Raw genomic sequence first — 57,671 nt, forward strand, 5'->3', positions numbered from 1 at the left:
ATTCAAGTATTACTACGTTATCGATGTATTGAAGAATGGCACTAATGAGCTTGGGGTTGTTCAGGGAGACAATTATATGAACCTTGCATTAGCAATCCTTGAGTTAACTGAATTGTCCCAATCCAAAGCGGATTTTACTGCTGGTAAGACATCAGGGATTACCCCGCTGACAGTGCAGTTTACCGATACCTCAACCGGAACCCCTGCGACGTGGGAGTGGGACTTTGGCGACGGCGGGAATTCCACTGAGAGAAACCCGTCCCATACATACACCACAGAAGGCAGCTATACCGTAACACTCAATGTCTCGAACAGCTTGGGCAGTGACATCGAGACAAAGACAGAATATATCAATGTCGGCAGTACTTCGGTGGCATTCGAGACGGATGTAACTAGCGGCCAGTTCCCGCTTACCATTCAGTTTACCGATCAATCGGTCGGGTCGCCGACTGCCTGGCACTGGGACTTCGGTGACGGCGAGAATTCTACCAACCAGAATCCTGTGCACACCTACCTGAGCGCCGGAAAGTATGACGTAAATTTGACAGTGACAGGGTCTGATGGGACCGACTCGCTGGTAAAAGAAGATTATATCTCTGTTGAGGCTATCACCGGGTCATCTCTCCCACTGACAACCGAACAGAGCGGAACCGTGAGCGGCGATCTCTATGTCGGCAGTTTCCAGCCGGTACCTTTTGCTAATCAGGCGAGCAGCGGAGTCAGCGAAAGGGAATTTGTTCAGTCGTTCAAAATTCCTAATTTCACGAGTGTGGAATGGGCCAGGGTTTATGTCAACATATACTCAGGGTCAGGCTCGGCTAACTGGCCGCTCATTGCTACGACCATGTTGGACGGCGATGGCAACGGTGTGTATGAAACCACGCTCGGAGTTGAGAATATGGACATGGATTATCATTCGGCCAACGGCAAAGTCTACTGGCTCAACAATCACACGAACCGGGTTTATTCCGATTATGAAATAGAGTATGACGTTACTGACCTGATTGCGTCTTCCAGCCCGAAGGTTCATGTGAAGATCGAAAATAAAACAACTTCATTCGACGGCCGCCTGAAAGCCCTCACTCTTATCGTAGCGTACAACGAAGAAAACTCCGATGAAGAAGTTCTGTACTGGGTAAACCACGGGGGAGACTGGATAGAATCAGGCAGTTCGTCTACCACTTTTGGCACATCTGGCCTTACATCAGGGTTCACTGACGCAACACTGAGCAATTTGGCATTATCCAGCAAAGACGGGTCATATACATTCAACTCAAAATCACTGGATGGGGCGAATCCGGTAAAACCCCTCGATTATTACGAGAACCATACGTGGTCGGTGACAGATAATATTACACAGGGATCAGACAGTATATTCAGTTACAATCCACAGTCGGGATCATCATTCAAGACAACTCTTGCGACGCTCACGGTGAAATATTCTGCATCATCATCTGCCCCATCCGCGGCCTTCACGGCAACACCCACATCAGGCAAAGCTCCGCTGACCGTCCAGTTCACTGACAATTCGGTACATTCCCCGGCATCATATGAATGGGACTTCGACAATGACGGAAACATTGACAGCACAGAGGAAAACCCGTCGTATGTATATACAACCGCAGGAACGTACTCGGTCAACCTAACGGTTAAAAACGAGAACGGCGAAGACTCCGAGGTAAAGTCCGGTTATATCACCGTCACAAGCGGCGGCAGTACCACCGGAAGCGATCTTAGCTTAACAGGCAGCGTGGTGCCTGTACCGAACAAGGTTGTATTTGCATGGGAGCCGAACACCGTTTACATAGAGAACATCCTGAACAGCGGAACAGAAGACCTCACGAACATCAAGGTATCTCTCTATGCCAACGATGTATCCGATACGGAACCTGTAAACTGGACAACGATAAATTCCCTTAAAGCAGAAGAGGGAACATCCCTTACCTTCATAGATCCTACGATCCGCAAGACTGAGGAGAATGAGGGACATCCTGCTATCATGTACATTGCGGTAGTTGATCCTGATGATACCATAGCGGAGATCGACGAATCAAACAACAGGGTAAACAGCACTGACAAGCAGGTAAAATACAACGGCTACAAGGGCAAGACCTACTGGACCGGTGCCTCGAACATCACCACACGGCATACGTACGAACTCAGCGGTGATATGATCTATTACACCCAGCCTTCTTCGACCTATGAAGGGGTAGGCTGGAAGGAAAGGACCGAAACCTGGACCGCTGGGAATCTCCTGGTTCCTGACGACGCCACTGTCGAAGAAGTCCTGCTTTTCGTCTCGTATAACTGGGACCAGACACCGTCCGGATTGCCGAACTGGACAACGATCTTCAACGGCTACAAGCTGGCAATCACGCCGGGAGCGCCGTACACAGACAAGAGCAACTTCGGCACCTATGCGGAATATACGTACGGCCTGTATGTCGTCGATGTTACGGACTATTTCAGTCGCAACGGCAACACGTTTACCATGACGCCTCAGGGTGAAAATCTGAATGCCCTCTACCCGAGTACGCTTGTCGTGATCTACAGCGATTCGTCCGCCAGTATGAAACAGATATTCATCAATGAAGAGTGCGACGAACTAGGTGTATCCCTTGAAGATTATGGAACCACCGAGAAAGAATCGACTGCATACGCCCCCTTCACGGGAATGGATGTCAATAAAAGTTCCGCCCTGAAAGCGACACTGTACAGCTTTGCCGGTAGTGCAGGATCGGGAGAAGGGAAACTGTACTTCAACGGAGCTCTTGTTGCATCGGACTGGTCCGGCGATATCAAATCTAGCACACCGCTCGTAGCCGATGTGAAGAGCCGTCTTGAAAACGGTGAAAATGAAGCGGAAATACAGGGGACGGAAAGCGGTGGAATGTGTGCATACCAGCAGATCCTCGTCGTTGATTATGGCATCGTCCCGGAGGCGAACTTCACGGCATCTCCCGTGGACGGAAACATCCCTTTTGAGGTGAAATTTACCGACAACTCGACAGCAGGTGCCACAAGCTATGAATGGGAATTCGGCGACGGGGGCAACTCCACCGAGCAGAACCCTACCCATGAATACATCTACCCGGGAACATACTCGGTCCGTCTTAGCGTATCCAATGAAAACGGAACGACTTCATGTCTTGCCGAAAGACTGATCAACGCCGCATGGCCAAGCATTCCCTCGGCAGGCTTCAGCTCGGATGTCAACGTAGGAAAATCGCCGCTCGCGGTCAGCTTCACCGACAGATCGACAAACTCGCCGACTTCCTGGCTGTGGGAGTTCGGTGACGGCAGCAGTTCCACTGAGCAGAACCTGTCTCACACCTATACTGCCACCCGCCTCTATACCGTCAACTTAACGGCCTACAATTCAGACGGCAACAGCACCATAACAAAGCCAGGGTATATAGAGGTCGTCGATATTCCGGAACTTCCCGGTTACAACGACATCTACGTAAAGACGGCAAACACCCCTGAACATGACAAACAGGCGAACGGGACATATTATATCGGAACGTGCGGCAGGGACGACGGCCTGTCGGACCTCCACATATCGACCAGCCCTGACTCTCCGAACGGCAGCAAATACATGACAGACAGCCGGACGGGAGAATTCTATGTAACATATACGGGCAGTCACGAGTTCCAGGACGACATCATACTGATGCTGGCCGTCAACGGAACCGTCCCCGAAGATTTCGCCGTGGATATAACTGCATCCGGCAATAAGTGGACGCCGTCGGATACGGGAGAAAAGCCCGAAAGTATCGCGTCATCATCCATAAACAGGGCCTTTGCAAAGGCCGACTTCACTTACGGTCTCCAGGACTGGAAGCCTGCAGCCGGCAACACGAACTATCCCATGTTCCCGGGAGAGGATATGAACGAAACCTGCAACACGTTCAGGGTAATGTTCATAGATCTCAAATTGGGAGTACTCGGTTCAGGTTATGAAGGAACCGAGAACAAAGGCGCAATAAGAGTTGTTTATTCGTTCACAAACCTGACGTCATTCGCAACCTTCAATGTCTACGGCTGGAACCAGAACAACTCCGGGCAGCAGGCGATCATCGATACCAACAGCGTTTCGAGCGGCTATTCGGTCTATACTACCCCTGTTTCGGGAGACGGCGGGATCGTTCCGGACTTTAGTGCCGACAACACCTCGGGAGAGATTCCGCTCAATGTCACGTTCACGGACCTGACCTCAGTAACCCCGGCATCGTGGCTGTGGGAATTCGGCGACGGTGCCAACTCTACGGAAGAGAATCCGTCCCACACCTACACCATGCCAGGTGTCTACTCTGTAAACCTGACGATATCGAATTCGAAGGGCACGAACAACACGCTGAAGGTGAATTACATCAGCGTTAATAACACAGCACCCCCGGTTGCCGACTTCATATCTGACGAAACCTCCGGCATGGAGCCCCTTACGGTAAAATTCACGGATAATTCTACAGGAAATATTACAAGCTGGAAATGGGAGTTCGGCGACGGCGGAACTTCCACCGAGCAGAACCCTTCCCACACGTATAATGACGCAGGAGATTATTCGGTCAGGCTTACCGTCAAGAACAGCCGGGGAACCGACAGCATCCTGAAAAGGAACTATATCGGGGTCGCGAAATTGAACGGAGATCCCCCGGCTGCCGACTTCAGTTTAACCCCGGCGTCAGGCTCTGCTCCACTCGTAGTCGTATTTACGGACACGTCTGCAAATTCCCCGACAGGCTGGAAATGGGACTTTGAAAACGATGGAATAATAGACAGCACTGCCCAAAATCCGTCATATACCTACAGGAGTACCGGAACCTACTCGGTAGCTCTTACGGTATCGAACAAATTCGGCAGCGACACGGTTGTAAAAGAGAATGCGATAACCATCAGCGGGGTTAAAAACTCCACCAAGACGGCAACCGTCAGCAATTCAGGCACATTGACCGAGAACAGTGACGGCAGCAGGGAATACTCCATAAATACATCCGATGCAGGAGTCAGCGGGAACGATATCGTAATCAACAGCGGCAACTGTGTCATAACAATAAAATCGGATAAAACTCCTGTAGAAAACGGAGGCAGCTACGTTTCGTCCAACGTCACGGGAATCGAGCTCAGGACTGACCCTGTAGAAACCACGATGGACGACGTCGGGGATGTCAGCGGATCGGTGAATGTTTCGCTTAACGGTATCCCGGGTTCGGCTTCCCTTGAAGTCATCCTCGACGAGGGCGATTCGGGAGTCGGTACGGCATTCCAGCTTGCAGCAGGCTCGAGCGGTCTCGACGTAAGCAAAGTGGCATATACGATGAATATCGTGAAGACCAACCTTGAAAACGGCCAGGACATCAAAGAAGCTAGGATTACGATGTCTGTCCCGGTCTCCTGGGTGGACGCGAACGGCGGGATCTCTTCAATAAAGATCATCCGTATAGCTGAGGACGGTACGAAAGAGGTCCTTAACACGACTTATGTCGGGATGAGCGGCGGCCTGATGGTCTTCGAGGGATATTCGCCGAACGGCCTGTCATTGTTCGGTCTTGCGGCCACACAGCAGAAACCGACAGGATCAGGCTCTTCGGGATCTGACAGGATAATAACCTCACGCGGAAGACTGGACTACAAGAACTCCGAAAACCCCTCGGAAGTGCAGTCCTCGGAAGAAGGCAAAGTACTTGCAGATACGAGGGTTCCCTCGGACGACGGTCTCGTGGCGGTATTCATTTCCAAGGGCACGCTGGCACTGGACAAAAGCGGCAACTCCATAGACGAGATTGTCATTGAGAAGAGCGATGAAGATTCCGTGCCTGAAAACGACGATTCGCCGGTGTATGAATTCATGGGCAGGGCCTATGATTTCAAGCCTTCCGGGGCCACATTCTCGCCCGGGATCGATATAATATTCTACCTGAGTTCACTTGGCGAATACCAGGCATTTGACGGGAAGGAGCCGGTGATAAGGTACTACAACAAGGCCGGGAAGGAATGGGAGGATCTCAAGACTACATTCGACGAGGATACTATGACGGTCAGTGCCACGGCGAGCCATTTCTCCATCTACGGGCTCTTCGCAATGAGCGGAACCGGGTTATCCGGGGAGCAGGACGCATCAGCAGGGCAGACTTCAAACGCTGCAACCCGGGAAGGCACGGCTGCACCAATAAACAGCCATACCGGTACATCTTCGGCAAGCAGTGCAATTCTCGTCCTCTTTACAGTAGGATTCGTCAGTATTGTCAGTCTGGGGACCTACAGGTTCAGGAAGAGCCGTATGGAAGAGGAGGTCTTCGGGGAGGAAAAATGAGCGGCCTTCCGGGAAACTCCCGGAGTCATGAGATGACAAAACCAACCTCCCCTTACGATTTAAAATCGACCGGGAATCCGAGCGGAGCGGAAAGATGGCTGATATAGTCGGTATATACTGGCTGCCGTTACTTATTCTGGCACTTGTTGCCGGAGGATGGTGGATCCTGGGACAGGAAAATGTAAGCGGTATCAGCGACACCGTCGGTTCGATCAATGACAGCGGAAATGCAACCCGTTTCGACTGGACGGCATTCCGGAACACCAACCGGACGATAGTAGATGATATGAAGGTCGGCCTGGATATGAACGATCCTGCAGAAGAAAAGGACATCGGTTATTTCAGCGGCAGGGTAATGGAAGAGATTAACAGATCCGTCTCATATGAAACATCTGACGCAGCAGATTCGATCAAATACGAACTCTTTTTCATCATACGCGATCCTGCGTACGAGTATAACGGCCCCGCAGCAATGGCTGAAAATTTCCATGTCAGCGTATTCAGGACGACAACAGATCCGCTGATTTCGAATCCTTCGTACCTCTCGCATGAATATGTCGTAAAATACAACATTACGTTCGAACCCGATCCTTCGCAGGAAAAAATGAAGGATACGATCTGGTGGTACGAAAGCGACGCCTCGAGGATCGTCAGGTACCTTACGAACTCAAGCATCGGTGACGATATCGCGGTAATCGTAATCACCTTTAACGACACTGAAGGCGACGGGGCGTTGACTTTCGTCCTTGAAGCCGAAGATCTTGAAGAGCTGGAGAAATACTGGGATAATGACGATGATTATATCAGTTATTTCGACTGGTCGAACATAGTTTCGGGTAAAGAGGACCTCGTCTATTACGAAGACCCGTCCAAGGCGATAGATCTGCCAGCCGGTGTCCTCTCTCCCGGGATTACGGACGGCCTGGATGCATCCGGCATTGACGAGAACCTGAAATACGATCTCAGGTCGCAGTCATACGAACTGATGGAGAGCGTGGACAGTATAAGAAGAAGTGTCTCTGCCGGAAATATCGAAGAAACACAAAAAAATTCGGAGGAGCTTATGGAGCTGTCGCGTGAATTCAGTTCGGGAATCATCAATTATTCTGTGGATGATGAATCGAGGGCATTGATCGATGAATATCTCTCGGGTGTCAGGTCACTGTCCAGGGTAGGTTCACATTACTGGGACAAGGCCCTTCTTCCGGACGAGATATATAACGAGGAGAGCATCGAAGATCTCCGGGAAGGTATAGAGCAGATCAACAATGCTCTTGACAGCATCGGTGAAATCGGGTATAACCCAGAAGAACTGCAGATTGTCTCGTCATCCTCCCCGGGGATTTATTCGGACTGCCTCCCCGCAGGGACTGCCTTCCATTACAAGGATGCAGCGAAAAATAATGACATCTCCATAAAAATTACGAATTATTACCTGAAGAGCAGGCTGCTTCTCAAGGAGGGCACCTTCATGGAGTACCAGGAAGCAGGGTTCGGGAAGCGCTACATCGGCGTTGTGGTAGACATAATGCATCTCGGGTACCGCGGGAAGGGGAGTCCGCAGATCACGACACCGGATCTCAGCTCCTTTGTCTTTTATTATGACGGGAACCCGTATACTCCGGTAAATATCGGCAGCTATATCGGGGACATGGGGGAGGTATACACCAAAACAACTCTCAACCGGCTGGAAAGGTATGAAAGTCTGATAATCTTTGAGATCGACAAGGAAGACGATTTTGATCCCGAAAAGGCCTATGTCGAGGTCGATCTGGGAGAGTACGGCAAACAGGTGTGGCAGCTCTCGTCTGAAATCTGAAAAAAGAAAATCAGTTTATTTTTTTTCCTTAAAATGATCCTTTGCCCCGGGGATGCAGTCGATCGAAGGGGTATACGGCTTAATATCGATTACAGGTGTTCCTTCGATTGCGTCCATGCCTGCAACTCTTATGATTCCGCCGTCGACTGAGAGAACCTCTGCTATATCGAGGCCTATGGGGTTGGGGCGTGCCGGGGATCTGGTGCAGAAGACCGGCCTTTCCTCTCCCCCCAGGTGAGGGGGTCTTCCGATAAGAGTGTCCCGCTCCGCCCTGTCGAACCAGAGAAGGACATATAAGTGGCTGATACCCGGGAGACCACCGAGTCCGGCCCTGTATTCCTCGAAGATCTCGATCTCCGCTTCTTTATCCGGCTCAAGCCTCCCCTGCCTCGGTGCGTCGCCACGCTCCTTGTAGGGGGATTTGATCACCCTTCCGATGGGTTTTACTTCGAACGTATCCATAAGTGCACCTTATTCAGCGGTTGATGCCTGCATATTCGTTGCTGCACGGTATGCAGACAATCTTTCCGTTCTTCACTCTTGCACGCGACTCCGAAACAACCTCACCGCATTCGGCGCATTTTACCGAGTTGAAAAGCCTTGCTTTTTCAGGGATCTCAGCTTTGACATGTTCGATCACGAATATTTCATCCACAGGCCGGGTCAGGTACTGCTCCACCATATCGCTTCTCATCTTATGGTACCTTGCAGTCTCCTCCTCCGATGTTTCTCCGGCGAAGAACTTCTTCATAAGCTGGGGGGCCTCCGGTGCGGAGTTCATTGCAAACTCAGGTTTCTGCGAGATCCTTACGGCATCTGACTTGTCGCGGAGAATGAAAGTGTAGACCTGTTTTCCGTGGTCCCTGAAGATCAGGTTTCCTTTGCCGAATGTGCACCCTGTGACGAACTGGATTCCGTCGATGCTGCAGGAGTCGTTTTCAGCTATGCACACAAGTTCTTCGTCTTCGGACCTGCCTGAGAGAAGTTCGTCGAGCGCTACTTCAGCCGCCCTGTATCCTATTGCGAGCCCGGGGCAGACATGCCCGTGGAATTCGGCGGCTTCTTCGAATGATTTGATCTCTTTCTTCATATTTCACCTGTTGTTGCTACTTTTGCAATATAATTTATTAAATTTGAATGGTATTTAACCGGTTTTGTCGGGGAAGGCGATCGCCCGGTTCCTGAGTCCGTCCTCGAGAACGGTGTATGCAAGCCCGAATAACTCGTCTGCGTCGCAGCCGTGCCCTTGTGTTGTGGCATATTCGATTATCGCGTTGAGGAATTTTGTCGCCATCCTGATCGTGAGTTCCACAGGGAGAGGTTTTAGTTTACCGGATTTTATCCCTGATTCGATGATCTCCGAAAGGAAAAGAAAGTTCGAAATCCCCTCCTCTCTGGTGCCTGCCGGAACATACGGCGAAAGGCAGAACTGCTCCATGAACTTTATCTTTGCGGGATTTTTTATTCCCCAAAAAACGTAGTTGGAGGCGATTTTCATCAGATCCGAATCCAAATCTCCCCTAATCTCCGTTCCTCTCCTCACCTCGTTTCCGGCCTCCCTTTTAATGTCGAGGTACAGCTCTTCGATAAGCTCCTCTTTGGTGGCAAAGTAGTGAAAGAGCGTTCCTGTCGCAACACCCGCTTCGCTGGCAATGAGGGATGTCGGTGTCCCGTGAAAACCCCTCTCTGTAAAGAGTGCCAGGGCCGAATCAAGAATCGCCTTTCTCTTATCGGCGACCGGCATTTTTTTGTGGTTTCCGTCTTCCATTTTACCTTTTCCTCAGGAGATCGAGCTTTTTTCTGAGCGGAACGTAGATCTTTGATACCGGGACGATTATCTTCATGACCGGGCCTTCCATATCGTTCTTGACTTTTTTTAGTTCGTTCGGGATATCGATATGCTGCGGGCAGGCCCTCACGCATCTTCCGCAGCTCCTGCACAGGGATGCGGCAGATTTTTTGTTCAGGAGGCCCCCGAGCCTCGACATATACATGAACTTTTCATGCCGCTTGTCGTCGAACATATGATAGCTGTTGTAGATTTCGAAGCAGGCAGGTATATTGACGCCGAACGGGCAGGGCATGCAGTAGCTGCAGCCCGTGCAGCCGACCTTCATGATCTCCCTGTATTTCTCGCCCGCTCTTTTTGCAAGCTCCAGCTCTTCTTCAGTGAGCGAGCACGGGAGCCCCTCTTCTGCAATCCTGAGATTTTCCTCGAGCTGATCCGTTTCAGTCATTCCAGAGAGAACGACCGTAACCTCCGGCCTGTTCCACAGCCACCTGAGCGCCCATTCAGCAGGCGTCCTTTTCTTTTCCGCCTCGTCCCAGATTTTACCGACTTCGGCAGGCTGGGTTCTGGCGAGATTTCCGCCTCTCAGCGGCTCCATAATCATTACGGCGAGGTTCTTCGAGGCGGCGTATTCAAGCCCTTCCGTTCCCGCCTGGTTGGTCGTATCGATGAGGTTGTATTGTATCTGGCAGAAGTCCCAGTCATAGCCGTCAACTATCTCTTTGAAGGTTTCTATGTCGTCATGGAAAGAGAATCCGGCATAAGTTATCCGGCCGTCTTTCTTTGCCTTGTCGAGAAAATCCGCAAAGCCCATGGTCTTTATCTTCTCCCATCCCCCCCTCGTAAGGTCGTGGATGAGATAATAGTCGATATGGTCCGTTCTCAGTCTCTTGAGCTGTTTATCGAGGTATCCGTCCATGTCGTCCTGCGAAGACGCGAGCCAGTGCGGGAGTTTCGTCGCTATCCTGACCTTGTCTCTCGAACCTGTCTCTTCAAGAATCTTCCCGACGACCTCCTCGCTCTGCCCGTTATGATATCCCCATGCCGTATCGAGGTAGTTGATTCCCGATTCCATCGCATTTAAGAGGAGCTCCTTCGTGTATTCGTAATCTATCCTCCCGTTCTTCTGCGGGAACCTCATGCACCCGTAGCCGAGGATCGAGAGCTCGTCTCCTGTTTTTGGCACTTTTCTATATAGCATCTTAACTTCACCAACACCGACTGATTAGTCAATCTAAATTTGGCCTCATGCGATATAATACTGATCCATTTACTCCGTGGATCTGCCGGTTCATACAGAAAACGGATGACACTCAAAATCCCGTTCTCATATTTTGAGTTTGATAATAAAACCGGAGATATAATCATATGAAAAGTTTCATTAATGACTTTGATAGACTTAGTTCAAAATACCGAATTTAGACCTCCGGTCCGGGAGTGCGTTTTAACTTTAGAGGTGTAACTGTTGCCTGAAAAAAATACGTTGAAAATAAACAAAAGAGACGGTATATTTTTCCTGTCCCTTCTTCTTTTTACAGTTTTTATCTCGCTCTCGAATTTTTACAGTTTTCTGCTCTTTCATACTGTTGCAGAACTTTTCAGTGTTGTAATCGCCTCGGCCATATTTATTATCGCGTGGAACAGCCGGAATTATATAGACAATAAATATCTCCTCATCATCGGAATCGCCTTTCTTTTCATAGGAGTAATCGATTTTTTCCATACCATGTCCTACAGCGGGCTGAATCTTATTACAGGTCTGAACCAGAATATCCAGATGCAGCTGTGGATCGCTGCAAGATACCTGGAAGCGGTGACTTTTATTCTCGCACCTCTGCTGATGTTTAAAAAAATCGGCGTCTACAGGCAGTTTCTATTATACGCCATCGTTACGGCGGCCATCCTCTATTCTGTTTTTATCTCCGGAACCTTTCCTGCCTGCTATATCCCCTGGAGCGGAGTTACGCAGTTTGAGATCTACAGTGAGTTCCTCATATCGGCCATGCTTGTTCTCGCCCTGTGGTTTTTGTACGTGAGAAGGGAGAGCTTTGACAGGAAGGTCTTTTTATTCATAGGGGCCTCACTGGTTTTTTCACTGTTCAGTGAATTCTCGTTTACCTTTTACATAAGCTCTTACTGGTTTTCAAATGTCTTCGGGCTTATATGCAAGATAATCTCATTCGGACTGATCTACTATGCCGTCGTTGAAACGGGAATCCGCAGGCCATACAGCGTCATATTCAGGAATCTTAAAAGAAGGGAGAACGAGCTGAAGATCGAGAGGGACAGGTTCGACCAGTATCTTGACATTGCCGAGGCGATCTTTCTGGTCCTTGACAGGGAAGGGATGGTCACGCTTATAAACAGAAAGGGCTGTGAGGTTCTCGGGTATGAAAAAGAAGAGATCAGGGGTTTCGACTGGTTTGAAAACTTCATGCCCGAAGGCGACGGAGATGCAATGAGATCGCTCTTCATGCAGGATATCGATGAGGGCATGAGTCATGTAAAGATAGAGGGCCATATACTCACGAAATCCGGCGAACTGAAGACAATTCTATGGCAGAATTCGCTGATAAGGGACGAAAAAGATGAAGTCACCGCTTCAGTAAGCTCGGGAGAGGACATAACAGAGAAGAAATCGATAGAGAGGGACCTGAGGCTCAAGAATGTCGCTATAGAGACGTCGATAAACGGAATAGTAATCCTCGACATGAAAGCGATCATAACCTATGCAAACCCCTCTTTTGCACATATGTACGGGTATGACTCTCCGGCTGAGATAACAGGGATGAACTCCTCGGTCTTTTTCAGAAACTCCATTGATCTCAAGTCTGTCATCGATACGATCATTAAAGAGGGCGGTTATGTCGGCGAGATGAAGTCGAAGAAGAAGTCGGGCGAAGACATCATCGTTCAGATATCCGCCTATTTCCTCAAGCCCGAGGACAGCACGACTTCCTGCATATATATATCGCTGGTCGATGTAACCGAGAGGGAGAGGATCAAGGAGGCGCTTGCAAGCGCGAACATGAAGCTCAACATACTGAGCGGCATAACGAGGCATGACATACTCAACGAGGTTACAGTTGCAATAGGATACCTCGACATGATGAACGACGCCTCCCCGGAGGAGAAGGAAGATTTCATAAAGAAGACATATACCGCTGTCGAAGGGATCAGGAGGCAGGCGGAGTTCACCCGCGACTACCAGGATATGGGCCTTTCATCGCCGCTATGGCAGAATCCCGGAAGAGTGGCGAAGGAATATCTTGCATCAAACGGCGGGTACGGGGAAATTGACGTGAAGGTAGACGCAGATAACGTCGAGATATTTGCCGACCCGATGCTCCCGAAGGTTTTTGCAAATATAATGAGCAACTCCTTGGTTCACGGGGAGACTGTGTCGAAAATTACGATCTCTTCGTCGAAAGACGACTCCGGAAACCTGATTATCACGATAGAGGACAACGGCGTAGGGATATCAGCTGGGAAGAAGAAGTCGCTGTTTAAACCGGGTATCGGAAGAAACCACGGCTTCGGCCTTTATCTCGTAAAGGAGATACTCTCTATTACCGGCATAGGGATATCAGAGACCGGAAAAGAAGGGGAAGGGGCAAAATTCGTTATTACTGTTCCGCCGGATAGCTGGCGGGGGACCTGAAAACTATATCACTGTTACATGTGTACATTGATGTATACATATGTCTGAAAGAGGTTATGTCCACGGCTACTCCGAGACCGAATCGGAGAGGCTCTCGGTACAGGCGGCTACGCTTAACGAACTCCTGTACGGCGACACCTCGTACCCGGCCGGATCGCTCGTTCTCGAGGCGGGGTGCGGTACAGGAGCACAGACTCCTGTCGTAACTAAAAACAGCCCCGGTGCCGTTATAATATCCGTAGATATCTCCCAAAAATCCCTTGCAGCTGCGAAAAAAAGGGCCACGGCGGAAGGAAACGCGGCAGAATATCTGAACTGCGATATATTCGGGCTGCCTTTTCCGGAGGATTCATTCGATCACATATTCGTCTGCTTCGTCCTCGAGCATCTCCGTGATCCCGTGGACGCTCTTACTGCCCTGATGAGGGTGCTGAAGCCCGGCGGCACGATCACCGTTATCGAGGGCGATCACGGCTCGGCTTTCTTCCACCCCGAAAGTGCGGCTGCAAAGCGGAATATCGGTTGCCTTGTAAAACTCCAGGCGGAGGCCGGAGGCGATGCACTGATAGGAAGGAGGCTCAGCCCGCTCCTGAGATCAGCCGGGTTAGATGCCGTTTCCGTATCGCCGAGGATGGTCTATGTCGATTCTTCGAGGCCGGATCTTGTCGAGGGTTTTACAAGGAAGACCTTTACGGCGATGGTCGAGGGCGTAGGCGAGGACGCGGTCTCCTCCGGGATGATGACGAAAGAGGAATGGGACGAGGGGATCTCGGCGCTGTACCGGACCGCTGAAGAAGACGGGACATTCTGCTATACTTTTTTTAAGGCGACGGGGACCAGGCCCGTTTAATCTATTTTAATTCTTCTGAGTAAAAAGAGGTCCAAAGACCGCGAACACCTGCCCCGCGGTTTATGCATTGATACATGAAAGAAAGACACGATAGGTATATGAATTATACGAAGATTAATGCGGGTACTGGAAAGTAAGCCCCGGGAGCTCCGGGTTCTATCCGCCGAGGAGACGGAGAATAAGGGCCGCAATACTTCCTGCACCTGCTCCTATTCCGGCCGACACCTGCCTCTCCGAGACGATACCCGCTCTTGCGGGAGAATATTGCGCCTCTATCGCTGAAACCCTTCTCTCAAGCTCCTTGTCGTCCTCTTTTATTCCGGCAATCTCCGCCCTGATCCATTTCACGTCCCTGTTGGTCTCGATGATCTTTTCGACTATCTCGTCTTCACGCATCCCGGAACCCCCCGGAAAGGAATTTGAGGGATCTCTCCCTCAAACCTGCCGGCCGTTCAGGCCAGTGCGGCAACCGAATCCGCCCATGTCTCAACCGTGCTGAGAACAGAGTCGTCTTCGTAGCCGGAGATCCTCACCTTTGCCCGTGTGAAGGTCACATAATATATGTCGCTGTTTGCATCGTGGCATTTCAGCTGGCACGACCATGTGTCGTTTGCTTCGTCACGCACCGGCTCGCCTCCGACTGCAACGGCAAGATCGGCGTCTGCAACTATTGCACCGGCTGCACTCTCCATCGCGGAAATTGACGGGCACTTTACCGAAAGCGTCCCGATCTTCTCTCCTGCGGTATCCTCGAAGACTACCTTTGCGATATAGTGTTCGCGGTTCCTGGCGACCCCGGGTACTGTTGCGCCGTTATCGGAGTATTCAGTGCACCCGAACGGGTTTTCATCGATTACCGACTGGATAATCGCAGAAAATGTCGTTATGTCTGCAATCGGCTGTGCGAGTTCACGAACTGCACTCCTTGAATTGCTGGTTTCAATAAAATCTGTCATTTTTTCTACTTCCTACTATGTCTTCACAAATGTCGTCCGCGGACATTCCTGCCCGGGGCGACATAAAATAGTTGGCCGTTGCGGTTTATACACCGGTTCCGAACAGGGTGCGAAAGTGAAAAGTATCTCAAAAAGGCCTAAAAAAAAGGATATTTTAAAATCAGGTTTAGGATCTGCCTCTTCTGCGCGATACAACAAGTCCTGCGGCTCCCAGCGCGGAGATCGCGGCGAGGAACCCGAATCCGGGTGTAGCCTTTGCACTTCCCGCCGGCGTAAGTGCCACGTCGATAGTCGACGTTCCGCCGGGCTGGACGTTCACGGTGTCCTTCGCATCCTCGTATCTGGAAAGCCTCAGCAGGACGTCGCGGCTCCCGGGGTTGACTCCCGGAACCGTCAGCGGGGTGATTCCCTCGTACTGGTTGTCAACGTATACGTTTGCTCCCGAAGGGGTTGTGGAGACAGAGATATCCCCGGTTACAGGCTGTGATATCTGAATGAGGTTCGCATTGACCGTCACTGTCTGCCCTGCACTTACCGTTACAGTCTGATCATAATCACGGTAGCCTGTAAGTTCGACAGAGATCTTGTATGTTCCGGGGCTGACCGTCAGTGTATATGCACCAGGTACTCCCTCGTCATTCGTCTTTCCCATATATGCGCCGTCGAGATAGACCTCAGCCTCGCCGGGGTACGATATGACCCGGACATACCCGTTGTTTGACGACGAGGGTGTCAGGGTGCCGTGAACCGTCATAATCTCGCCCGCCTTTACATACTGCGTTGCCGTCCATTCGTTATAGCCGGGGGCCGTGAGCCTTACATTGTGGTTCCCTGCAAGGAGGTTGTTCACCGTTATTGCAGTCATTCCGGCAGAAGTCCCGTCGACATAGGCATATGCATTGTCGGGTTCGGAGGTTATCAGAAGTGACCCGTAGCTTGTTTTCTGCTGGAGCGTGTAGCTTCTCGTGATAGTCTGTCCGGCGGATATGATCACCGTCTCGGATGTCGTCATGTATCCGCTCTTGTCTACCTGGACACCGTATGTGCCGGGGGAGAGGGAGATCGAGAAGGGCGTCGTTCCCTTGTAAACCTTGTCGATATAGACCGATCCGCCCGATGGAGAGGAATATATGTTAAGGGTGCCTGAAGACGAGGACACTGCCTGGAGCGTTATGTATACGTCGACAGTTCCTGAGGGGCCGGGAGGCGATGGCAGGCTCTGTGTTACTGTGGTGTAGCCGGACCTGGATACCCTGACCGTGCTATATGGGGTCTGGTCTGTTTTGTATTCGACAGTGAGGCTTCCACCGGATATGAGACCCATATAATTTCCGTCAAAATAAACACTGGCACCGTCCACATTGCATCTCACCAGGTACCACCCGATGCCGGGAGTCGGCGTCGGGGTTACGGTCCGGGTAGGGGTTGCAGTCAGAGTTGGTGTAGAGGTCGTGGGAGTGGGTGTTGCTGTCGTCGGTGTAGGAGTTGCAGTAGTAGGTGTTGGTGTCGCTGTCGTCGGTGTAGGAGTTGCAGTAGTAGGTGTTGGTGTCGCTGTCGTCGGCGTGGGAGTTGCAGTGGTTGGTGTGGGTGTTGCTGTCGTCGGCGTGGGAGTTGCAGTGGTTGGTGTGGGTGTTGCCGTTGTTGGTGTTGGAGTAGCTGTAGTAGGTGTTGGCGTTTCTGTCACAGTAGCATTGTCCGCCAGTGCGGGTACAGTAGATATTATCAGAACCAGAAAAATAATCCATAAAACCAGAGAGAATCGTTTCACCATAATATCTCAAAATAGAAAATTATTGTATTTAAACGATTTGAAATGCAGTAGAAAATTATTCTGTCTTATTTTTCCATGTGATATGCCTGTTTACAAGGAAGTTCCATGCGAATGCAATAAAGATTCCCACGATATTGGAGAAAAGGTAATAGATTCCTGCAAATTCGGTAAGCGCAAAGAGAACCAGCAGGTTGATCCCTACACCGCATACAGATATCAGCTGGAAGGAGACGAATCTCTTCCATCTACTCCCCATGTGGCTTTTGTTCGCACCGTCGAACGTCCAGGTGTCGTTAAGGATGAAATTGGTTGCTATCGAAGCCTCGATCGCAAAGACACTTGAGATCATATAGTATATGCCGAAATATTCCGTAACTGCGTAGAGTATACCTGTATTGACCACTATTCCGGATGCACCGACAAGCCCGAACTTAAATATCTTCTTCCATTCCTTCCAGGCGTATGTATTATGATTTTTAAGTGCATAGACCCCGATATCAGTACATTGGAGAATGTAATCGATCATTGTCGAGAGTTTAAGCTTGCTCTCCCCTTCTTCCCTGTCCTTGAATATGAACGGAATCTCTTTCGCTTTTTCCCATGTTCCCTTTCCGAGAACCTCCATCAGTATTTTATATCCACGGGGCTTCATTCGTGCGTTGGCGATTACCTCTTTTTTGATTGCGAAGAATCCGCTTACAGGATCGGTTATCTCAGGGAAAAGGACCCTGCCGAAGGCTGTGGCTCCCAGAGAGATGATACGCCTCTTAACCGGCCAGTTTTTAATATCGCCGCCTTTCATGTAACGGCTTCCGATTACAATATCAAAACCGTCTTCTTTTATTGATTTGTAGAAATCCGGTATAAGCTGGGGTGGATGAGAGAAGTCAGCATCTATCACCTGGATGATATCTGCCTGTGCCTTCTCGAAACCCTCGACAACCGACTGCGAAAGCCCATGATCTTCTTCTCTTATAATAAAATTCAGACCTGATATACTGTCCTGTAGTCTTCTTACGATATCTTTGGTTCCATCGCCGGAATCGTCGTCAACGACAAGTATCTCTCCGGTTATATTTTTATCAGTAAGAATTCCCGAAACCGCCCTTATAATATTCTCAATATTTTCGGCTTCGTTAAAAGTGGGAATTATTACCGAGATATCATATTTTATCATCTGATTACCAGTTAATTCGTTTTAAACAGATATATTCCCATGTATTGGCCCTGGTAATCCGCATTCTCATTAAGCCACTGAATCGCTCCGCCCTCGGGATCGGATGCAGTGATATCCCAGGTAACGATATAATATGTTGTGTTATTGCCTATCTGTGATATCGCTTCTTCAAGTTGATCGCCCGAATCCGCTTTATATTCAATTGTTCCGTCTTCATCGCTGCTATAATAATAACCCAGCGGTTGTGACATGTATCCCGGTAAAACCACGATTGCATCGCCTTCGTTCGTTATCTCGTCAAGAGCTCCCGCAAAACCCCTCCAGTCGTTCTTGCTGTAGGATGTGTAATAACCTGCGAGTGCAGGCAGATTGATGACTAATATCACTGCAATAAAGACCGCTGCCACCTTTTTCATATCGATGCTTTTGGGGAAAAGGAGCAAACAACCTGATACGGCCATGAAATAGAAGGGAAGCAGGTATATCATGTACCTCGGGCTCATAGGGATTCTTGCCGAAAGCAGCATACTTGCGATAAACGGAAGAACGAGTGAAAGGACAAGGAGCAGAAACATGCTGCGATCTGATCTCCATACCGCAAAAAGGCCACATAATGCCAGTATTATCAGGATTACAAGAGGCAGGATGCTGCTTCCTGAAATCATCAGGATGGTTTGCGTGATAACATTTAACCCGGAAAGTCCCCATGTAGGCTCCGAAGCTGTTCTTTTTAAAAACAGGCCAACAGTCACAGCTATCAACGGAAGAGAAGCGATGATAAAGAGCCCGAGTGCAATGATCAACGGTTTTAAAGTTTCTGATGCGTTTTTTCTGATCTCTTCGCGCCTGGCAATAAGGGCGTGTATTATGATGATCCCGATGGCGATGAATACATAAAAATGCATCCAGAAGGCCAGTGCGGAGAACAGGCCAAAGAGTGCCCACCATTTTGTACCACTTCCCCGCATCGCGTAGAGATACGAGATAAGTGCAATCGAGAAGAAGAAGAGCATCGGTGCATATGCCCTGGCCTCCTGTGAATAATATATGTGGAATGAGGAGAAGACGAGAAGTGCTGCGGCGACGATTCCCCCGGCTTTTCCTGAAACTTCTCTCCCGAGCAGGTAGAATACAGGAACCGTGAGAGCACCAAGAAGTGCAGGTATGAACCTGAGTGTAAATTCATTTACTCCGGCACCAATGACGAAATGCTCCATATAGTAGAAAAGGGGGGGATTGAATTCACCCGAGGCTGTTGATTCCCAGATACCCGAAAGGGACTTCTCTGCAAATCCCAGAGTCGATGCCTCGTCAAGCCAGAGCGAGTTGAAAGCCAGGTTATAGAATCGAAGTATGAACCCGATGACTGTAAGTGCAATCAGCATCTGGGCATAACGGTTTTTCAATATTACATTCTTCAGGTTCTCCACGTTCAGGTCCGAGAGGGAGTTCACCGCATATTTATCTTCGGGAAGAATATCAGCATTTTTTGCGGATTTTTTCGTCTCGGTTTTTTCCTTTGAATTTTTCCCCATTCCGATCACAAGTAATCTGATTTTAACAAATAAAATATCTCCGTTCGGGTTTATATCTCCAAAATATCCTCGTCCTCCTCCCTCCAGAACGGATCGGCGATCGCAAGCAGTTCGAGGTCGCAGGGTCCGCAGGACTCGATCCACTGGACAGAGCCGGGTGGAATGTATACGGCCTGTCCCGGGCCGACCGCTTCCTCCTCTTCGTTGATGTGCATTATTCCGCTGCCTGCGATGATATAGTAGATCTCAGTCGATTCCTTCAGCCTGTGGGGAACGGTTCTGTCACCTGCCCTGACGAACGCATGCGCAATGCTTGCATTCATGGAGATCCCTGCTCCCGGGTTCTTTTCAGCCTCCCTCTCCGGGTGGAGAAGCTCGCAGAGGGTGCAGCCGTCGCCTGAAGTGAAGTATTCCGCTTTCTTTATGTCCCTGATTATCAATGCCTGACCTCCGGATGATTTAATTTTTGTACCCCAAGATACATAACAATAGGACAGGAGAATAAGTAAATGGCTGAAAAAAAAGTAAAACTCGAGACGAATCTCGGTGATATCGTAATTAAACTCTATGAAGATATGCCGGTTACGGTAGGAAATTTTGAAAAACTCGTGTCAGAAGGATTTTATGACGGGATAATCTTTCACAGGGTGATAAGGAGTTTCATGGTGCAGGCAGGCTGTCCCAATGGAACCGGTACCGGCGGTCCTGGCTATAATATCAAAGACGAATTTGTAAAGGGTCATTCTAATTTACGGGGCACGATATCGATGGCGAACACGGGGATGCCCGACACCGGGGGAAGCCAGTTCTTCTTCAACCTCGTGGACAACACCTATCTCGACTGGGACAATCCCCAGACACCCTCGAAGCACCCCGTTTTCGGTGAGGTCGTCGAAGGGATGGATGTCGTCGACAAGATCGCGATGCAGCCTGTCGACAGGATGGACAGGCCGAGGAACGAGACAAAAATAATCAGGGCGACGGTCCTTTAACTCCCGAATCATCCATTTTTAAAGCAATAATAATACCTTGGCATAACAAGCCGGCAAGCAGGGAAATTACGAGAAGAGGAATGAACTCCCCGAGCACCGCTGCCGGACCGGGAAACTTTTCCCCTGCAAACCCTGCGGCAATTATGAACATTCCTGCAACCAGGCTTCCGCTGAACACGGAGAACATCCCGGCGAAGTTCTCTTCCTTCTTCGTCATCTCCATAAATACTGCAAGGGCTGCAAGAGTTCCCACCGGGCAGGCGATAATACCGGCCGCGGCGACTGCGGCGGAAGCTGTAAACGGCATGAACAGAACTCCTGCGGCAAGCCCGGCGATGCCTGTTTTTATATAATCCGCCCCGGAAAGGTAACCTTTCCATCTTTTCGCCTGCATTGTCACAACAGCAATGCAGGCGAAAGCCGGAAGGACGGGAGCAGCCGGCAACTGGATGAAAAAGAAACAAACTGCCTGCAACAGAAGTCCTGCACAGAGAATTCCGGCGGCGGCAGTTATTGCATGTTTATCGGGCATGGACCTTTTGGGAGTCAGGCGGACCTGAAGTGATTGCCCTTCGATTTAATGAGATCCATCTTCTTCATCTCGCCGAGCATATCCTTCAGGAACTTTTCATCGAGGTCGAACCTGAACTCGTCGTTTGTGTTCTCGATCGTGAACTTAAGGCTCTTCATCTCGCCGAACAGTTCGTCGAATGGTGTCCTTTCCTTTTCCTTCAGGTATTCTATAATCTTCTCGGCAAGCAGCGATTTGATGTATCCGTTCTCCTTCAGCTTCAGGATAGACTCCTCGTCGACGTCGTATTCATTCAATATCTGATCGATCATCTCAGGCTCTGCCGATATGGAGAATTCGGGGGGAAGGGTGACATGCGTCTCGACGCCCGACATTACGTTTATTATCGTGTTTATATTGTACCGGCTTCTCTTCTCCTGGGAGGATGCTTCAAGCATCATATCGGACGGGACCGCGGTTATTATCTCTCCCGGTTCTGCCGTATTTTTCAGTATCCATTTTCCGCTCCCGCTCTCCAGCAGACCGTTTTCGTTCAACAGGTGAAAGAGCGTTTTATTCCCCCTCTCTTCATCGTTTTCGGCACCGGGTTCGTCATCTCCGGCTTCGGTCCAGCCACCGCATCCGTTAAATCCGGGAATATCCGATATGCAGTCTCCGGGGTGAGCAGAACCGAAGAATCCGGAGAGCCTGTTCTTTCTTAGTTCAAGTTCGTCGATAATCTCGGAATACATATCGGTCATCAGGGCCTGAACATCCGTCTTATCGCTGCCATTATCATATTTTTTCTTTTCTTCATTGAACAGCGAGATGAAATCATCGATTCTTCCCGTGCATATCGTATCCTTGACCAGGGTGCTGACACGTTTTGTCTTTGCCCTGAATCCGGATTTTTTTAGTTTTAAAGTGAATTCATCCGCATGTTCGGGATTATAGAATATTATTGTCTCTTCGAAGGTCATTCTATCTTATAAATAGAAAAGATAACATGTTAAATAAATTCATGCCCGGTGGTTTTACCCGTCCAGGCCTATGGAGTAGCCCCCGTTTTCATCCTTTTCGAGCATGAGGAACGATTCGGCAAGAGTATCGCCTGTGCCCTGGTCTATCGCGTCTACTGTTATACGGACCTCGCCGGGAAGATCAGATACTGAAGGAATGTTGTCTTCCGTTACATATGTCCACCATACAGTATCGGTGCCTGTGCACGGGGGGTCGCACGGGATTACCTCTGGTGTCCAGAGAAGAAAACCCCCGTAGTCCGCGGTCCATTTATATGTCACATTCCCGCTTCCGGAATAATCCGCCGAGAGTCCTATCCCGATCACCGACGACATGGCCGGCGACCAGTAGCTGTTTTCGGGAACGATTATAACCCTGTTGCTTTCTGCCGACAGACAGCCTGCAGCGACCAGAACTGCGGCAAGAAGTGCTACGGCAAGAAAGGCGGCGAGCCTTTTACCTGTTGATATCAGCATATCAACTTGTACCGCATCTTTGTTAATCATTCTTTCGGAGTTCCATTGTGGCAACTTCGCGGAACGGTTTCTGTCAACTTTTTTTTGTTTAAGGTTCAACCAGAATACATACATGACAGGGATGAGGGACGAGATAATCTCGAAGTTTCTTGCGGCCGACCTCCAGGTTCACCCCGAAGTGGTGCTCTATCTCCTTGAATCGGATGACCCGGACCTCATCGACGGTATTATCGCGAACGTTCCTCCCGACGCGTTCGTCGCCCTCCCTGCACATATTCCAGGTTTCAAAGTGGAAGGCTTCGAGCCGCCGAGGCCCAGGATTAAGAGTGAAGAGCCCCTGCCTGAGACTGCGAAACCTGCAGTGCCCAAAAAGTCAGAGACCGACGGGGAGCGGTTTATGCCGGAAGGGGACGTGGACGTGGTCTACGGCCTTCCCGCCCCGGGGAACGGCGGTGTGGACTTCAACGATTTTGTCTTTTATTTCAGGGACAGGTACGAAAAGCTTGCCAGGTATCTCAGGAAAAGGGGGGAAGCGATCCCGATATCTGCTCTTACCCAGACCGACCGCTACAGGCAGGACGATGTCTCGGTAATAGGAATGGTCTCCGATCTCAGGAACACTGCGAACGGGCACAGGATGGCTGTCCTCGAGGACCCTACCGATTCGATAAATGTGCTCTTCAATAACAAAAGGGATGTCTTTGAAGAGGCCGAGAAACTGATCCCCGACGAGGTCGTCATGGTGAGGGGGAAGCTTTCTTCGGACGGAAACCTCTTTTTTGCCGATACATTGATGAGGCCCGATATCCCCCTGAACAGTGCACCTTTTAAGAGCAGGACTCCCGGAAAAGCAGTCTTTATCTCCGATGTCCATGTTGGCAGCGATACTTTCCTATATGACGAGTGGGACAGGTTTTCGGAATGGCTGCACGAATGTGATGCACAGTATCTCCTCATCGCAGGGGACCTTGTAGACGGGATCGGCATATACCCGGACCAGGACAAGGAGCTTATAATCGCCGATATAGACCACCAGTATAAAGAGTTCGGCCGCATGGTCTCAGCCCTTCCGAGGGATATGCAGATCATCATCTCCCCGGGGAACCACGATGCAATCAGGGGTTCTGAGCCGCAGCCGGCCCTTCCCGAAAGGTTTTCGAAGTACTTCCCCGAAAATGTCGTTCTTGTGGAAAACCCCGCCTTTGTCAGGCTGCAGGGTGTAGGCATCCTGATGTATCACGGGAGGAGCTTCGACGACCTGATCTCCATGATCCCGGGTGCGTCGTACACGAAACCGGAGGATATGATGGTCGAGATGTTAAAGAGGAGGCATCTTGCCTGCACCTACGGTATGAGGACCCCTATTCTTGCTGCAAAGGAGGACAACCTAATTATCGATCCTGTTCCCGAGATTCTCCACACCGGCCATGTCCACATCTGCGGGGTCGTGAACTACCGCGGTGTCCTGTGCATGAATACCGGAACATGGCAGTCGCAGACCCTGTTCCAGAAGCAGATGAATATCCAGCCGACACCTGCACGTGCGATGGTCGTCGATCTCCAGACTCTCGAGCCTAAGATCTTCGATTTTATGGATAAGGCGGAATAAGACTAAAACCGGTATAAAGTGTTTCTTAGCAGGATTGTGGTAAAAGAGCCTGCACTGATTAAAAATTATATTGGTTTACCTTCTCCTGTACTTCCTGAAGAAGTAATATACTCCCCCGGATGTCCGGATTAAGAGGATCGGGCCTAATTCCCGTACCGGGATCGCCGATGCAGGTATTCCGTTGTATTCTTTTGTGAGATGGTCGAAGCGGATCATCTGAGATCCTCCTCGTAAGGGATCTGCTAAGGTTTACAACTATTCCCAGCTCTTTAGTTCAAAGGTCTGGATGGGGTCTTCTCCTTCAAGATAATCATTCGGGAACCTGTATTGGACAGGTACGGGAATGTCCTGAACGATCCAGAATGTTATTGGGGTTCCGTCAGGAAAATATCCTGTATATTTACGTGCATCCGGGTATTCTCCTGCCGGGACAGTTACAGATTCGGTCCCTTCATACGTGAGCGCGATATTCGCCGCACCGGATGGCGTAATTCCGATCACAAATGAGGGCTCGTCGCCCGGGAAGTAATCTTCCTCTGCATTGAGTTCCGATGCGGGTTGCGTTACCCCGTTTATAGTTGTCTCAATTGTTCCTCCCAAATAGTTATTCGTCTCAGAATCCAGAAACCGTTCATAAACGCTGATAAGCCCGTTTTCAGTTCCCGAATAGTCCATGGTCCCTGTTAATTTCTCATAAATTGCAATGGTACCTTTATAGGATTTGTAGGATCGTTCGATTTTAACGGCGGTCTCCCACTGGTAGCGGGGGTTAGGTGGAAAGGTTTGTGTGATATTATTCCGGTATTCCGCCCTTTTAAAATCTCTAAAAACCTTAATATCCTCGGGCTTCACCGTTGGCTCAGGGGTAACGGTGATCGTTGTGGTTATTTTTGTTGTTTCTACCGCGTTCGCGGCCGTTTGAGTGGGATCAGTCGGAGATTCCGGGATGGATGTGTCAGTACATCCGGTGGAAAAAGCCGCGTATATTATGAGAGCAATAACTATAACGCATGTCTGAAAGGAATCCGTGATCAATCACCCTTTTAAATCTGATTTTAGTCCTTCCCGGGAACCCTCCCTGTCTTTCCTATTTTATAGAGATCAGTGACAGCGATTCCGGCAGATGTAAAGATTGCAGCGACGGCAAATAATAGTCCCGCCAGAAAGAGAAAGCAGATCGCCGCCATCGGGATGGCATAGACCGCGAAGAAGTGGTAGTCGTAATCGACGAACAGGGGGGTCATGCATATGAGCGGGGAAAGGAGAGTAATTCCGACGATGATCGTCGCGAATATCAAAGAACAGACGACAATTTCGATCCATGTCCTCCTGAAAAATTCGGCCAGACCTGCAATCGCACCGAACAGGCTCCTGTTTTCAAGAACAAGAAGCGGAATTGCATACAGAGTAATTACCAGGAGCGGGACAGTATACAGGATCTTTTCGATAACGGCGGTTACCGTTGCAAGGGGAAGGATCGGGACATAATAGACAAACGGTATTGTAAACATCGTTGTTCCTAAAGCAGGGTACAGATGTGCGTGCCAGGGCTGTTGGAGGACAAAGGCATAGATCGCCGTTGCAATAACAGCCAGCATTACAGACCATCCTGCAATAGTCTTCAGGTAATTTTTTGCACTGTACAGGGATCTCCTTACTGCTCCGGGATTTTCAGGATTCTTTGAGATGTCGATGACTATCGCGGCGAATATATAATTCAGGCAGAAGAAAAAGATAAGCTCAACAACAAAAGTAAGGAAAAATCCATAGTAGTAGCCGAGCGACCAGTACGTGTAGCTGCCCGAATGTGTCATGATAGAATACGCCTTGAAAGCCATCTCTGTAAGGTACATAAGGAAAAGGGCAAGACCTGCAAGAAGCGGATACCATAATAATTTCCTGTTGTTTATGAGAGTTTTAATACTCCGGGTTGCAATCCCTGCCCCGCGGCCGATTCTTCTTCCGGCACCGTCTCCTCCTCCGGGCTGTACCGAACGTACCGGTGCATAACCGGACGAAGGTTCGGTCAGGGTACTCTGGAGAGTTTCAGTAAGGGGGCACCATGCAGTTTTTTTCCGGTTGGATCCTGAATATTCAGTCATAACAGATTCTCCTTGATTTCTACCAGTTCTTCGAAACTTTTTCCGTAGATCACGAGCTGTTTACTTTTCTTCGTGGTGATGACAAACGATTTGGGATACCTTTTCCTTATACGGGCGTAATTGTAGATTACCAGGAAGAAGATGGAGATGACAATAAAAAATCCCAGGTATGCGATAAATAACAGGGTATGTATTTCTCCTGAGATCCATTCGACATATCTGCCGTAGATACTGACAACAGAAAAGACAGGAATTATGATAAGCCCTAATATTGCCAGAACAAATTGCGGTACCGGCCTGTGGTTGTCGATGATCTCGGCATTGTTAATATCGCTCTTTTGGATATGAACTGTCCTGAAACCTGGTCTTTTTACTGTAATCGCGTCAGGTCCGGATTCAATAGTCGTGCGCTTCATATCGCTGTATATTATGAGATAACCCGTAACAAGCATGATACAGAAGAGCAGGAGGATATCTGTTCCTGGGTAATATTTATTGACGAATTTGAGGAATGCGACGATCGCGGCGATTCCCGTGGCGAATGCAAGGAGTTGCAACAGGGAGGTCCATGTCGGGACGTAATCGACGATCCTGTCGGTGATAACCCTTTCCGCGCTGCCGGGGTAATGTCCTGATTTTGTTCCGTATCCGGTTATCGTATTCAGAGCAATACTCCCAGATTTTGCCGGGCACCAGCCCGTCATTTTTCTGAAATATTCCAGAAAAAATGTCATAGCAAACTCTCCTTAAATTCTGCAATTTCTTCGTGGTCCTTCCCGTAAATCACCAGTTTCTTATTTCGGGTGGTTTTGATTACGAGGGTTTCGGGGTACCTGCGCCGTATTCGAAGGGAATTGTAGATCGCAAGGAAGAAAACCGTGATGCTGATGAAGAATCCCAGGTACAGGGCGAATCCCGGTGTGGAGGTTACCCCGGATGCCCAGCTTGAGTAACGGTCGTATATGCCCGTTATGGAATATATCGGGATCAGTACAAGTGAAAATACCGTTATGAACCAGTAAAGCACCGGACGGTGGTTGTCATGCATCTCCACGGCCGAGATCTCTTCCTTCGGGATTATCACGGGCCTGAATACCGGCCTGTAAATTATTATATTTTCATGATCGGTTTCAATCCGTGTCTTCTTCAGGTCGCTGTATACCAGGATGAACGCCGTTGCGAACAGGAAGCATAAGAGGGCTATGGCGTCCGCTCCGATAAAGAACAGGCTGACAGCTTTGATGCCGAAGACAATTGCCGCTATTCCTGCACCCAACATCAGGAGGTTCAGGAGGGACGATCCCGACGAACCGTAATCGATGATTCTTTCCGTGCCGGTTCTCTCCGGACCGCCTGGGGATCGCCCTGGTTTGGTTTCATACCCTTCTGTTCCGGCCGGGATCGTTATCCCGGATTTCACCGGGCACCAGCCCATCCATTTGTGGATTGTCTCGGATATCCGGATTGTCATATCATCTCCCTCACTTTTTGGAAGAGTTCATCGGCCATCTTCGTCGGGTCGTCGGTCTTTTCGATCTTTACACCGAGCTCCCCGGCGTAGTCCCAGAGGAGTTCTATGCATTCCGGATATCTCTCGCAGCTTCCGCAGTCGCCCTCGTGCTCGAACCATACCTGAATCCCGTGCTTTTCGGAGACAAATATGATTGCAGCGGTCCTGAACGGGATCGAACGGCCGATAAGAACTCCCCGCTCAGCATTGACTTTTTCAGCTGCGATGCTGTTCGCTTTCGCCATATCCCGGAGAACTGCCTCTATCTTTTCATCCATCTGGATCAATGCATGGGAGACCGCCTGCCGGGATATCCCGAGCTGTTTTGCAATTGCGATATTGGCCATACCGTTCCGGCGCATCGCCCAGAACGCGAACTGCTTCTCATCCGTTGGCAGGAACATATGTCAATATATGTGTGTTGACAATATATATTTTTTGTTGAACTCCCGAAGGATTGTGAGAGAAGAAAAGTGAGGGTATTTTTATCCCCATGCAACCAGTTCGTGTGATTCAAACCCGTTGTACCCGACAATATATTCGTTTGAGAACTGGTACAGAACCGGAACGGGTATACCCGGTTCGAACCAGTATGTGCACCCGACGGTATTATCGGAGTTGTAATAGCAGTATTTCCGTGCCTCCGGGTATGTTCCCGCCGGAACGGTTACTGATTCAGTACCCTGGTATACGAATGTGTGAATTTTCTCCCCGAAGGGTCTGTTCTCCTGGTTAAGAGGTTCAGCAGTCAGATTTTCTATTGAATCGATCTGGCCATCTCTTGTGTTGATTAAAATTCCTCCAAGCTGTTCGCTTATAGCTGCATCAATATACTGATCAGTGACTACACTCCACGTCTCCCCTTTGGAGATATATCTGTAATGTATTGCCGGAATCCCGTTGTATTCGTCCACAGATCGTTCGGTCCTGCTGGAATAAAATCTCTGGACGACTCCGTTCGGGGGCATCTCTGAAGTGATGTTATCCCTGTATTCGCACCAGAAATAATTTCTTCCGAAAACATCCGTGGAATTAACCTCGTCTCCCTGTTTCAGTTCTCCTTCGGTCTGTGGTGAGGGAGTTTCTACAGGAGTATTGGTTGTTTCTATTGCAGTTTGAGTTGCCTGCGACGTGTTCTCCACCGGGGTTAAATTCCCGGAGTCCGTGCACCCGGCGGAGATCGCCGCTGTAATAACCAGAAGGAATAATATTTTCAAAATCCCTGATCTTTGCATGTCAACACGTTTATGTTGACGTATTATAAACTTGTGTGCGTTGTGTGAATTTTCCCGGACCCGATAATCCTCTCTGTCGTTCACCCGCGATTCATCATGAGAAATGCGGGTACGAAATACAACAAAATTACAAAAATTATCATCATTACACCCATTGCAAAAAGGAGGCGGGCGTAATGCATATTCAGTCTCTCCCTTTTGCTCCTTTCTCCTGTACCGGTTGCTCTTTTGGAGATCATTATGACCGAAAGAACGATCAGTAAAAATAAAGCCGGGATCAACATCGCTATCCCGAAAAGAAGAACTATAAAAAACGCCGCAATTGCCGGGATCAGGATATCGTATATCGGATTTTTTCCCATTATGCCTCCAAAATCCGTTTTTGAAACCTCTCCTTCATTAGCATTTTCTTTATGGTATTCCTTCCTGTCATAGAACCGGCCGGCGATCAGGTGACCGGCCAGGACAGCCAGAGGAATAACCACAAATATTGCCATGAATCCGTTGTATGATTTCACGCCGTTGCTCAGCTGGATTGTAGTTATTGAAGAGGAGATAAACGTAAAAACGAAGAAGAAGACCGATAAAATGGAGATTATAGCAGTCTTCCCCGGGTACATGTAAAGCAGGTACGCAAGAACGGCCGGAACCAGAAAATAAATGAACAATACGATACCTGCATTAAGACCGGCCAGCCTGATCCCGAAGAACCATGTCTCCCAGTTGATGATAAAGACGAAAAGATTCATCAGCGAGAAAAAAACCAGGATTACAAACAGGATAATGTATAATACCCGATCAAGACCGCGTGCAACCCCTGTCAGCTCCATGATTAATATTGTTAATGCTGCACCATTTAAATTTTCTGACCGTAAAGTCGAAATGGAAATAATTTTACGGTTCAGTTGAGGTACGGGATTAAATTTTGTTTTCCTGGAAAATGGTGTATGATATTTTATCAGGTGACAGCCCGATCTAACTTACTCCGAAACCTTCTCAAGTATTCTTTCGATGTTGTCGATCTTCTTATCGATTCTCTCAACCATCTGCCTGAGCAGCGCAATCTCTGTTTTGATGTCGGATATTTCGGCCTTTCTCTCCGATTCCGATCCGAACTGCTTCTCAATCCATTCCTTAAATTCACGGGTATCTCCCTCCGTGAATATTCCGGTAAGCTTTGGACTCATATTATCTTCCTCTCAAAAATTATTTTACAGGTTCATCTTCATTCGGCCACTTTTTCGAGGATGTCTGAGATATTGTCGACTTTCTTTTCTATCTCCTCCATCCTGCTGCCCATTACTGCCAGTTTTGCATTGGATTCTTCGACATTGTTCCTGCTTGCCAGCAGATCCATCTTTGCAAGCATTGCATCCATGTACTTCTCAATCCATCCCTTGACCCTAGTTATAATCATGTAAATAACGATAACAACCAGAATAATTGGGAATAAATACATTAGTATCGAGGTACAGGATAACATAAAAAATCCCAAATTGCTAACTGAAAATCCGAGCATAGATGCAACAAATGCTATGATCGGGATCACCAATACAACAAATACTGTAAGTAGAATTACAATCTTTGTCAACCAGTGGAACTCCCTTACGGTTTTAAAATTCATCTTCATTCATCTCCAGTTTCGAAATAAGGTCAAGGCTCAAAGCAAATTCGAAGGGCACGGCCTTGTAATATCTTTTGAGATAAGGCGGCTCTTCACCGACGCGGTTGGTTCCGGTGACAAGCCCTGCCTTTTCGAACTGCTTTAGGTAAATATTCACAAGCGGCCGGGAGATCCCGACCTCTTCAGAGATCTCCCGTGCAAACTTCTCTTCGTGCGTAATCGCCCTGAGTATGTTGAGCCTCTGTTCGTTTCCAAGAAAACTGAGTATTTTGGCAAGTTCAGTCACTGTCGCCGGGTTCAACATGCTAATGTGTTTATTATTTTTTACACATGATAAATCTTTTTTAGACCAACCGTTGATCATTCTTTAGGAACCTTCGAAAAGCTGCCTGACCTGCAGGTGCAGTGGAGGCAAAAAGGGGGTTTTGGTCTCTTTATCCGGGATTTTTCGATATTGAATCCTGTGATTATGCCAGGAAAAAGTTCATTTTACCATAAAAACACCAGCAGGAGTGCCGCGATGAAGGGGAGTATAACGCCGAGGCAGAACAAAACCAGCCAGATCAGGATATTCGCCTCACAGAACCGGATACCGTCCTCCCAGGCGGATTCGGGATCGAAAAAACCGTCCCTGAACGCCTCGCGAACTAGAAATACTGCGACGACAAGGAAGACAAAACCGATTCCTATCAATGATAACTGCAGGGGGGAGACGATCCTGAAGAAAATTCCGTATTCCAATATTCTTTCATTCAGGCCGAAGCCGAGGAAAACCGCACCGACGGCTCCACACACCAGGGATGCCAGCAGGTTCACCATTTTCTTGGCTGGAACGCCGAAGATCTTCTCTGCCATAATTTTTCCTGATTTTCTTTTATGAATGATTCAGGATTATACCCCTTATATTTTATTACCAATCCGTTAAGCCGGGTTTAGCGGCATATTCAAAGAATAATTTAATTGGTTGATTCAATCAAAAAAAAGAAAATTCAATCTTTCCTCTCGTTCTCCACGGCCTTTACGTCGTCTATCATATATGATCCCTCCTCGACGACAGTCCCCTTCATGGCGTAAAAGGGGATAATCATCACCGCGGTGACGATGATCGCCGCAAGGGCAAGGATGACGATCGCTCCTACAAGCAGCAGGAAGCCGATTACAAGATACTCGAGGAAAAAGAGGGCGAGGATTATCAGGGCTATGACTATAATCGCCAGCAGTGTTGCCCATCCCGCCCTTGATGCCGCAGTATTGCTCTCCATTAGATAATCATCTCCTCAGATGCCGATCTCGAACCCGCTGCCGCCACTTGAGTTGGACGAGTGCGGAAGGAAGGGAATGAGTGAATCTGCAAGCTGTGGGAGCGTCATCGACTGTATGACAATCTTTCCCGGCCCCGTGAGAGTTGTCAGGAAGAATCCCTCGCCGCCGAACATGGAGGTCTTGATACCGCCCGCTGCCTGGATATCATAATTAACCGACGATTCCCACCCGACTACATGGGCCGTTGAGATCTTGTAGGTCTGTCCCGGCTTAAGATCGATCTCGACAAGGTCCCCGCATGCATGGAAGAAGACCATCCCGCTTCCGGAGATCTTCTCGAGGATTAGTCCTTCACCCCCGAAGAATGTCGAACCGAGCTTCTTCTGGAATGCAATCTCCCAGTTGACGCTCTTCTCCGCACAAAGGAATGCATCCTTCTGGGCAAGAAAATCCTTTCCTGTGATGTCCATCGCATAGATCTTTCCGGGTGCGTTTCCGCCGAATGCAACAACTCCGGGCCCTCCCTGACTTGTGAAGTTTGTAATCATGAAGGACTCTCCTGCGAGTTTCCTTTTGATTCCCTTGAAGAGTCCGCCCTGGAGTTCAGCCTTCATATCAATGTTTGCGCTCATGTAGACCATCGCACCGGCCTCGGCCCAGACGGTTTCAGCATTTTCGATCTCCATTGTGACAAACTGGAGATTGTCACCTGTAATACTGTATTTCATAATATCTACCTGATTAGAATAAAAGCGCAATAAAAATAAATTCTTTTCTTAATCTATGCTGCAGCACTGCCTGTATCCGGTCTGTAGAGCGTGCCCGCATCCCTGGCCCCTGCGGATTTTTCTTCGGAGATCTCTTTTATCGTGATAATTACGCCGACAGTATCTTCATCCCTGTATCTCCTCGGGACGATCCTCACCCTGACCATGATATTTCCCCCGCTCCGGTCCTTCAGGAAGACAGTCTCCTCGTCCTCGCCGAAATAAGCCGCCTGCGAGAGTGCTCCGGGGTCAAAGCCTGTATTCCCTGAGAAATGAAGGATCTCCGATAACGGCTTTAACAGCATCTCGGCATTCGAGAGGCCTGTGAGGTTTTCAGTATAGGGATTGATATACAGTATTCTGCCTGAAGGGTTTGTGATTACGATTCCCTCCTCGTACAAACACATCTGTTTTACGCACGAGGGTATCTTTCTCGTTACGCTCTCCTTTGCCTTCATATTCAGTTCAAACGCTCTTATGGCCAGAGAGACGGTGGACAGCAGTTCGCTCTTGTTGAACGGTTTTGCAAGGTAGCCGTAAGGTTCGGCAGAGTTGGCCCTCTCGATCGTCTCCTGGTCGACTGCCCCTGTCATAAAGATGACAGGTATCCTGAAAAGGTGCGAGATGTAAGTTGCCGTTTCAATTCCGTCAATCTCACCGGCAAGACCTATATCGGATATCACGACATCGGGAGTGACTGCTGCGGCAGACAAGAGTGCGTTCTCTCCGCTCTCCACGATGCCTGTGATCTCGTGGCCGTCTCTCTCCAGAATTATCGATACGATCTCGGCGATTTCAAAGTTGTCTTCAACAATTAAAATTTTCTTTTCTGTCATCTTCAGACCTCCTGGTTAAGTTCGGCAACCGAGAAGTAGCCGACTTCGTTGAAGTAATCATTTGACGAAGGCGAGGTTGCAAATTCAATGAAGTCCTTCGCCAGAGCGGAAGCGTCACTTTTCGTCACGTAATTCAGCGGCCTTGTAAGGCCGGAGATGTAGAAGGATCCGCCCCCGTCGGAATGCTCTTCATTTCTGAGTTCGAGAAGTATGGCCTCCCTAATCTTTGTAATGTCGGAAGGAACAGCCTCTCCTGATCCTTTATCAACGATTTTAAGGATCTTTACTCCAGGGTCCGATTCTGCGTAGCCGAAGTCGACGAAACCGATGGAGAACGGGTTGTCCTTTACAAGATTCAATACCTCGGAGTTTCCTTCGGCTGCGAGCTGTGTCACTTTACCGTTTGTGCCGTAGTCTTCGGCTTCAAGCGAGGAGTCGACGTTCTTTTTTCCCGGGAACAGCCAGTTTGCAAATGTCTCTTCGGTTCCCGATTCCTCGGATCTCTGGATCACGGTATTTATGCCGGCAATATCGGCCATGGACGATATGTCATCTGATTCGCCATTGTAGAGAGCAGAGGCTTCTTCGAACGTAATCGTGTCAATGACGTTCTTTTGCGAGGTGATTATCACTATGGCGCTTGCGCCTATGCGGTACACTTCCAGATCAGGATATGAAAGCAGTTCGGAGTCTTCGACATTTCGTGAAGCGGCCCCGATATCAGCAATTCCGGTTCCTGCTTCTTTTATGCCCATGCCCGACCCCCCACCGTTAACGACAATGTCAACGCCCGGACTCTCTTTCATGTATGCGGCAGCGAGTATCTCCGATACCGGCTGGATTGTTGTGGACCCTGATATCGTAAGATTTTTTTGTTCTTCCCGGGCTGCACCGGCAATGCCGGCATCATCCGAAAGGCATCCGGGAGATGCTGCTGCAAGAAAAAAAATTACAATGATAAAGGTGGAGATGGCGTTTTTTTTCTGTATATTTGCAAATCCGGATTTTTTTTCCGGAGCAGAGAGCAGCATACCCAAATCACCTGCCAGAGGAGTCTGTGGCTGATAAAATATACTTTGCCTTAGTAAAATATCTGATGCTACATTGAATAAGTACTAGTACGTATCAACATGTGATAACGATAGGATAATTCGATGAAGTATATCTTTATTTGATAACTTTTTAATATTGATGGCTCTTGTCGAAGGAGACTCCGGGTACGGGCTTTTTTCCCGGATCACCTCACTGTTCGGGGGAAAAGGAAGAGGCAAAGGAAAAAAACGCAAATCTATTCGCACAACGACCGCCGCGATAATTGCCGTTACCCTTCTCGGGCTGATATTTCTCCTCTATATTCTCTCGTCTGTAAGTCTCGATTCAGGTTTTTCAAGCCTTGAAGAGAGGCTGACCGGCGACAACGTGATGAGGGCGGCAAATGCCGTGAATGCCGAGGTCGACCGGCTCGATTCAATTGCAAATGCATGGGCCACATCAGAAGAGCTTCCCGAATTCATCGATAGCGGTGATACTTCTGTCGCACGTACGATATTCTCCGACGGAAGGCTTGTTGATGTCGGGGTAAATATTCTGCTGATCACGGACTCGGAGGGAAACATCCTGTGGCACAAGTACATGAATCTCGACTACGGCCACCAGATGCCGACTCCCAAGAGCCTGCTTTCACAGATTGCCGGGCATGAGGATGTGCTTAGCAGCGGAACGACAAAAGGAACCTTAATGCTTAATTCAGGGCCGATGCTCATAGCATCCCGCCCTATAACGGACCCGGAGTCGGGCGATCCGTTTGGAAACCTGCTTGTAGGAAGATATCTTGACAGGAGTGAGGTTTCGTCATTATCAGCAACAACTCAGCTCGAGATCTCGGTAATTGAAAACAAATCTGGTTTTGAGGAATATTTCGAGATTTTCGCGGATAAAGGGGCTGGGAATACCATAAACGACAACTCGATAATCATCAGTCCCGTAGATAACAAATATGTTGCCGGATTTTCGGAGATCTATGATATATACGGCGAACCGGTTGCGGTTCTTCAGGTCACTGAACCGAGAGACGTGACGATTTACGGAAAAGGCGTCCTCAGCCTGCTGATAATGATGCTCGTACTTGCGTCCGTAATATTCGGTGCGGTCATCCTTGTCCTGATCCAGAGATCGGTCGTATCGAGGCTTGAAAACCTGAACAGGGAGATCAAAACTGTTGCCATGACAGAGAGTCCTGAAGGCAGGATCAACATCGAAGGCGACGACGAGATATCATCCGTGGGTTCGGCGATCAACATGATGCTGGAGTCGATAGAAAAAGGTAAAGAGCAGTATAGCAGGCTTTTCGACAACGCAAACGACCTGATCTTTACGATCGATGCAGACGGGGTGTTCGTCTCGGCCAACGGGGCGATGGAAAAAAAAGCAGGACTCGAAGACGGGGGGCTTGCCGGCAGAAAGATAGAGGAATTTGTCAAAAACGGCGGAATGGAAAAGATCCGGCCGCTTCTCGCCGGGAATAACAGGGAAAACGGCGGCAAGACGGAGATAACACTGGTTTCGACCGGCGGAGAAGAATACCTGGTAGAGTTCAGCGCCCAGCCCCTGACAGGTTCCGATGAGATGACCGGGTTTTTCGTTATAGCAAGGGATGTTACTGCGAAAAGGAAGGCCGAGGAGGAGCTGAAAAACCACAGGAACCGCCTCCGGGAGCTTGTAACGGAGAGAACGGCCCAACTCGAGCATGCCAACAGCGAACTTGTAAAGGAGGTCGAAGAGCGGATAAGGTTCGAAGAGAGCCTTGCGGAAGAGAAGGAGAGGCTTTCGGTAACCCTGTCGTCCATCGCCGAGGGCGTTATCGCTATGGATCATCTCGGGTATGTGACGCTTATCAACAGGGAGGCATCTGCGAAGATTGGAATAAGTGTTGAGTCTGCAGGAGGAAAAAGGATTGACAGCATCTTCAGGCTTGAAAAAGCAGGCCGGCCGGAGGACATCGGTTCGATAGTTCTCGATGTTATATCCGACAGGAAGGTCTTCGAGATTAATACCGAGGTGGATCTCTTCGACTCGCAAGGAAATGCGTATCCCGTTGTCCTGTCCGTCTCCCCGCTTACAGACAGGTCCGGGACATCGATCGGTGCCGTAATCGTGTTCCGCGAGATATCGGAACGGCTTAGATGGGAGGAGGAGGTCTTGAGAAGACAGAAGCTCGAATCGCTCGGTGTCCTTGCGGGAGGGATAGCCCACGACTTCAATAACATACTGACGGCGATCTCCGGGAATATCGGTCTTGCGAGAAATATGGCCGAAGGAGATGCCGATGTCTCCTCCCGCCTGGAAGAGGCTGAAAAGGCGATATCGAGAGCCAAGGATATCACCCGTCAGCTCATTACCTTTTCAAAAGGAGGGGAGCCTGTCAGGCAGGTCCAGGATATAAAGTCGATGATCAGGGAATCGGCGGAATTTGTCTCCCACGGTAGCAATGTAAAGCTGTACTTTGATATCGCAGGCGATCTCTACAATGTCGAGGTCGACAAGGGACAGATCAGCCAGGTGATAGAGAACCTTGCGATAAACTCCATACAGGCGATGGCAGACGGAGGAAATATCTACGTGCAGGCGAAGAATGCAGGCGTAATCACCGGAAAGGACGGCCTTGAAGACGGGAAATATATTGTCATATCCGTAAGGGACGACGGCAGCGGAATTCCGGAGGAATACAGGGAAAAGATCTTTGATCCCTATTTTACCACAAAAAAGAGCGGAAACGGGCTTGGGCTTGCATCCTGCATGTCGATAATAAGGAAACACGGCGGTGCGGTAAAGCTGATTTCAGAGGTCGGTGTCGGGACCGAATTCAGGATCTACCTCCCCGCGACCGAAAGAAGCGTCGAGGCCGAAGACGGGCTCTCCGGCGGAATGCTCTCCGGATCATCGAGAGTTCTCGTGATGGACGACGACAGGAGCATCTATGATACGATACCCCAGCTTCTGCGGGGCTACGGTTTTGACGTCGAGGCGGCATTGGACGGTGCGGAGGCGATAAGAATCTACCAGCAGTCGAAGATTCTTAAAAAATCCATAGATGTCTTTGTTATGGATCTTACGGTTCCGGGAGGACTCGGGGGAGTTGAAACGATCGCCCTGCTGAGGGAGTTCGATCCCGATATACTCGCAATAGTGTCGAGCGGGTACTCGAACGATCCGGTTATGGCGGATTTCAGGGAATACGGGTTCGATGCGGTTCTCCCGAAGCCCTACAATATTGAGGATCTCGTGAGGCTTATCAACAGGCTGGTCTCTGAAAAGGAAAAAAAGGATAAGGGCTGTTGATATTTTTCATCAGTTCAGATCTCGCAGCTTTGTCTGCTGAAGAGCAGCGAGAACGAATCCGCCGGAAATGAAGACCAGTCGGCGATTTCGCAGGCCGGAGATTTATTGACGGCGTTGATTCTCCTGATCTCTCTTTTTATCTTTGCTCTCTCGGCTTCCAGCCTGATCTTTTCCAGATCCTCCCACCTGTTGACAGGCGATCTTGCGATGTTGAATGCCGCATTTACATCTGCATGACAGATGTACCCGCACTCGGGGCACTGGAAGACTTTTCTGTGCCTGCGGCCGTGTGCACCGCATCTGCTGCAGATCTGGGAGGTGAATGAAGGGTCGACATACAGGACGGGTATACCCCTGCGGACGGCACGGTTTTCGACCATCTGGCACAGGTGATAGAAATACCAGTTGTTGATGGAGAAATCCGTGATAATCCCTCTTCTGTTCTTCCTCCTGAAACGGCCTCCGGAGAGCCTCTCGAATTTGATGCCGCAGTCGAGGTCCGATGCGATCCTCACGATATCCCTGCTCAGGTATTTGTTGAGATCCCTGAGCTGTCCTGTCTCTCTTTTATCCAGCCGCTTCAGGTTTCTGGTTTTTTTCCTGTTCTTCAGTTTCTTTCGTTCCCTGTTGAATTCATCGTGGATAAGGCGGGCCTCTCTCCCGAGTTTTGCAGTAAAGCCGGTATTTGGGTCTGCGACAACTGCAATATACCCGGTCGTGTTCAGGTCGATTCCAATCCACCTGTCGGACAGTTCTGACTGTACCTGTGTCATGATGTAATTCCTCCTTCGAAATTCATGTGGCTTGAAATTTTTCGCGGGACGATGCTGTCTGAAAAAGAGTATTCGGGTTTAGTCTGGGTTTTTGGACCCATGTATGATACTTTAACCCGATCAAATATATATCTTGTCGTCAAAAATCAGTATTAGAGGCATAAATTATATTGTCAGGGGTGTTTCAATGAGTTTCGAACTTAATAGAATCTTTTATGATTTTATAACACTCCATTTTAGAATACAGCATGTTTTCGGATATCCAGTTTATTTCCTTCCTGAATTATACGATAAGGGCGGTTCTTTTAATCACTGCCGGTATTATTCTCGTAAACCTGATATCCGAAACGGGTGTAATGTCGAAATTTAAGATTATCTCCGTCCCTTTGTGCCGGATCTCCGGCCTCTCGGAGGAGGCAGTTTTGTCTATCCTCTCGATGGTGATAAACCCGACTGCGGGAAAGTCGATGCTCGCAGAATACCACAGGGCCGGAAAAGTCGAAAAGGAGGAGATCGTTCCGTCGCTCATCATCGGGACTTTCCCGGCAGTATTCGGAGAATCGATATTCAGGGCCCAGTTTCCGACGGCGGTTGTAATCCTCGGCCCGGTCCTGGGAGGGATCTACACCTTCTTCAACCTGTTCTCCACCTTTATTCAGGTGGTCGGGGCGCTGATATACACCAATCTTGTGCTAAGGAGGAGAAGATCGGTTCCGGAGAAGGAGTACGAGAAGGTCGAGGCGGCTGAAAAACTGAAGAGGCCTGATATGAAATCGCTGAAGAAGGCGATTGAAAAATCCAAAAAGCCGCTGAAGAAGATCATACCGATTACGATTATTACGATGATCGTCTTCTGGCTGCTGAGCGTGGCGGGCGTCCTCAACTGGCTTTCGGTAATCTTCGATCCCATCTTAAACCTTATCGGCCTTCCCGGTGAGGCATCGGCCGCACTGCTCGCCCAGTTCATGCATTTTTCGGCCGGGTATACTGTCGTCGGATCGATGGTGGACACCGGAATGCTCGACTTCGGCCAGGCACTCGTGACCCTCATTCTCGGGAGCATGATCCTTATAACGATGATATACCTGAAGTATTCGGTTCCGCTGTATATCGGAATGTTCGGGAAGGATGGAATCAGGGTCGCAGTCATCGCTTACTCGGCAAGCATGGCTGCGAAGGTGATCTGCATCGCAATCGTTATGGCGATCTTCTTCTGAAAAATTATTGACAGAATATAGGTTATTCAACCTTTATAAGCCAGAAAGCATTTTTTTGCCTGTATTCCCCTTCGGATTTGAGTTCACCTAAAAGAACGACTTCTTCACCGTTTGAAAGCCCTGAGACATCGACTGCCGGGCGTGAGGTCTTATTGTCCTCGACCATCATATCGTACCAGACGTCGATCGTCTCCCCTCCCGATGTAAGGTGGAAGTACAGGCAGTTGAGTATACCGAGATCGCTTACCACCCCATTAACATAAACAGGAGTGTCATATTCCGGATTTGCGAGAAGTTCACCTACGGAAACGCTTTCATTGTCCGTATACTGGTCGTCGCCGGAGGTGCACCCGGAGACAAGGAGCAGGGCAGTAAGAAGCAGGATGCAGGTTCCCCATTTTGCCAGGTATGAGGGGATATCGTCCCGAAAGATCATACCGGTGTTTTTGGAGTTTGTTTTATTATATTTAATGTTAATAGCTGACAAATTCACTCAAAAAAATATAAACAATTCAGTAAAAATAATTTAGATTAAAATATGTTTAGAAGTTAATCTTTTTTTGAAGGCCACGTCTGGTTTCCAAAATGATCAAATTTTTTTATTAATTCAGGTTGATATTTATTATAAATGTCAGTATATTTTACATGGATTGTGAGAGATTTAAGTATTGATCTAATTTCATCTCTTTTCTGTTCCTCTTTTGGATCATTTGGGTTGAATTTAAACCCAAGAATATCTACTTTTGTTCCGTTTAATAATGAAGTTTCTTCAAGATTCCCCCAAAAAAATTGTCTATATTCAATTGGAATCCAATCAACAGGATAATTCTTTTTTATTCCTTCATTATTTTCAGTTTCAACTGATTTTATTATCATAGGGCCAGTTCCATTGTTGGTTATATGTATTCCGATGGTATTTGGACTTTGGAATAAACCGATATTTCCAATCGGTCTAACAGATAAAATATTGTGCCTGCGTTGGATTAAGAGGCCTGAAAATCCAATTGCTATGGAAAAAATAGAAACAACTAACGCAAAAATCGCAATAGTGTCTGGATTGTTTGACATTTCATTAATTAAATTAGCAATAAATGAAATCATTATGATACTCCATTAAGTCTCTTTCTTTATGGTCACCTTGTTGTTGGTATATTCAAAATTTATTGTTTATTCTTCTGATACTCCCTTATTAATTATATATTGATATTTTCATATTCCACATAATTTTTATTTAGTTTCTGAAATATTACATGATACAGAAATCTAATAAACAACCTGTAACGAAAAAAAATTCTGATTTGAAAAAAATTTAGAGAAGCCCGAAGGACTTGAGTGTCACTTCGGGGTTGATAGCGCCTACGCGGTAGACGACGCCTTCTGATAATTCGTTTATGACGACCTCTGCGGGCGAGAAGAGGTTCGTGTCTATCTGGTAGAAGTCGAAGTTCGCCTTCTTGAACGTGTCGTAGAACGGCTCTCCGTATGACGAGGACTTGTTGGACGGGATCTTGTCGAGATAATCCTTGATCTCCGGTGCTCTCATCGTGAGGTAGATCTGGCCGTGGTAGATGGTTGCATCGTTCGTGCATCCCATTGCCCTTGTCGAATCCTTCTTCACCGGGGGAATCGGGGCGGTTCCCATCGCGGACTCGATCTTCTTCGTATCGAAGCCGAGCTCGTTGAGCTTGTATATTGCAGTTTCGACGCAGCGGCCAGAGACCTGGATCGAACCGACGATCGATGCCGTAGGTGCGACCACCGCACATACGTTAGCCACATCGACACCGCACTTCTCGGCGATGTTCTCCATGACCTCTCCGTTGGGGAGTGTGTCCGATTCGAGGCAGATGACCGCATAGTCGCTCTCATCCTCGTATTCGATGACTTCGTATGTGTGCTTGGGCATCAGCGAGAGTGCACGTGCCGGGCCGCTTCCCATCGCGAAGAAGTTGCCGACCTTGACGGTCCATCCCGCCTTCTGTGCGCCGAGGCAGGAGATTGCGGGGAAGTCGGTGTTCACATCGATGAACGGCATGGGGACGTCGTTTATTTTGCCGTTCCTGAACGTAATCTCCGAGAGGCCGCCCATGCAGATCTCCGTAAAACGCTTTCCTGCCTGGTATCCTCCTATTGCACTTACACCACAGTCGACTAAACGTGCGCCGTTGTCGAGCTGGTGGAACTCAACATTGTAATCCTCCGGAAATTCCGCGAGGTCCTCAAAAAGATCGAGGGCAATTTCATTGACACTTATCATGAATAATCCTCCTGAATCTAACATTGAACCAGCAAAAGTTATAATATTTTTTAAATGACTCTGGAGGCGAGTCAGTCGAGAATCTCGAGTACACGGGCCGGATCGTACCTGAGCGTGATTAATCTCGTCCGGCCTCTTCCCTCGCGATAGTTCAGGTTCAAAAGCCTCATCGCATCAAGCTTTTTGACGATCTCGTAGTACCTCGTATAGCCCATCTTCCGGCTCTCTTTGATCAGTTCGAATATTGCCCCTGCAGAGAGCTCCTTTTTGTCCATACTGTTCTCTGCAATGATTTTGAGCACGTCTTTCTCCTCGTCTTTGAGTGTCTTTGCAGTATGGGAGAGGTGCAGGTATTTCGAGATCTCATATGCGCGGCAGATATCCTCCCTCTCAAGGCTCCGTCTTGCGTCGTTCTCAGCGTAAAGGGTCGCTCTCTTGAGCAGGTCGATTCCTACCCTGAGGTCGCCGAGATTTGCGGTCTGTTCGACGACGAGATCGAGCATTGCATCATTTACCACGTTTGGATAGAGGCCCTGCTGTATCCTCTGGTTCAGGATCTCGCGGATCTCGTCCTCCCCGTAAGGCGGGAAGTAGATATCGGTCGGCCGGAATACGGACGAAACCCTGCTGTCGACCTCCCTCATCAGATCGACACCCATGTCGGATATTATGGCGATTACCCCGATCCTGACGCCTTCATAGGATTCGTGGGCCCTGAGGAGGGTGTACAGAACCTTGTTGATCTCGTTTTCGTAAAGGAGGTAGTTTGCATCGTCGAGGCAGACGAGGAGGACTGCGTCCTTGTCAAGTATCAGTTTGCAGACCGAGTCGAAGAGAGACTTGAAAGACGTCCCTGAGGCGGGCGGCTGCTGCCCCGAAAGCTTCCTGTAGATCCTCGAAAATATTGCGAATTTGGTATTTTCAATCTGGCAGTTGACGTGCACCGGGATTATCCTGTGGGTGGCTTCTTCGATATCCAGGAAAAGCTTCTTTATGCTCGTCGTCTTCCCCGTGCCCGGGGGCCCCCTGCATATGGTATTGAGCGGTCTTGCACCCTTCATGCCGGGCCTGACCTGAAATGCGAGCTCCCTCATCTGGGTGTCGCGGAAATTGAACTGCTCGGGTACGAAGTCGATCTCGAATACCTCGGGGTCACGAAACAGCGTCTCCTCCCACATGAGCAGATTCTTCTTCATATTAGACATTTTCACCTGAAACCTATTAATTCATGCCTTAGGCGGTGTGAAAGAAAGTATGCGATTGCAGTCCGCCTCTATTTCTGCATCTCCTCGAGGCATTTCTTGCAGAGCGAGCGTCCCATGAAGATCTGCGAGAGCTGCTCCTCGGCCTTCGAGATCGGCCTTCCGCACGACGAGCATGTAAACCCTGTATTTTCAACAGGTTTTTCCTCCGGCAAGGGCTTTTCCTGAGCCGGTTCCGAGACAGGAATTGCGGGTTCTGCCGGAGTTTGAGGGATCTCAGGTGCCGGATACGTCTCCTCTTCCACTATATTGGTAATTACCGGCTCCCCGGGATTCTCCAGCACCCTCCTCCTGTAGCTGTCGATCTTCTTCTTTGTCTCCGGGTCATTCCTCCCCAACCTGGAGAGAACGCTGTCAAGGTATTCTATAAGTTCGCCGGCATCGCGGTCATCTTTGGCCTCCCCTTCGACCTCGACCTTCAGGTTCTCGTAGTTCTCAAGATTTACCGTAATTCCGATTGATAGCTTCCTTTTTTCGCTCATGTATATTCCTGCACTGAATTATTCGTTTTCAGGTGTTCGATGATCTGTATTATTGCGTCCCGGAACAAAAGAGTATTCAGGTTCTGCCGGGCGGCTATTTATGCGGCAGATGATGAAAGTTACCCCCACTGACCGCCCGGAATGATGAAGCAGGGATCTGATGCCGCTTTGTAAGTTCAGCGATTTACTCTTTTTTCTCCGCCTGCCCTAAAAGGAGCTTCATGAACATATCCCCTTCGATAAGACCGAAGCCGCCGTTTTCAGCCGCTTCTTTCTCGGAATAGCAGGTAGTTCTGTCCCGTCCCCTGCCGACGATGATGAACGGGACCGGATTGGATGTATGCGTCTTGAGCCTGATCGGAGTAGGGTGGTCGGGCAGAATTCCGATGGCCGCATCCGTACTCTCGAGGATCATCCCTACCGCTTCGTCGAGACGCTCGATCGCCTTAACCTTCTCTTCGATGCTGCCCATATGCCCGGCCTCGTCAGGCGCCTCGACATGCATGTAGATGAAGTCGAGCCTCTCCAGCCCTTCGAGTGCATATTTTGCCTTAGCCATATAGTCGGTATCGAGAAATCCGGTTGCACCGGGTACTGTTATGATCTCCATCTCCGCGAGCATCGCTATGCCGTTCAGGAGGTCAACGGCAGAGATCATTCCGCCCGAAACCCCGTACTTCTCCTTAAATGGCTCCATCGACGGTTTTCTGCCGCCACTCCACGGCCAGATTCCCGTTGCCGGCTTCTCACCGCGGGCTATCCGCTCGCGGTTTACGGGGTGGTCTTTGAAGACTTCGGCGGCAATATTCATCGCTTCGAGCAAAATCTCCCTGTCGGGTCCTTTTGGGACATGCGGATCGATCTCCTGCCCGACGATGTCATGGGGTGGTGCCGATTCCGATCCCTTTCCGCCCTGGAGGATGAGGAGATTCCTGTAGCTGACCCCGGGGTATACTCTTATGCCTTCCGGGAGAGCTTCGTTTAATGATTCGATAAGCCTGGGGCCGTCGTCTCCCGTTATGTGCCCCGCGGAGAAATCTGCCATTACCCCGTCTTCAATGGTCACGAGGTTGCAGCGGTAGGCAATCGCGTCTTCACCGAAATCTATGCCCATGCTCACCGCTTCGAGCGGTCCTCGTCCTGTGTAGCATTCACGCGGGTCGTACCCGAGGACGGAGAGGTTTGCGACATCGCTTCCCGGAACCATTCCGTCGGGAACCGTTTTCAGCATCCCGCAGGCACCGTTTGAAGCCGCCCAGTCCATGTACGGTGTATTCGCGTATTCTATCGGTGTCTTTCCGCCGAGTTCCTCCAGCGGCTCGTCGGCCATTCCGTCGCCGAGAATTACTATCGCTTTCATATGTATTTTATTTCCTTCAGCAGCGCTCTTACAGCGAGTCTTACGGATTCGGCCGAGCCTGTTTCAGGCTTCCATCCCAAAGCCTTCAGCTTGTCCACCCCGAGCTGCATCTTCGGGACGTCGCCTACCCAACCCCGGTCGCCACCCGTGTAGGTGAACTTCACGCCGGAAAGATCCATCTCTTCGACAACGATCTCTGCCAGTGCTGTTACGTCGATCCAGTCTTCCGATCCGATATTGAAGTAGTTGAACGCCTCACCCGAATTTTCGACGGCGAAGAGGACCGCTTCGATGCATGCACCCACGGATAGATATGATTTGATCTGCTTTCCGTCGCCAAGTATCTCGAGCTCTTCCGGGTTGTCGATCAGCTTATGAACGAAGTCCCATATAACGCCATGTCCGCTTCTTTCGCCGATGATGTTTGCAAACCTGAATACCCATGACTTCATTCCGTATGTATGGGCGTAGCCGGCGATCATCGCCTCGCATGCAAGCTTCGATGCACCGTATATTGAGATCGGTATCATCGGGCTGTAGTTCTCCGGCGTGGGGATGACTGCGGCTTCCCCGTACACGGTCGAGGTCGAGGTGAAGACGAACTCTTTTACCCCGTGCACCCGCATCGCATCGAGAACTCTCTCGGTTGCGAGAACATTGTTGTCGAAGACCCTGGCAGGCGAGATCGCACTTGCCCTGACATCCGGGTCAGCGGCGAGATGAAAGACCCTGCCGGCGCCTGCGATCCTCTCCTGCCACCCGTCGTCAAGCAGGTCGGCCTGCAGAAATTCGGCCTTTCCGCTCTCTATATGGGGCATAATATTTGCAGTCGCCCCTGCGCTCAGGTTATCGATTACAAGCACCCTGTCGCCTTTTTTCACGAGGGCGTCGACGATGTGGGACCCTATAAAACCGGCCCCTCCTGTGACTACTGAAAACATCCGATAATTAATTACGCAGGTTTAATGGTTTTAGTTTTGGGTTGAAGAACGAATGATTAATTATATTGCCGTATCTGGAAAAAAATTATCAGATGCATTCCGGTCCGCTTTCTGACGTTTTTTTCTCCGGGATCGTTTCATCTTCTTTCAGTTTTGTTCTGAGTTTATTGGAGGTTTTGAATGGATTTGACAGCTAACAAAAAAGAGACCGGGAAGAACGTCCTTATGGGTCTCCAGATGATCTTCGTCGCATTTGGATCCCTTGTTCTCGTCCCGCTTCTGACCGGTCTCGATCCAAGTGTCGCACTGTTTACGGCAGGTGTCGGCACTCTGATCTTTCAGGTAGTAACAAAATGGAAGGTCCCCATCTTTCTTGCGTCTTCGTTTGCATTTATCCCCGCGATAACGTACGGGATTGCGGCGTGGGGCCTTCCGTCCACCCTCTGCGGTCTTGCCGCAGCCGGTCTTTTCTACGTTGTTTTAAGCATTGCAATCAGGTATTTTGGTGTAGGAATCATCCACAGGGTCTTTCCGCCTGTTGTGGTCGGCCCCGTGATTGCGATCATCGGTCTCTCCCTTGCGCCTACCGCGGTCAGTATGGCTCTCGGGCAGTCCGGCGACGTCCAGGTTATACCGGTTGAAACAGCACTGATAATCGCCGGAATCTCCCTTGCGGCAACACTGGCGGTTTTCCTCTTTGCAAAAGGCATCCTGAAGCTTATACCTGTTCTCACAGGCATCGTTGTCGGTTATATCGTCTCTCTGGCGATGGGCGTAGTGGATATGAGCTCGTTCTTCGAGTCCTCGATAATTGCGGTGCCTCATTTCGTGCTCCCCGAGTGGAACCTTGCGGCGATCCTCTTTATCGTCCCGGTGGCAATCGCGCCTGCGATCGAGCATTTCGGAGACATACTTACGATCGGCTCGGTCACAGGGAAGGACTATCTCGCCGATCCTGGTATTCACAGGACAATGCTCGGCGACGGTATAGCAACGTTCTTCGCATCGTTCGTCGGCGGTCCGCCCAACACGACATATTCCGAGGTCACCGGAGCGGTGGCTCTTACAAAGGCGTTCAACCCGGTAATCATGACATTCGCAGCGATATTTGCGATAATATTTGCATTCGTCGGAAAGATCGGCGGATTCCTTCAGACCATTCCCAACCCCGTTATGGGCGGCGTCATGATACTGCTCTTCGGCCTTATCGCGAGCCTCGGTATCAACCAGCTCATCCTGAACAAGGTCAACCTTTCGTCAGCCAAGAACATAGTAATCGTCTCTCTCATCCTTGTGGCGGGACTCGGCGGACTGTTCATCCCGATTGGAGACTTCCAGCTCGCGGGCATCGGTCTTGCTGCGGTCATCGGTGTCGTCCTGAACCTGATCATTCCCGGCGAGAAGGAAGAGGAGCATGTAGTAGGCGACAAGGGAGTTGATTTCTGATATGCCTTCCTGCACGGTCAACCATCCCCTTGTGGCCCATAAACTGAGCCTTTTGAGGGATATCAGCACAAATTCAAAGGATTTCAGGGACCTGATAAGGGAGCTGACGATGTATCTCACCTACGAGGCGACGAGAGACTGGGAGCTCGAGAAGACCAGTGTCCGGACGTGGGAGGGAAGAGATGTCGAGGCGTTCAGGGCAAAGGGCATCGATCCGACGATCGTCCCCATATTCCGTGCAGGCATCGGTATGCAGGAGGGTTTTCTGCAGGTAATCCCGACGGCGACGATTAGTTATATCGGATTTTACCGTGACGAAGAGACACTTATGCCGCAGATGTACTACGCAAAGCTTGCATCGAGAATAGCAGAGAGGAAGATCTACATCCTCGACCCGATGCTTGCGACTGGCGGGACTACGTCTGCAGTATGTTCGTATCTCAAGAAGCACGGTTGCACTGACATCAAGGTGCTCTGTATTCTTGCTGCACCCGAGGGTCTGGCGAAGATGGATGAGGACCATCCCGATGTCAGCATCCTCCCCGCAGCAATAGATTTGCACCTGAATGAGAAGGGGTATATCATACCCGGCCTCGGCGATGCGGGCGATCGTCTCTTCGGGACGAAATAACTCCCTCTTGTTTTTCGCAGTACCGGCTGGTTTAATATTCCGTGGCGGGCACTTTATTATGTGACGCGGAAAGAGACCTTTTTTGAATATGCAATAATCTATATCAAGGGGCTTTTAATGGGAATCTGCGACATCATCCCCGGTGTATCCGGCGGAACGATGGCGCTTATCACCGGAATATACGAACGCCTGGTAAAGGCCATAGGAAATATCGGTCCTTCGCCTGTAAAGTACCTGCTCAAGGGCGATGTAAAGTCGGCAATGGAGGAGTTTGAAAAGTTCGATCCCATATTCCTGATCGTGCTTGTTGCCGGTATCGGGACATCCTTTCTCGCGATGTCTAATGTCATCCTCGTGCTTCTCAATGATTATGCGGTGCAGACTTTCTCGTTCTTCTTCGGGCTCATCGTCGCATCGGCAGTCGTATTGTTCCTTATAATAGAGGAGGACTCGAGGGACAAACGGGCCGCTGCATTCCTTCTGATCGGTGCGATTGCAGGCTTCATTCTTGCAGGCTTAAACCCGGCCTCGCTCGGTCATTCGCTTCCCGTTCTCTTTCTCTCCGGGATGGCGGCGCTGTGTGCGATGATCCTCCCCGGGATCTCCGGTTCGTATAGCATGCTCGTCCTCGGCCAGTACGAATACATGCTCAGCGTGATAAAATCGCTCTCTCTCGTTGAGATCGCAACATATGTCGCCGGCGGCGTAATCGGGCTGCTTCTCTTCTCGCGTCTGCTGAAATACCTGCTTAAGACACACCATACAGCGATGATAGCATTTTTGACCGGACTCATGCTCGGGTCGGCAAGGCTGCTCTTCGACAAGATTACTGCCGCAGGCGGAACGATCGGATCGGCTGTTCTCTTCGTTGCGGCAGGCGCAGTCGTAATTATCATAATGGAGCTTGCGAAGAGATTTTTTTCAGATCGCGAGCAAAAAGCGGACAATTAATTTTTTTGAATGAATTCTTCACTTCCCTCGGGAATATAGCGAAATATTCAGGGCAGTGGATGAATAACACAACCTTCAGACTTTTCTCGCAAGCATATATGATTAAATTGTAAAAAATTTTTATATAGTATGAATAAATCATAAGATCTTATGTCATTAAAACCGTTAATCGAAAAAAAATACCTGATCAACGGTCCTCACAGCGAGGCCAAAATGGAGATCGTGGATAAGAACATCCAGGAAATTATCTCGGGCGGAACGAATAAATTCACGTATGACTCCGTCGTGCTGAAGCCTTATGCAAAGGCATATCTTGGAATTACTCTCAGTCCGGAGACGAGGCTCTCGGAAGATGAGACGACATATGAAGAAGAATGGCGGGATATCGGGCAAAATTCCCTGAAGAAGTTGTATCCCGATGAGTTCCTGGAAAAACCCGATACAATCTATCTCCTGTATAAGGACGAGTCTTCGGAGGTTGTGCGTTCATATGAAAAAATATTCCTTGATGAGTTCTCGGGCTTCATCGACGCCGACGAAGCGGAAGTGGATGCAGAAAAGAAGGATCTGGGCATGAATTCATATTATCTCTACCTGTTCCTGCAGTATTATATGAAATAATCATTTTTTAGATTACATTAAATCCCAGGAGAAGCCCCAGGAAGAGCACGAAGTCGTATGTGGTATGTGTTATTGCACTGACGGTCGTGCTGTAGCGCTGCCTGATTATACCGAAGACCAGTCCGGCGATGAACACCGATACGATCCCGTCCCAGTTGTACTGGAATGCATGAAGGGAGGCGAAGAGCATAGCCGGGAGTATTATTCCGAATCTCGGCTGAAGAACGCCTCTTACCGAGATCTCCTCGCCGAACCCCGCACAGACTGAAGCGATTACTATACCCGGGAGAGTCATGTACGGGACGAGGAACGCTTCGAAAGCGTTGGAATCAGTGAGAGGCCAGCCGGCTGCATTCCAGATTACTGCGATTATGGCATCGACCGCATAAAAGACCACGATCAAGGCAAGTGCTGCACCGATTGCGATCAGCACTTCTTTTGCGGCGGGTTTTGAAAGGCCGAGCCTTTGCAGCGTCTCCTTAAAATTCCTCTTCGTAAAAAGGCCTACGATTGCAAAGGAGGCCAGGATTGTCCAGAAGAGAGTATAGATGTCGACCGCAACAGTCCCTTCGAGGAATGCCGCGTCATTTTTTATTATCTCCATGAAGGCCGGGGACAGGTATGGCGGGACTCCCGCAACCGTAACAGGAATCAGGGGGATTATCGTTACTGCAAAGATCGCCACCAGTGCAATGATATGCACCCGGCAGAAGGGATCGAAGTCGAGTCTTGAGGCAAGCTTTACACGGACTGTTTTTAAAAGCGGGATAAGGGAGAAGATTGCCGCTCCTGCGCAGCCCAGGAAGAGGAGAGCGATCTTCCCGAGAATCCCTGTATCTGCTATGGCGTCAAAGGCTCCGGGATCGAATTCTTCGGAGAAGACAATGTCTGCCGGCAGTATCGAGATCAGGCCGAAGAAGAACGATATGAAGGCGGTTGCCAGTATTATTCCGAGAAGGATCGCATATGCCGGATATTTCAGCATATCCATGCGTTTGTTCATCGAAAGATAGGCGGCAATCGCGAGTATCACGAACGGAGCAAGGGTTGCCGAAGCCCCGAGGAATTCACCGGCCGGAGAGCCGTCTCCCGCAAAAAAACCAAACACAGGGGCCAGTGTGAATACGAGCAACAGTACCAGGATTCCTGTAAATCTTTTGGATTCCGGTGGAGTGGATAGAATATTCACTTATTATAATGTCTGTTCTCTTCAGCGATAAATTGATTCGGCTATGGTTTGTGCCGTTTTTCAGTTTAGGTTTATGCTGCATTTAAAAAAATAAAATAGTCCTGCTTTACAGTAGGGAATAATCAAACTTGATGTGGTAATTCTTTTCATTATTAAAATTAAATCCCAATTATGCGTGAAATATTTCTTCTTCAGGATGATAACACACTTTTAGAGATGAAGGAGGAGTTATATGATTCAGAAGACCTTCTTCAGTCACTTCTTGAGGATTATCCAAAACTTCTTGCAGGTTCCCAGATTAATCCGGATTCACCCAGAAAATGGATACTCATAAAACGTGAAATGGGCATCCCGGATAAAGAGAAAGGGAGTGAAAGATGGGCAGTAGATCATCTCTTCCTTGATCAGGAGGCAGTCCCTACGCTGGTTGAGGTAAAGCGTAGCACTGATACAAGAACAAGACGGGAAGTTGTTGCCCAGATGCTTGATTATGCGGCGAACTCTGTTCAATATTGGGAGATAGAGGATATCATTGAATCTTATCATGAAGACTGCCTGAAAAAGAATATCGACCCGGACGAACGTTTATTGAACATATTAGGAACAAGCATGAGGCAGGATGATTTCTGGGACCTTGTCAATGCGAATTTGAAGCAGGGAAAGATAAGGATGCTGTTCGTGGCTGATATCATTCCCCCGGAACTTCAGAAAATAGTTGAATTCTTAAATGAACAGATGAATCCGGCAGAAGTGCTTGCTATAGAGGTGAAACAATACACCGGGCAGAATCTAAAGACACTTGTATCTCGTGTTGTTGGTCAGACTATGAAGGCGGTGGAAATCAAGGCCTCCAGAACTGGGGGGTTGATACAATGGAATAAGGAACTGCTTCTTGAACAGGTTCGTGACTTAAGGGGTGAAGAGATTGCAGAAGTAGTTGACCATTTGATATCATGGTGCGAGGATAATGGATATTATCTTAGTTATGGCAGAGGTTCAACAGAGGGTTCGGTACATTTAGGTTATGAATCGGATTCTGGCATGAGATATAAGTTTTTTATGATAAACAGGGGATTAAATTATGTCTGGTTCGAACATATTATGAATTATCCTCCTTTTGATAATGTTGAGAAACGGCAGGAACTTTTTGATCGTCTGAAAAGTATCAAGGGAATGAATTTTAAAAATGACCGACTGGACACATATCTGTCTTCTGAGTTAAATTGTCTTATAGATTATAATAGATTTAAACAGTTTTGTGATGTTTATGATTGGATTATTAAAGAAATCAGAGAAAATTCTCAGATATAAATCATAGATTGTTTAATAGCATCTGAGAATTTTGATAAATAATGTCTCCCTTGGGGAAGGGGAATATAAACCGTTTTTTGCTATGGATGCCAAATATCTCATGACAAGAGGCATCTTTGGTTATGTATATAGGAATAGATCACGGGACGACGGCGATCCGGTTTGCCTGTGAAACCGGGCATTTCAAAATATCCCGCGAGGATGCAAGGGAATTCAAATTCAGCGACCTGGAAAGGCTCTGCCCTGTCGATGAGATTGACGGAATATCAGTCTGCTATTCGATGGGCGACGGAATATCGGCTATAACTTCCATCGGAAAGGTCGAGAACAGGGGTGTTGTCTCCAGGGAAGGAGCAGGCGAACACATCGGCGGCGGAACGAGGGTATACGACGAGGTCGCCGGATCAGGCGTTCCTGCGGTTGTAATTCCCGGAATACACAGGGGATCGCCCACCGACCCCAGGTTCAAGGCGTATTCGCACCAGACCAGCCCTGAAAAGATCGGCATCGCGTACCAGGTCTTCCTCGATCACGGCGGGGATTTCGTTGTCGCGGACGTGAGCTCGAATACCGTAACGATGCTTGTTTCGGGCGGAAAGATAGTCGGAGCATTCGATGCCTGCATCTTTTCCCCGGGAACGAAACATGGTGCGCTCGACGTTGATGCGATAAGAAAGATCGACACCGGCGAATGGTCGGCAAACGAGGCGTTCCTCCATGCCGGTGTAGGGGAATCGCTTCCTGCAGACGTGAGAAAGAGTGCCCTTGCGATGTTTACGGCGATGGAATGCGCCTCGATGAAACTTTTAAACAGGAACGCAAAAGTCGCACTCGCAGGCTCGATGGCCCCGGCAATTGCTGCTGAGGTCGAGGCACTCCTGCAGGAGAAGGTCTTTGTCTACGACGAGTGGTGTGCATCGATCGGCCTCTGGAAGATTGCAAAAGAGGTATTCGAGAGGAAAAAAGGAGTCCTGGGACTGGAACTGGATCTCTGACCTTTTTTAATATATAATTTAAATAGAGTCTATATTCTATTTACATCATCTATTTACCGGATTCTGGGAATTTCTTTTTTGTACGATCTTTCCGGGGGGCGAATTGCAGTTTACCGGCATCCCCCGGCGTAGTTACGGGATATGGGTATAATGGTCAGTGAATCTTTCAATAATCAGGAATATACGCTCCAGCTGCTGTATGAAAATCCTCTTCCGATGGTTATTTTTGATACGGGCGGCAGAATAGTCGATTTTAACAGGGCCTTCATTGATTTCTCCGGCTATGGCAATGACCGCCTCAGGGGAATGCATGTATCCGAATTCAGGACCGTAAACCATGGAGGAGAAGGATTTTCCGCCTGCCTTGAAAAGAGAAGCGGGGTCCGCTCTTTTGAAGATATGGAACTTCCTTCAGGGCTTAAATATGCCGATGTCAGGTTCACCCCTGTGAAGGACGGTAAAGGGGATATAGAGTATATCTTTGGCGTCTATATTGACAAATCGAAGATTATCTCCCGCAACAAGTACATGTCGAAGTTTATCTCAAAGACTGTATCCAATCTATCTCTGCTTGCGGAAGGGAATACCGGCTTCGACCTGGAGATCCCGCCTGCCGGCGATCAGACTGAAGAACTCAGGAAAAATTTCCTGAATATAAACGATCAGCTGAAACTCGCCAAAGAGGCGATAGATTCCATGGTCGACGAATCTGCCCGGCTTTCTGAGGCCGGCATAAACGGAAATCTCTCCTACAGGGCTGATGCGTCGAAGTTCAGGGGCGGGTTTGCCACTGTGATAGGCGGCTTCAACGAGACTCTCGATGCCGTCGTATTCCCTGTTCGCGAGACGGTCAGGATCGCAAACGCCTTTGCAAAAAGAGACTTCTCCAGGCGTTTCAGCGAGCAGATCATCGTCGGCGGAGATTTTGCCGGCCTCAAGGCCGCACTGAACGAGACCGGAACCGAGATCGGCGAATCACTGTCTGAAATCCGGGAGTCGGTCCGCGTTCTTGAGGAGTATGTCCGCGGAACTTCGGAGAACGTGAACGATGTTGCCGGAGCAACCGAAAAGGTCGCGATTAAAAACCGTGAGTCTGCAGAAAATTCCGAAAAACAGCTTGAAGCCGTTGAAAGGGTGGGGCGCGAGATCGAGGATCTTTCGGCCTCGGTGGAGGAGATCGCTTCCAATGCTGCGGAGGTTAGGGATGTGGCGCAGAGGGTAATCGCCACCGGGGATCAGGCGAAAAATCTGGGCAGCGAGGCCGATGCGAGGATGAATGCGGTCGAGAGGCTTTCGCAGGAATGTGTCGAGAACATCGGGCGGCTGAACACCAGAATGCTCGAGATTAACGACATAGTCAAGCTGATATCCGATATTTCAAGCCAGACGAACATGCTCGCGCTGAATGCGGCGATTGAGGCCGCACGTGCCGGCGAGCACGGCAGGGGATTTGCGGTTGTCGCACAGGAGGTCAAGAACCTGGCGGGCGAATCCAAGACTGCAGCAGCAAGGATTTCCCGTCTTATCGATGAGATAAAGAGCGAAAGCGACGTTACGACAAGATCGATGGAGACCTCCTACAATGAGATCTCGGGGGCGATTGCGAGTGTCGAGAAGACGATTGAGTCCTTGAACGGCATAGTAAACCTCGCGAACGAGGCCTCTGTAGGTGTAATCGAGATCGCGAAGGCATCGGAGATGCAGTCGAACGCTACCGCATCGGTCATGGGCTCGATGGAGCAGACTACCGGAATGAACAGGGAGAACATGGAGAGGATCATCCAGGTCGCCTCCCTCAGCGAGGACGTTTCCGCATCAATTGAAGAGATCGGGATGGGAACCGCCGAACTCTCTGATATGGCGAAGAACCTAAGGAATATTCTCGAGGAGTATCGTTTTTAGTGGTTACCTAAAATTTTTAATCTTCTAAAAGGAGTAATGAATTTATAATCACACGCCAGATTAATCAGATAGGGGCGTTTCCCTGTGGAAGATTCACAAAGAGCACAAAATAAAAAATCAAATTTTGATAATTTCATTTCAGATATCAGAGATTACGTATTTCTTTTTTCAATATTAATTGGATTAAGCACAGCACTGTTTGTATTTTTTGACAAAATCAATATTGGTGAAAAACAGTTAAATCAGGCTCTATTTTTTATTTTCTTTTTAATTCTAATTATTTGGTTTCATATTGCAGTTAAAGCACTTGATTATTTTAAAGAGATAAGTGATAGTAAAAAGAGATCTTTTTCAGAAATAATTTTTTCATTAGAAGTTATTTTATTTACTTTTCTTTTAATGGCTCCTATTTTTTCAATATTTTCTGTAATCTTTCAAAAAGCCCCAGACTCATTTTTAGTGTCTTCACTCGTGGTAGTATTTTTATTTATGATTTTTGGGACAGGAATGATTTCTGAATGGATGGAAGTAAAATATAATACTATCAAATCAAGTTTATTTTGGATATTGGGCTGTATTCTCTTTATTATTGGTATGGTGGTGGCATTATCCTTTTGTTTAGTATATAATTCAGATATTTTCAATTATCTAATCTTTATTATATCACCTTTATTCGGAATTTGGATGCTCTTCTTTATAAATTCAATATTTTTATTGGTAATTAACATAAACAACCGATATATTCACGTTCATCCTTTTATTTGGTTGAGGAATAAAATTCAAAAACGGTGATTTATGACTGAAATCAAGAATTTTGAATGCGATTTTGCGATTTCTTATGCAGGGGAAGACCTTGATATAGCTGAAGGAATTAAGAAAGCTATAACAGAAAAAAATAATGATTTCACCATCTTTTTTGCACCAGACGAACGTTATAATCTAATAGGCAAAGATGGAGAAACATTTTTTGAAAAAATATTTAAAAATTCTAAACAAGTTATTCTTCTCCTTTCAGAAAGTTATAAAAAAAAGGATTGGACCAGATTTGAATTGGATGAGATTCTTAAAAGAAATGAGGAAAATAGGTTTATTCCAGTTAAAATTGATGAAGTAAATATTCTCGGTTTATCTTCAAATATAATATATATTCCATTTTCAGAAAATTATATTGAAATCGCTGAAATTGCAATAAAAAAATTACTTAAATTTGAGATGGATAATGGGTTCTACAGGGAGACAGAATACCAAAAAGCGGTGAGTACTCTTAAGAATTCAAAAGGCTCTTTAGATAAAGCATATCAATTAATGGTTGATAATCGGGAAAGAGAAACTCCCCTTAAAGATATAGAATACCCTAAAGGAGATTTTAGGGAATCATATTCCATTTATAAAATTGAAGATATCTCATTCTCTAAGATTCCTAGAATTCAATTGAGAATTAATTTGCCTCCTGATTTAAGCAAAGAAGCTGTAATTTATAATCTAAAACATTGTAATGCAACAATATTTAACGAGAAAAAACCAGAAGCAATTGTAATTTTTGCATATTCTGATGAAGCCTCTAATTTTCCGGGATTTGATGATAAATTTAATGTTGGAAAGTCTGAATTTGCTCTTTATGGTGATTGGGGAAGGGCAGAAGAAGGATTTGTCTATAATATGCCTGTTGAGAAATTTGATTATAATATTCAATTTGAAGAGAGTTATTTTGATAAGAAACTGAAAATTTCAGCTGGTTCGGACATTGCGCGAGACTTGGCATATGAAATGTTTGAAAGTAAAATTATTGATGAAATCTGTGAATCTCCTGATATTAAAACTAGGGGCTTGTCTGAAAAATTAAAAATAAAACCAGATGAAATTAGGAAAATGTTAAAAAAATTACAAAAAAGAAAAATGATAAAAAAAGTTGGTTCCAAAAATATCTGGCATTGGGAAATAATTCATAAAAGATAATATTAGATCTCAACTATAAACTTATTCCCCCGGAATATCAAAGGAATACCACGTTCCCCTTTCCGTGTTCAAGGTCATCGTTCCTTTCAACTGGTCCCTGATAAGCCTCTTTACAATAGTCAGCCCGAGCGACCCCTTCCTCTGTTTTTCATAATCCTCCGGAAGGCCGATCCCGTCGTCCCATACATCCAGAAGAATCCTGCCGCCCTTCAGCCTGAACCTG

General features: G+C 48.5%; 56 protein-coding genes (2 of these 56 cut by a window edge). 17 read left to right on the forward strand and 39 right to left on the reverse strand.

Annotated features, from left to right (window positions below):
* Positions 1-6,313: the 3' portion of a PKD domain-containing protein gene (locus METPAY_RS15625; protein ID WP_449405392.1), read on the forward strand. Its footprint begins 4,001 nt before the window's first position; the window shows 6,313 of its 10,314 coding nt (coding positions 4,002-10,314); its start codon lies off the left edge, out of view; its stop codon occupies positions 6,311-6,313.
* Between the two features lie 94 nt (positions 6,314-6,407).
* The gene (locus METPAY_RS05100) at positions 6,408-8,132 is read left to right on the forward strand and encodes a hypothetical protein (RefSeq protein WP_048149729.1); all 1,725 of its coding nucleotides are present in this window, start codon (positions 6,408-6,410) and stop codon (positions 8,130-8,132) included.
* Positions 8,133-8,147: 15 nt separating this feature from the next.
* Here METPAY_RS05100 and tsaA read toward each other — a convergent pair whose 3' ends face one another.
* From tsaA to METPAY_RS05120, 4 genes are read right to left on the reverse strand one after another with little or no spacing between them, the layout of a single operon-like run.
* A complete protein-coding gene (gene tsaA, locus METPAY_RS05105) occupies positions 8,148-8,594 on the reverse strand; it encodes a tRNA (N6-threonylcarbamoyladenosine(37)-N6)-methyltransferase TrmO (RefSeq protein ID WP_048149731.1) in 447 nt (148 codons plus the stop codon).
* A 13-nt stretch (positions 8,595-8,607) separates the two neighbouring features.
* Positions 8,608-9,222 carry an FmdE family protein gene (locus METPAY_RS05110; RefSeq protein ID WP_048149733.1) on the reverse strand — a complete coding sequence of 205 codons (615 nt, stop codon included), beginning with the start codon at positions 9,220-9,222 and terminating at the stop codon, positions 8,608-8,610.
* A gap of 54 nt (positions 9,223-9,276) precedes the next feature.
* Positions 9,277-9,900 (reverse strand): TetR/AcrR family transcriptional regulator, encoded by a 624-nt coding sequence (locus METPAY_RS05115; RefSeq protein WP_052418677.1) that lies wholly within the window; start codon positions 9,898-9,900, stop codon positions 9,277-9,279.
* A 1-nt stretch (position 9,901) separates the two neighbouring features.
* The gene (locus tag METPAY_RS05120; protein ID WP_048149734.1) at positions 9,902-11,122 is read right to left on the reverse strand and encodes an aldo/keto reductase; all 1,221 of its coding nucleotides are present in this window, start codon (positions 11,120-11,122) and stop codon (positions 9,902-9,904) included.
* A gap of 264 nt (positions 11,123-11,386) precedes the next feature.
* Between METPAY_RS05120 and METPAY_RS14130 the strand changes: the two genes are divergently transcribed.
* Entirely contained in the window at positions 11,387-13,582 is a 2,196-nt protein-coding gene (locus METPAY_RS14130; protein ID WP_052418678.1) for an MASE3 domain-containing protein, read from the forward strand.
* Positions 13,583-13,622: 40 nt separating this feature from the next.
* Positions 13,623-14,432, forward strand: coding sequence for a methyltransferase domain-containing protein (locus METPAY_RS05135; protein WP_048149737.1), 810 nt, complete (start codon positions 13,623-13,625; stop codon positions 14,430-14,432).
* A 156-nt stretch (positions 14,433-14,588) separates the two neighbouring features.
* Here the strand turns inward: METPAY_RS05135 and METPAY_RS05140 are convergent, their stop codons facing one another.
* The 6 genes from METPAY_RS05140 to METPAY_RS05165 form a co-directional block, all read right to left on the reverse strand.
* On the reverse strand, positions 14,589-14,828 hold the full coding sequence (locus METPAY_RS05140) for a hypothetical protein (protein ID WP_048149739.1): 240 nt from the start codon (positions 14,826-14,828) through the stop codon (positions 14,589-14,591).
* Positions 14,829-14,884: 56 nt separating this feature from the next.
* Positions 14,885-15,388, reverse strand: a complete 504-nt coding sequence (locus tag METPAY_RS05145) for a hypothetical protein (RefSeq protein WP_048149741.1) — start codon at positions 15,386-15,388, stop codon at positions 14,885-14,887.
* Between the two features lie 166 nt (positions 15,389-15,554).
* Complete coding sequence (locus METPAY_RS05150; RefSeq protein WP_084600695.1) at positions 15,555-17,159, reverse strand: PEGA domain-containing protein; 1,605 nt, start codon at positions 17,157-17,159, stop codon at positions 15,555-15,557.
* 55 nt (positions 17,160-17,214) lie between these two features.
* The gene (locus METPAY_RS05155) at positions 17,215-18,336 is read right to left on the reverse strand and encodes a glycosyltransferase (RefSeq protein WP_048149743.1); all 1,122 of its coding nucleotides are present in this window, start codon (positions 18,334-18,336) and stop codon (positions 17,215-17,217) included.
* Positions 18,337-18,347: 11 nt separating this feature from the next.
* Positions 18,348-19,871: a glycosyltransferase family 39 protein gene (locus METPAY_RS05160; protein WP_048150037.1), complete on the reverse strand. Its 1,524-nt coding sequence runs from the start codon at positions 19,869-19,871 to the stop codon at positions 18,348-18,350.
* 50 nt (positions 19,872-19,921) lie between these two features.
* Entirely contained in the window at positions 19,922-20,311 is a 390-nt protein-coding gene (locus tag METPAY_RS05165; protein ID WP_048149744.1) for a cupin domain-containing protein, read from the reverse strand.
* Between the two features lie 69 nt (positions 20,312-20,380).
* On the opposite strand from METPAY_RS05165, the gene METPAY_RS05170 reads away from it, so the two are divergent.
* On the forward strand, positions 20,381-20,863 hold the full coding sequence (locus METPAY_RS05170; protein WP_048149745.1) for a peptidylprolyl isomerase: 483 nt from the start codon (positions 20,381-20,383) through the stop codon (positions 20,861-20,863).
* Here the strand turns inward: METPAY_RS05170 and METPAY_RS05175 are convergent.
* From METPAY_RS05175 to METPAY_RS05185, 3 genes are read right to left on the reverse strand one after another with little or no spacing between them, the layout of a single operon-like run.
* A complete protein-coding gene (locus tag METPAY_RS05175; protein WP_048149746.1) occupies positions 20,844-21,395 on the reverse strand; it encodes a hypothetical protein in 552 nt (183 codons plus the stop codon). The genes METPAY_RS05170 and METPAY_RS05175 overlap by 20 nt on opposite strands.
* A gap of 14 nt (positions 21,396-21,409) precedes the next feature.
* Positions 21,410-22,354 carry a hypothetical protein gene (locus tag METPAY_RS05180; RefSeq protein ID WP_048149747.1) on the reverse strand — a complete coding sequence of 315 codons (945 nt, stop codon included), beginning with the start codon at positions 22,352-22,354 and terminating at the stop codon, positions 21,410-21,412.
* A gap of 54 nt (positions 22,355-22,408) precedes the next feature.
* The gene (locus tag METPAY_RS05185; protein WP_048149750.1) at positions 22,409-22,900 is read right to left on the reverse strand and encodes a hypothetical protein; all 492 of its coding nucleotides are present in this window, start codon (positions 22,898-22,900) and stop codon (positions 22,409-22,411) included.
* A gap of 82 nt (positions 22,901-22,982) precedes the next feature.
* Here METPAY_RS05185 and METPAY_RS05190 point away from each other — a divergent pair, with 82 nt between their 5' ends.
* Positions 22,983-24,479, forward strand: a complete 1,497-nt coding sequence (locus tag METPAY_RS05190; RefSeq protein WP_048149753.1) for a DNA-directed DNA polymerase II small subunit — start codon at positions 22,983-22,985, stop codon at positions 24,477-24,479.
* Between the two features lie 75 nt (positions 24,480-24,554).
* Here the strand turns inward: METPAY_RS05190 and METPAY_RS14845 are convergent, their stop codons facing one another.
* The 16 genes from METPAY_RS14845 to METPAY_RS05265 all read right to left on the reverse strand — a co-directional run bounded on the left by METPAY_RS14845 (position 24,555) and on the right by METPAY_RS05265 (position 34,847).
* The gene (locus METPAY_RS14845; protein ID WP_157199003.1) at positions 24,555-24,695 is read right to left on the reverse strand and encodes a hypothetical protein; all 141 of its coding nucleotides are present in this window, start codon (positions 24,693-24,695) and stop codon (positions 24,555-24,557) included.
* Between the two features lie 39 nt (positions 24,696-24,734).
* Positions 24,735-25,514 (reverse strand): hypothetical protein, encoded by a 780-nt coding sequence (locus tag METPAY_RS05195; RefSeq protein ID WP_048149754.1) that lies wholly within the window; start codon positions 25,512-25,514, stop codon positions 24,735-24,737.
* Between the two features lie 20 nt (positions 25,515-25,534).
* Positions 25,535-26,581, reverse strand: a complete 1,047-nt coding sequence (locus tag METPAY_RS05200; protein ID WP_048149760.1) for a hypothetical protein — start codon at positions 26,579-26,581, stop codon at positions 25,535-25,537.
* On the reverse strand, positions 26,578-27,315 hold the full coding sequence (locus tag METPAY_RS05205) for a DUF1673 family protein (RefSeq protein ID WP_048149763.1): 738 nt from the start codon (positions 27,313-27,315) through the stop codon (positions 26,578-26,580). Before METPAY_RS05205 ends, METPAY_RS05200 begins: the two co-directional genes overlap by 4 nt.
* On the reverse strand, positions 27,312-28,052 hold the full coding sequence (locus METPAY_RS05210) for a DUF1673 family protein (protein ID WP_048149765.1): 741 nt from the start codon (positions 28,050-28,052) through the stop codon (positions 27,312-27,314). The genes METPAY_RS05205 and METPAY_RS05210 overlap by 4 nt, the downstream gene beginning before the upstream one ends.
* A complete protein-coding gene (locus METPAY_RS05215; RefSeq protein WP_048149768.1) occupies positions 28,049-28,495 on the reverse strand; it encodes a hypothetical protein in 447 nt (148 codons plus the stop codon). Before METPAY_RS05215 ends, METPAY_RS05210 begins: the two co-directional genes overlap by 4 nt.
* Before the next feature lie 81 nt (positions 28,496-28,576).
* Positions 28,577-29,308, reverse strand: a complete 732-nt coding sequence (locus tag METPAY_RS05220) for a hypothetical protein (protein ID WP_048149771.1) — start codon at positions 29,306-29,308, stop codon at positions 28,577-28,579.
* Between the two features lie 98 nt (positions 29,309-29,406).
* Complete coding sequence (locus METPAY_RS05225; RefSeq protein ID WP_048149773.1) at positions 29,407-30,156, reverse strand: hypothetical protein; 750 nt, start codon at positions 30,154-30,156, stop codon at positions 29,407-29,409.
* A gap of 150 nt (positions 30,157-30,306) precedes the next feature.
* Positions 30,307-30,513 carry a hypothetical protein gene (locus METPAY_RS05230; RefSeq protein WP_048149775.1) on the reverse strand — a complete coding sequence of 69 codons (207 nt, stop codon included), beginning with the start codon at positions 30,511-30,513 and terminating at the stop codon, positions 30,307-30,309.
* A gap of 38 nt (positions 30,514-30,551) precedes the next feature.
* Positions 30,552-30,743 (reverse strand): hypothetical protein, encoded by a 192-nt coding sequence (locus METPAY_RS05235; protein WP_157199005.1) that lies wholly within the window; start codon positions 30,741-30,743, stop codon positions 30,552-30,554.
* Between the two features lie 196 nt (positions 30,744-30,939).
* A complete protein-coding gene (locus METPAY_RS05240; RefSeq protein ID WP_245611527.1) occupies positions 30,940-31,236 on the reverse strand; it encodes an ArsR/SmtB family transcription factor in 297 nt (98 codons plus the stop codon).
* Positions 31,237-31,439: 203 nt separating this feature from the next.
* Entirely contained in the window at positions 31,440-31,805 is a 366-nt protein-coding gene (locus tag METPAY_RS05245; protein WP_048149779.1) for a hypothetical protein, read from the reverse strand.
* Positions 31,806-31,939: 134 nt separating this feature from the next.
* Complete coding sequence (locus METPAY_RS05250) at positions 31,940-32,212, reverse strand: hypothetical protein (RefSeq protein ID WP_048149782.1); 273 nt, start codon at positions 32,210-32,212, stop codon at positions 31,940-31,942.
* 15 nt (positions 32,213-32,227) lie between these two features.
* Positions 32,228-32,941, reverse strand: a complete 714-nt coding sequence (locus METPAY_RS05255) for a TIGR00266 family protein (RefSeq protein ID WP_048149784.1) — start codon at positions 32,939-32,941, stop codon at positions 32,228-32,230.
* 53 nt (positions 32,942-32,994) lie between these two features.
* Positions 32,995-33,816 carry an ATP-binding response regulator gene (locus METPAY_RS05260; RefSeq protein WP_048149787.1) on the reverse strand — a complete coding sequence of 274 codons (822 nt, stop codon included), beginning with the start codon at positions 33,814-33,816 and terminating at the stop codon, positions 32,995-32,997.
* A gap of 2 nt (positions 33,817-33,818) precedes the next feature.
* Positions 33,819-34,847, reverse strand: coding sequence for a substrate-binding domain-containing protein (locus METPAY_RS05265; protein ID WP_048149789.1), 1,029 nt, complete (start codon positions 34,845-34,847; stop codon positions 33,819-33,821).
* Between the two features lie 160 nt (positions 34,848-35,007).
* Here METPAY_RS05265 and METPAY_RS14135 point away from each other — a divergent pair, with 160 nt between their 5' ends.
* The gene (locus tag METPAY_RS14135; protein ID WP_052418680.1) at positions 35,008-38,154 is read left to right on the forward strand and encodes a PAS domain S-box protein; all 3,147 of its coding nucleotides are present in this window, start codon (positions 35,008-35,010) and stop codon (positions 38,152-38,154) included.
* Positions 38,155-38,168: 14 nt separating this feature from the next.
* On the opposite strand, the gene METPAY_RS05275 is transcribed toward METPAY_RS14135, so the two are convergent.
* A complete protein-coding gene (locus METPAY_RS05275; RefSeq protein ID WP_052418681.1) occupies positions 38,169-38,927 on the reverse strand; it encodes an RNA-guided endonuclease InsQ/TnpB family protein in 759 nt (252 codons plus the stop codon).
* Between the two features lie 248 nt (positions 38,928-39,175).
* Here METPAY_RS05275 and METPAY_RS05280 point away from each other — a divergent pair, with 248 nt between their 5' ends.
* Complete coding sequence (locus METPAY_RS05280) at positions 39,176-40,144, forward strand: nucleoside recognition domain-containing protein (RefSeq protein ID WP_048149791.1); 969 nt, start codon at positions 39,176-39,178, stop codon at positions 40,142-40,144.
* Positions 40,145-40,166: 22 nt separating this feature from the next.
* Here METPAY_RS05280 and METPAY_RS05285 read toward each other — a convergent pair whose 3' ends face one another.
* From METPAY_RS05285 to METPAY_RS05315, 7 genes are all read right to left on the reverse strand, one after another.
* Positions 40,167-40,580 carry a hypothetical protein gene (locus METPAY_RS05285; protein WP_157199006.1) on the reverse strand — a complete coding sequence of 138 codons (414 nt, stop codon included), beginning with the start codon at positions 40,578-40,580 and terminating at the stop codon, positions 40,167-40,169.
* A 113-nt stretch (positions 40,581-40,693) separates the two neighbouring features.
* Positions 40,694-41,245 (reverse strand): hypothetical protein, encoded by a 552-nt coding sequence (locus METPAY_RS14140; RefSeq protein ID WP_052418682.1) that lies wholly within the window; start codon positions 41,243-41,245, stop codon positions 40,694-40,696.
* A gap of 208 nt (positions 41,246-41,453) precedes the next feature.
* The gene (gene mch, locus METPAY_RS05295; protein WP_048149794.1) at positions 41,454-42,401 is read right to left on the reverse strand and encodes a methenyltetrahydromethanopterin cyclohydrolase; all 948 of its coding nucleotides are present in this window, start codon (positions 42,399-42,401) and stop codon (positions 41,454-41,456) included.
* A 71-nt stretch (positions 42,402-42,472) separates the two neighbouring features.
* Entirely contained in the window at positions 42,473-43,597 is a 1,125-nt protein-coding gene (locus METPAY_RS05300; RefSeq protein WP_048149797.1) for an ORC1-type DNA replication protein, read from the reverse strand.
* A gap of 77 nt (positions 43,598-43,674) precedes the next feature.
* On the reverse strand, positions 43,675-44,145 hold the full coding sequence (locus METPAY_RS05305; protein ID WP_052418683.1) for a hypothetical protein: 471 nt from the start codon (positions 44,143-44,145) through the stop codon (positions 43,675-43,677).
* A gap of 184 nt (positions 44,146-44,329) precedes the next feature.
* Positions 44,330-45,505 (reverse strand): cofactor-independent phosphoglycerate mutase, encoded by a 1,176-nt coding sequence (locus tag METPAY_RS05310; RefSeq protein WP_048149802.1) that lies wholly within the window; start codon positions 45,503-45,505, stop codon positions 44,330-44,332.
* Positions 45,502-46,446, reverse strand: coding sequence for an NAD-dependent epimerase/dehydratase family protein (locus tag METPAY_RS05315; RefSeq protein ID WP_048149804.1), 945 nt, complete (start codon positions 46,444-46,446; stop codon positions 45,502-45,504). Before METPAY_RS05315 ends, METPAY_RS05310 begins: the two co-directional genes overlap by 4 nt.
* Positions 46,447-46,626: 180 nt before the next feature.
* Between METPAY_RS05315 and METPAY_RS05320 the strand changes: the two genes are divergently transcribed.
* From METPAY_RS05320 to METPAY_RS05335, 4 genes are all read left to right on the forward strand, one after another.
* A complete protein-coding gene (locus METPAY_RS05320; RefSeq protein WP_048149806.1) occupies positions 46,627-47,892 on the forward strand; it encodes a uracil-xanthine permease family protein in 1,266 nt (421 codons plus the stop codon).
* A 1-nt stretch (position 47,893) separates the two neighbouring features.
* Positions 47,894-48,523 carry a uracil phosphoribosyltransferase gene (upp, locus tag METPAY_RS05325; RefSeq protein WP_048149807.1) on the forward strand — a complete coding sequence of 210 codons (630 nt, stop codon included), beginning with the start codon at positions 47,894-47,896 and terminating at the stop codon, positions 48,521-48,523.
* Positions 48,524-48,640: 117 nt separating this feature from the next.
* On the forward strand, positions 48,641-49,474 hold the full coding sequence (locus tag METPAY_RS05330) for a DUF368 domain-containing protein (protein ID WP_245611528.1): 834 nt from the start codon (positions 48,641-48,643) through the stop codon (positions 49,472-49,474).
* A 150-nt stretch (positions 49,475-49,624) separates the two neighbouring features.
* Positions 49,625-50,095, forward strand: a complete 471-nt coding sequence (locus METPAY_RS05335; RefSeq protein ID WP_048149812.1) for a hypothetical protein — start codon at positions 49,625-49,627, stop codon at positions 50,093-50,095.
* A gap of 7 nt (positions 50,096-50,102) precedes the next feature.
* On the opposite strand, the gene METPAY_RS05340 is transcribed toward METPAY_RS05335, so the two are convergent.
* Positions 50,103-51,284: a CPBP family intramembrane glutamic endopeptidase gene (locus METPAY_RS05340; RefSeq protein WP_048149817.1), complete on the reverse strand. Its 1,182-nt coding sequence runs from the start codon at positions 51,282-51,284 to the stop codon at positions 50,103-50,105.
* 216 nt (positions 51,285-51,500) lie between these two features.
* Between METPAY_RS05340 and METPAY_RS05345 the strand changes: the two genes are divergently transcribed.
* The 5 genes from METPAY_RS05345 to METPAY_RS05365 all read left to right on the forward strand — a co-directional run bounded on the left by METPAY_RS05345 (position 51,501) and on the right by METPAY_RS05365 (position 57,448).
* Entirely contained in the window at positions 51,501-52,595 is a 1,095-nt protein-coding gene (locus METPAY_RS05345) for a hypothetical protein (RefSeq protein WP_052418685.1), read from the forward strand.
* A gap of 122 nt (positions 52,596-52,717) precedes the next feature.
* Complete coding sequence (locus tag METPAY_RS05350) at positions 52,718-53,590, forward strand: methanogenesis marker 12 protein (protein ID WP_048149820.1); 873 nt, start codon at positions 52,718-52,720, stop codon at positions 53,588-53,590.
* 150 nt (positions 53,591-53,740) lie between these two features.
* Positions 53,741-55,492: a methyl-accepting chemotaxis protein gene (locus METPAY_RS05355; RefSeq protein ID WP_048150048.1), complete on the forward strand. Its 1,752-nt coding sequence runs from the start codon at positions 53,741-53,743 to the stop codon at positions 55,490-55,492.
* An 84-nt stretch (positions 55,493-55,576) separates the two neighbouring features.
* Complete coding sequence (locus tag METPAY_RS05360) at positions 55,577-56,284, forward strand: hypothetical protein (protein ID WP_048149822.1); 708 nt, start codon at positions 55,577-55,579, stop codon at positions 56,282-56,284.
* 3 nt (positions 56,285-56,287) lie between these two features.
* Entirely contained in the window at positions 56,288-57,448 is a 1,161-nt protein-coding gene (locus METPAY_RS05365) for a TIR domain-containing protein (RefSeq protein WP_048149828.1), read from the forward strand.
* Between the two features lie 21 nt (positions 57,449-57,469).
* On the opposite strand, the gene METPAY_RS14145 is transcribed toward METPAY_RS05365, so the two are convergent.
* Positions 57,470-57,671: the final stretch of a sensor histidine kinase gene (locus METPAY_RS14145; RefSeq protein ID WP_052418686.1), read on the reverse strand. 1,532 nt of this gene lie beyond the right edge of the window; 202 of the gene's 1,734 nt are visible here — the last part of the coding sequence; its start codon lies off the right edge, out of view; the stop codon is at positions 57,470-57,472.

Origin of the sequence: Methanolacinia paynteri, assembly GCF_000784355.1 — an archaeon.
GTDB classification, from domain to species: domain Archaea; phylum Halobacteriota; class Methanomicrobia; order Methanomicrobiales; family Methanomicrobiaceae; genus Methanolacinia; species Methanolacinia paynteri.

Coding starts and splice junctions, on each gene's coding strand:
- METPAY_RS05115 (WP_052418677.1), bottom strand. CDS start 9,900: ATGGAAGACGGAAACCACAAAAAAATGCCGGTCGCCGATAAGAGAAAG.
- METPAY_RS05250 (WP_048149782.1), bottom strand. CDS start 32,212: ATGGAGAGCAATACTGCGGCATCAAGGGCGGGATGGGCAACACTGCTG.
- METPAY_RS05355 (WP_048150048.1), top strand. CDS start 53,741: ATGGTCAGTGAATCTTTCAATAATCAGGAATATACGCTCCAGCTGCTG.
- METPAY_RS05175 (WP_048149746.1), bottom strand. CDS start 21,395: ATGCCCGATAAACATGCAATAACTGCCGCCGCCGGAATTCTCTGTGCA.
- METPAY_RS05160 (WP_048150037.1), bottom strand. CDS start 19,871: ATGGGGAAAAATTCAAAGGAAAAAACCGAGACGAAAAAATCCGCAAAA.
- METPAY_RS05145 (WP_048149741.1), bottom strand. CDS start 15,388: ATGACAGATTTTATTGAAACCAGCAATTCAAGGAGTGCAGTTCGTGAA.
- METPAY_RS05210 (WP_048149765.1), bottom strand. CDS start 28,052: ATGACAATCCGGATATCCGAGACAATCCACAAATGGATGGGCTGGTGC.
- METPAY_RS05245 (WP_048149779.1), bottom strand. CDS start 31,805: ATGGCAGAGAAGATCTTCGGCGTTCCAGCCAAGAAAATGGTGAACCTG.
- METPAY_RS05205 (WP_048149763.1), bottom strand. CDS start 27,315: ATGACATTTTTTCTGGAATATTTCAGAAAAATGACGGGCTGGTGCCCG.
- METPAY_RS05345 (WP_052418685.1), top strand. CDS start 51,501: ATGAAGGAGGAGTTATATGATTCAGAAGACCTTCTTCAGTCACTTCTT.
- METPAY_RS05135 (WP_048149737.1), top strand. CDS start 13,623: ATGTCTGAAAGAGGTTATGTCCACGGCTACTCCGAGACCGAATCGGAG.
- METPAY_RS14140 (WP_052418682.1), bottom strand. CDS start 41,245: ATGATTTCATTTATTGCTAATTTAATTAATGAAATGTCAAACAATCCA.
- METPAY_RS05335 (WP_048149812.1), top strand. CDS start 49,625: ATGTCATTAAAACCGTTAATCGAAAAAAAATACCTGATCAACGGTCCT.
- METPAY_RS05200 (WP_048149760.1), bottom strand. CDS start 26,581: ATGACTGAATATTCAGGATCCAACCGGAAAAAAACTGCATGGTGCCCC.
- METPAY_RS05315 (WP_048149804.1), bottom strand. CDS start 46,446: ATGTTTTCAGTAGTCACAGGAGGGGCCGGTTTTATAGGGTCCCACATC.
- METPAY_RS05285 (WP_157199006.1), bottom strand. CDS start 40,580: ATGATCTTTCGGGACGATATCCCCTCATACCTGGCAAAATGGGGAACC.
- METPAY_RS05365 (WP_048149828.1), top strand. CDS start 56,288: ATGACTGAAATCAAGAATTTTGAATGCGATTTTGCGATTTCTTATGCA.
- METPAY_RS05330 (WP_245611528.1), top strand. CDS start 48,641: ATGGGAATCTGCGACATCATCCCCGGTGTATCCGGCGGAACGATGGCG.
- METPAY_RS05215 (WP_048149768.1), bottom strand. CDS start 28,495: ATGTTCCTGCCAACGGATGAGAAGCAGTTCGCGTTCTGGGCGATGCGC.
- METPAY_RS14845 (WP_157199003.1), bottom strand. CDS start 24,695: ATGATCCGCTTCGACCATCTCACAAAAGAATACAACGGAATACCTGCA.
- METPAY_RS05170 (WP_048149745.1), top strand. CDS start 20,381: ATGGCTGAAAAAAAAGTAAAACTCGAGACGAATCTCGGTGATATCGTA.
- METPAY_RS05190 (WP_048149753.1), top strand. CDS start 22,983: ATGACAGGGATGAGGGACGAGATAATCTCGAAGTTTCTTGCGGCCGAC.
- METPAY_RS05150 (WP_084600695.1), bottom strand. CDS start 17,159: ATGGTGAAACGATTCTCTCTGGTTTTATGGATTATTTTTCTGGTTCTG.
- METPAY_RS05305 (WP_052418683.1), bottom strand. CDS start 44,145: ATGAGCGAAAAAAGGAAGCTATCAATCGGAATTACGGTAAATCTTGAG.
- METPAY_RS05140 (WP_048149739.1), bottom strand. CDS start 14,828: ATGCGTGAAGACGAGATAGTCGAAAAGATCATCGAGACCAACAGGGAC.
- METPAY_RS05255 (WP_048149784.1), bottom strand. CDS start 32,941: ATGAAATACAGTATTACAGGTGACAATCTCCAGTTTGTCACAATGGAG.
- mch (WP_048149794.1), bottom strand. CDS start 42,401: ATGATAAGTGTCAATGAAATTGCCCTCGATCTTTTTGAGGACCTCGCG.
- upp (WP_048149807.1), top strand. CDS start 47,894: ATGCCTTCCTGCACGGTCAACCATCCCCTTGTGGCCCATAAACTGAGC.
- tsaA (WP_048149731.1), bottom strand. CDS start 8,594: ATGGATACGTTCGAAGTAAAACCCATCGGAAGGGTGATCAAATCCCCC.
- METPAY_RS05265 (WP_048149789.1), bottom strand. CDS start 34,847: ATGCTGCTCTCTGCTCCGGAAAAAAAATCCGGATTTGCAAATATACAG.
- METPAY_RS05280 (WP_048149791.1), top strand. CDS start 39,176: ATGTTTTCGGATATCCAGTTTATTTCCTTCCTGAATTATACGATAAGG.
- METPAY_RS05230 (WP_048149775.1), bottom strand. CDS start 30,513: ATGAGTCCAAAGCTTACCGGAATATTCACGGAGGGAGATACCCGTGAA.
- METPAY_RS14135 (WP_052418680.1), top strand. CDS start 35,008: ATGGCTCTTGTCGAAGGAGACTCCGGGTACGGGCTTTTTTCCCGGATC.
- METPAY_RS05310 (WP_048149802.1), bottom strand. CDS start 45,505: ATGAAAGCGATAGTAATTCTCGGCGACGGAATGGCCGACGAGCCGCTG.
- METPAY_RS05225 (WP_048149773.1), bottom strand. CDS start 30,156: ATGGAGCTGACAGGGGTTGCACGCGGTCTTGATCGGGTATTATACATT.
- METPAY_RS05110 (WP_048149733.1), bottom strand. CDS start 9,222: ATGAAGAAAGAGATCAAATCATTCGAAGAAGCCGCCGAATTCCACGGG.
- METPAY_RS05300 (WP_048149797.1), bottom strand. CDS start 43,597: ATGAAGAAGAATCTGCTCATGTGGGAGGAGACGCTGTTTCGTGACCCC.
- METPAY_RS05320 (WP_048149806.1), top strand. CDS start 46,627: ATGGATTTGACAGCTAACAAAAAAGAGACCGGGAAGAACGTCCTTATG.
- METPAY_RS05185 (WP_048149750.1), bottom strand. CDS start 22,900: ATGATTAACAAAGATGCGGTACAAGTTGATATGCTGATATCAACAGGT.
- METPAY_RS05155 (WP_048149743.1), bottom strand. CDS start 18,336: ATGATAAAATATGATATCTCGGTAATAATTCCCACTTTTAACGAAGCC.
- METPAY_RS05350 (WP_048149820.1), top strand. CDS start 52,718: ATGTATATAGGAATAGATCACGGGACGACGGCGATCCGGTTTGCCTGT.
- METPAY_RS05100 (WP_048149729.1), top strand. CDS start 6,408: ATGGCTGATATAGTCGGTATATACTGGCTGCCGTTACTTATTCTGGCA.
- METPAY_RS05235 (WP_157199005.1), bottom strand. CDS start 30,743: ATGATTATAACTAGGGTCAAGGGATGGATTGAGAAGTACATGGATGCA.
- METPAY_RS05120 (WP_048149734.1), bottom strand. CDS start 11,122: ATGCTATATAGAAAAGTGCCAAAAACAGGAGACGAGCTCTCGATCCTC.
- METPAY_RS05275 (WP_052418681.1), bottom strand. CDS start 38,927: ATGACACAGGTACAGTCAGAACTGTCCGACAGGTGGATTGGAATCGAC.
- METPAY_RS05180 (WP_048149747.1), bottom strand. CDS start 22,354: ATGACCTTCGAAGAGACAATAATATTCTATAATCCCGAACATGCGGAT.
- METPAY_RS05260 (WP_048149787.1), bottom strand. CDS start 33,816: ATGACAGAAAAGAAAATTTTAATTGTTGAAGACAACTTTGAAATCGCC.